General features: G+C 31.0%; 68 protein-coding genes and 1 pseudogene (1 of these 69 cut by a window edge). 31 read left to right on the top strand and 38 right to left on the bottom strand.

Features of this window, described 5'->3' with window-relative positions:
- Positions 1-774 precede the first annotated feature (774 nt).
- From AC00Y6_RS04200 to AC00Y6_RS04080, 25 genes and pseudogenes are all read left to right on the top strand, one after another.
- Positions 775-1128 (top strand): hypothetical protein, encoded by a 354-nt coding sequence (locus AC00Y6_RS04200; protein ID WP_474489364.1) that lies wholly within the window; start codon positions 775-777, stop codon positions 1126-1128.
- Positions 1125-2588 carry a relaxase/mobilization nuclease domain-containing protein gene (locus AC00Y6_RS04195; protein ID WP_474489363.1) on the top strand — a complete coding sequence of 488 codons (1464 nt, stop codon included), beginning with the start codon at positions 1125-1127 and terminating at the stop codon, positions 2586-2588. The genes AC00Y6_RS04200 and AC00Y6_RS04195 overlap by 4 nt, the downstream gene beginning before the upstream one ends.
- Positions 2589-2604: 16 nt before the next feature.
- Positions 2605-3255: a ParA family protein gene (locus AC00Y6_RS04190; RefSeq protein ID WP_474489362.1), complete on the top strand. Its 651-nt coding sequence runs from the start codon at positions 2605-2607 to the stop codon at positions 3253-3255.
- Positions 3230-3517 (top strand): hypothetical protein, encoded by a 288-nt coding sequence (locus AC00Y6_RS04185; RefSeq protein ID WP_476589235.1) that lies wholly within the window; start codon positions 3230-3232, stop codon positions 3515-3517. Before AC00Y6_RS04190 ends, AC00Y6_RS04185 begins: the two co-directional genes overlap by 26 nt.
- Positions 3517-4005 carry a hypothetical protein gene (locus AC00Y6_RS04180; protein WP_474489360.1) on the top strand — a complete coding sequence of 163 codons (489 nt, stop codon included), beginning with the start codon at positions 3517-3519 and terminating at the stop codon, positions 4003-4005. The genes AC00Y6_RS04185 and AC00Y6_RS04180 overlap by 1 nt, the downstream gene beginning before the upstream one ends.
- 35 nt (positions 4006-4040) lie before the next feature.
- Positions 4041-4406 (top strand): DUF4134 domain-containing protein, encoded by a 366-nt coding sequence (locus AC00Y6_RS04175; RefSeq protein WP_474489359.1) that lies wholly within the window; start codon positions 4041-4043, stop codon positions 4404-4406.
- 1 nt (position 4407) lies between these two features.
- On the top strand, positions 4408-4728 hold the full coding sequence (locus AC00Y6_RS04170) for a DUF4133 domain-containing protein (RefSeq protein WP_474489358.1): 321 nt from the start codon (positions 4408-4410) through the stop codon (positions 4726-4728).
- Positions 4706-7753 (top strand): TraG/VirB4 family ATPase, encoded by a 3048-nt coding sequence (locus AC00Y6_RS04165; protein ID WP_474489357.1) that lies wholly within the window; start codon positions 4706-4708, stop codon positions 7751-7753. Before AC00Y6_RS04170 ends, AC00Y6_RS04165 begins: the two co-directional genes overlap by 23 nt.
- Before the next feature lies 1 nt (position 7754).
- Positions 7755-8411 carry a hypothetical protein gene (locus tag AC00Y6_RS04160; RefSeq protein WP_474489356.1) on the top strand — a complete coding sequence of 219 codons (657 nt, stop codon included), beginning with the start codon at positions 7755-7757 and terminating at the stop codon, positions 8409-8411.
- 9 nt (positions 8412-8420) lie between these two features.
- Entirely contained in the window at positions 8421-9104 is a 684-nt protein-coding gene (locus AC00Y6_RS04155; protein ID WP_474489355.1) for a hypothetical protein, read from the top strand.
- Positions 9105-9106: 2 nt separating this feature from the next.
- The gene (locus tag AC00Y6_RS04150) at positions 9107-9772 is read left to right on the top strand and encodes a hypothetical protein (RefSeq protein ID WP_474489354.1); all 666 of its coding nucleotides are present in this window, start codon (positions 9107-9109) and stop codon (positions 9770-9772) included.
- Positions 9754-10617 (top strand): hypothetical protein, encoded by an 864-nt coding sequence (locus AC00Y6_RS04145; protein ID WP_474489353.1) that lies wholly within the window; start codon positions 9754-9756, stop codon positions 10615-10617. The genes AC00Y6_RS04150 and AC00Y6_RS04145 overlap by 19 nt, the downstream gene beginning before the upstream one ends.
- 1 nt (position 10618) lies before the next feature.
- A complete protein-coding gene (locus AC00Y6_RS04140; RefSeq protein WP_474489352.1) occupies positions 10619-11842 on the top strand; it encodes a TraJ family protein in 1224 nt (407 codons plus the stop codon).
- A gap of 26 nt (positions 11843-11868) precedes the next feature.
- Complete coding sequence (gene traK / locus AC00Y6_RS04135) at positions 11869-12477, top strand: conjugative transposon protein TraK (protein ID WP_474489351.1); 609 nt, start codon at positions 11869-11871, stop codon at positions 12475-12477.
- 3 nt (positions 12478-12480) lie between these two features.
- Positions 12481-12852 (top strand): hypothetical protein, encoded by a 372-nt coding sequence (locus AC00Y6_RS04130; RefSeq protein ID WP_474489350.1) that lies wholly within the window; start codon positions 12481-12483, stop codon positions 12850-12852.
- A complete protein-coding gene (gene traM / locus AC00Y6_RS04125) occupies positions 12842-14065 on the top strand; it encodes a conjugative transposon protein TraM (RefSeq protein ID WP_474489349.1) in 1224 nt (407 codons plus the stop codon). The genes AC00Y6_RS04130 and traM overlap by 11 nt, the downstream gene beginning before the upstream one ends.
- A gap of 10 nt (positions 14066-14075) precedes the next feature.
- A complete protein-coding gene (traN, locus tag AC00Y6_RS04120; protein ID WP_474489369.1) occupies positions 14076-14939 on the top strand; it encodes a conjugative transposon protein TraN in 864 nt (287 codons plus the stop codon).
- 58 nt (positions 14940-14997) lie between these two features.
- Positions 14998-16983, top strand: coding sequence for a type IV secretory system conjugative DNA transfer family protein (locus AC00Y6_RS04115; protein ID WP_474489348.1), 1986 nt, complete (start codon positions 14998-15000; stop codon positions 16981-16983).
- A 6-nt stretch (positions 16984-16989) separates the two neighbouring features.
- A complete protein-coding gene (locus tag AC00Y6_RS04110) occupies positions 16990-17832 on the top strand; it encodes a M23 family metallopeptidase (protein ID WP_474489347.1) in 843 nt (280 codons plus the stop codon).
- A complete protein-coding gene (locus tag AC00Y6_RS04105) occupies positions 17822-18544 on the top strand; it encodes a hypothetical protein (protein ID WP_474489346.1) in 723 nt (240 codons plus the stop codon). Before AC00Y6_RS04110 ends, AC00Y6_RS04105 begins: the two co-directional genes overlap by 11 nt.
- 197 nt (positions 18545-18741) lie before the next feature.
- Positions 18742-21444, top strand: a complete 2703-nt coding sequence (locus tag AC00Y6_RS04100) for a JAB domain-containing protein (protein ID WP_474489345.1) — start codon at positions 18742-18744, stop codon at positions 21442-21444.
- An 89-nt stretch (positions 21445-21533) separates the two neighbouring features.
- Positions 21534-22211 (top strand): hypothetical protein, encoded by a 678-nt coding sequence (locus AC00Y6_RS04095; RefSeq protein WP_474489344.1) that lies wholly within the window; start codon positions 21534-21536, stop codon positions 22209-22211.
- Between the two features lie 2 nt (positions 22212-22213).
- Complete coding sequence (locus AC00Y6_RS04090; protein WP_474489343.1) at positions 22214-27817, top strand: toprim domain-containing protein; 5604 nt, start codon at positions 22214-22216, stop codon at positions 27815-27817.
- A 16-nt stretch (positions 27818-27833) separates the two neighbouring features.
- A complete protein-coding gene (locus AC00Y6_RS04085; RefSeq protein WP_474489342.1) occupies positions 27834-28190 on the top strand; it encodes a single-stranded DNA-binding protein in 357 nt (118 codons plus the stop codon).
- Between the two features lie 148 nt (positions 28191-28338).
- Positions 28339-28443 (top strand): annotated as a pseudogene (locus tag AC00Y6_RS04080) (DUF4113 domain-containing protein); the annotation flags it as partial.
- Here the strand turns inward: AC00Y6_RS04080 and AC00Y6_RS04075 are convergent.
- The 24 genes from AC00Y6_RS04075 to AC00Y6_RS03960 all read right to left on the bottom strand — a co-directional run bounded on the left by AC00Y6_RS04075 (position 28440) and on the right by AC00Y6_RS03960 (position 39447).
- Positions 28440-28820 (bottom strand): hypothetical protein, encoded by a 381-nt coding sequence (locus AC00Y6_RS04075; RefSeq protein ID WP_474489341.1) that lies wholly within the window; start codon positions 28818-28820, stop codon positions 28440-28442. The pseudogene AC00Y6_RS04080 and the gene AC00Y6_RS04075 sit on opposite strands and share 4 nt — an antisense overlap.
- Before the next feature lie 9 nt (positions 28821-28829).
- Positions 28830-29150 (bottom strand): hypothetical protein, encoded by a 321-nt coding sequence (locus tag AC00Y6_RS04070; protein WP_474489340.1) that lies wholly within the window; start codon positions 29148-29150, stop codon positions 28830-28832.
- A gap of 809 nt (positions 29151-29959) precedes the next feature.
- Complete coding sequence (locus AC00Y6_RS04065) at positions 29960-30373, bottom strand: hypothetical protein (protein ID WP_474489339.1); 414 nt, start codon at positions 30371-30373, stop codon at positions 29960-29962.
- Positions 30374-30391: 18 nt separating this feature from the next.
- Positions 30392-30799 carry a hypothetical protein gene (locus AC00Y6_RS04060; protein ID WP_474489338.1) on the bottom strand — a complete coding sequence of 136 codons (408 nt, stop codon included), beginning with the start codon at positions 30797-30799 and terminating at the stop codon, positions 30392-30394.
- A gap of 16 nt (positions 30800-30815) precedes the next feature.
- Entirely contained in the window at positions 30816-31058 is a 243-nt protein-coding gene (locus AC00Y6_RS04055; RefSeq protein WP_474489337.1) for a hypothetical protein, read from the bottom strand.
- 12 nt (positions 31059-31070) lie between these two features.
- Positions 31071-31385, bottom strand: a complete 315-nt coding sequence (locus AC00Y6_RS04050) for a hypothetical protein (RefSeq protein ID WP_474489336.1) — start codon at positions 31383-31385, stop codon at positions 31071-31073.
- A 2-nt stretch (positions 31386-31387) separates the two neighbouring features.
- Complete coding sequence (locus tag AC00Y6_RS04045; protein WP_474489335.1) at positions 31388-31573, bottom strand: hypothetical protein; 186 nt, start codon at positions 31571-31573, stop codon at positions 31388-31390.
- Positions 31574-31585: 12 nt separating this feature from the next.
- Positions 31586-31789, bottom strand: coding sequence for a hypothetical protein (locus AC00Y6_RS04040; RefSeq protein WP_474489334.1), 204 nt, complete (start codon positions 31787-31789; stop codon positions 31586-31588).
- A gap of 18 nt (positions 31790-31807) precedes the next feature.
- Positions 31808-31978 (bottom strand): hypothetical protein, encoded by a 171-nt coding sequence (locus tag AC00Y6_RS04035; protein WP_474489333.1) that lies wholly within the window; start codon positions 31976-31978, stop codon positions 31808-31810.
- A gap of 17 nt (positions 31979-31995) precedes the next feature.
- A complete protein-coding gene (locus AC00Y6_RS04030) occupies positions 31996-32667 on the bottom strand; it encodes a hypothetical protein (RefSeq protein WP_474489332.1) in 672 nt (223 codons plus the stop codon).
- Between the two features lie 77 nt (positions 32668-32744).
- A complete protein-coding gene (locus AC00Y6_RS04025) occupies positions 32745-32957 on the bottom strand; it encodes a hypothetical protein (protein ID WP_474489331.1) in 213 nt (70 codons plus the stop codon).
- Positions 32958-32974: 17 nt separating this feature from the next.
- Entirely contained in the window at positions 32975-33451 is a 477-nt protein-coding gene (locus AC00Y6_RS04020; protein WP_474489330.1) for a thermonuclease family protein, read from the bottom strand.
- A gap of 14 nt (positions 33452-33465) precedes the next feature.
- A complete protein-coding gene (locus tag AC00Y6_RS04015) occupies positions 33466-34293 on the bottom strand; it encodes an AcrVA2 family anti-CRISPR protein (RefSeq protein ID WP_474489329.1) in 828 nt (275 codons plus the stop codon).
- On the bottom strand, positions 34290-34526 hold the full coding sequence (locus AC00Y6_RS04010) for a hypothetical protein (RefSeq protein ID WP_474489328.1): 237 nt from the start codon (positions 34524-34526) through the stop codon (positions 34290-34292). Before AC00Y6_RS04010 ends, AC00Y6_RS04015 begins: the two co-directional genes overlap by 4 nt.
- Positions 34527-34536: 10 nt before the next feature.
- Positions 34537-35073 carry a hypothetical protein gene (locus AC00Y6_RS04005; RefSeq protein WP_474489327.1) on the bottom strand — a complete coding sequence of 179 codons (537 nt, stop codon included), beginning with the start codon at positions 35071-35073 and terminating at the stop codon, positions 34537-34539.
- Between the two features lie 145 nt (positions 35074-35218).
- A complete protein-coding gene (locus tag AC00Y6_RS04000) occupies positions 35219-35590 on the bottom strand; it encodes a hypothetical protein (RefSeq protein ID WP_474489326.1) in 372 nt (123 codons plus the stop codon).
- Complete coding sequence (locus tag AC00Y6_RS03995; protein WP_474489325.1) at positions 35533-35790, bottom strand: hypothetical protein; 258 nt, start codon at positions 35788-35790, stop codon at positions 35533-35535. Before AC00Y6_RS03995 ends, AC00Y6_RS04000 begins: the two co-directional genes overlap by 58 nt.
- Before the next feature lie 11 nt (positions 35791-35801).
- Positions 35802-36461, bottom strand: coding sequence for a TraX family protein (locus tag AC00Y6_RS03990; protein ID WP_474489324.1), 660 nt, complete (start codon positions 36459-36461; stop codon positions 35802-35804).
- A 17-nt stretch (positions 36462-36478) separates the two neighbouring features.
- On the bottom strand, positions 36479-37117 hold the full coding sequence (locus AC00Y6_RS03985) for a hypothetical protein (protein ID WP_474489323.1): 639 nt from the start codon (positions 37115-37117) through the stop codon (positions 36479-36481).
- Between the two features lie 127 nt (positions 37118-37244).
- On the bottom strand, positions 37245-37703 hold the full coding sequence (locus AC00Y6_RS03980) for a PH domain-containing protein (RefSeq protein WP_474489322.1): 459 nt from the start codon (positions 37701-37703) through the stop codon (positions 37245-37247).
- An 18-nt stretch (positions 37704-37721) separates the two neighbouring features.
- Positions 37722-38528, bottom strand: a complete 807-nt coding sequence (locus AC00Y6_RS03975; RefSeq protein WP_474489321.1) for a hypothetical protein — start codon at positions 38526-38528, stop codon at positions 37722-37724.
- Positions 38529-38573: 45 nt separating this feature from the next.
- Complete coding sequence (locus AC00Y6_RS03970) at positions 38574-38825, bottom strand: hypothetical protein (protein ID WP_474489320.1); 252 nt, start codon at positions 38823-38825, stop codon at positions 38574-38576.
- Positions 38826-38885: 60 nt separating this feature from the next.
- Positions 38886-39104: a hypothetical protein gene (locus AC00Y6_RS03965; protein ID WP_474489319.1), complete on the bottom strand. Its 219-nt coding sequence runs from the start codon at positions 39102-39104 to the stop codon at positions 38886-38888.
- 16 nt (positions 39105-39120) lie between these two features.
- Positions 39121-39447 carry a hypothetical protein gene (locus AC00Y6_RS03960; RefSeq protein WP_474489317.1) on the bottom strand — a complete coding sequence of 109 codons (327 nt, stop codon included), beginning with the start codon at positions 39445-39447 and terminating at the stop codon, positions 39121-39123.
- 39 nt (positions 39448-39486) lie between these two features.
- Here AC00Y6_RS03960 and AC00Y6_RS03955 point away from each other — a divergent pair, with 39 nt between their 5' ends.
- On the top strand, positions 39487-39753 hold the full coding sequence (locus AC00Y6_RS03955) for a hypothetical protein (RefSeq protein WP_474489316.1): 267 nt from the start codon (positions 39487-39489) through the stop codon (positions 39751-39753).
- Here AC00Y6_RS03955 and AC00Y6_RS03950 read toward each other — a convergent pair whose 3' ends face one another.
- The 14 genes from AC00Y6_RS03950 to AC00Y6_RS03885 form a co-directional block, all read right to left on the bottom strand.
- Positions 39754-40365, bottom strand: coding sequence for a hypothetical protein (locus AC00Y6_RS03950; RefSeq protein WP_474489315.1), 612 nt, complete (start codon positions 40363-40365; stop codon positions 39754-39756).
- Positions 40366-40985: 620 nt separating this feature from the next.
- Positions 40986-41285 (bottom strand): hypothetical protein, encoded by a 300-nt coding sequence (locus AC00Y6_RS03945; RefSeq protein WP_474489314.1) that lies wholly within the window; start codon positions 41283-41285, stop codon positions 40986-40988.
- Position 41286: 1 nt separating this feature from the next.
- Entirely contained in the window at positions 41287-43176 is a 1890-nt protein-coding gene (locus AC00Y6_RS03940; RefSeq protein WP_474489313.1) for a hypothetical protein, read from the bottom strand.
- A 10-nt stretch (positions 43177-43186) separates the two neighbouring features.
- Entirely contained in the window at positions 43187-44677 is a 1491-nt protein-coding gene (locus AC00Y6_RS03935) for a hypothetical protein (protein ID WP_474489312.1), read from the bottom strand.
- A 152-nt stretch (positions 44678-44829) separates the two neighbouring features.
- Positions 44830-45750 carry a hypothetical protein gene (locus AC00Y6_RS03930; RefSeq protein WP_474489311.1) on the bottom strand — a complete coding sequence of 307 codons (921 nt, stop codon included), beginning with the start codon at positions 45748-45750 and terminating at the stop codon, positions 44830-44832.
- Between the two features lie 170 nt (positions 45751-45920).
- Positions 45921-46709, bottom strand: a complete 789-nt coding sequence (locus tag AC00Y6_RS03925) for a DNA methyltransferase (protein ID WP_474489310.1) — start codon at positions 46707-46709, stop codon at positions 45921-45923.
- A 12-nt stretch (positions 46710-46721) separates the two neighbouring features.
- Positions 46722-48377: a DNA cytosine methyltransferase gene (locus tag AC00Y6_RS03920; RefSeq protein ID WP_474489309.1), complete on the bottom strand. Its 1656-nt coding sequence runs from the start codon at positions 48375-48377 to the stop codon at positions 46722-46724.
- A gap of 3 nt (positions 48378-48380) precedes the next feature.
- Positions 48381-48701, bottom strand: a complete 321-nt coding sequence (locus tag AC00Y6_RS03915) for a hypothetical protein (RefSeq protein WP_474489308.1) — start codon at positions 48699-48701, stop codon at positions 48381-48383.
- A gap of 418 nt (positions 48702-49119) precedes the next feature.
- On the bottom strand, positions 49120-50205 hold the full coding sequence (locus AC00Y6_RS03910; protein WP_474489307.1) for a hypothetical protein: 1086 nt from the start codon (positions 50203-50205) through the stop codon (positions 49120-49122).
- A gap of 3 nt (positions 50206-50208) precedes the next feature.
- Positions 50209-50394, bottom strand: a complete 186-nt coding sequence (locus tag AC00Y6_RS03905) for a hypothetical protein (RefSeq protein ID WP_474489306.1) — start codon at positions 50392-50394, stop codon at positions 50209-50211.
- A 5-nt stretch (positions 50395-50399) separates the two neighbouring features.
- A complete protein-coding gene (locus tag AC00Y6_RS03900) occupies positions 50400-51107 on the bottom strand; it encodes a hypothetical protein (protein WP_474489305.1) in 708 nt (235 codons plus the stop codon).
- Positions 51104-51358: a DUF3853 family protein gene (locus AC00Y6_RS03895; RefSeq protein WP_474489304.1), complete on the bottom strand. Its 255-nt coding sequence runs from the start codon at positions 51356-51358 to the stop codon at positions 51104-51106. The genes AC00Y6_RS03900 and AC00Y6_RS03895 overlap by 4 nt, the downstream gene beginning before the upstream one ends.
- A gap of 1 nt (position 51359) precedes the next feature.
- Positions 51360-51659: a DUF3853 family protein gene (locus tag AC00Y6_RS03890; protein ID WP_474489303.1), complete on the bottom strand. Its 300-nt coding sequence runs from the start codon at positions 51657-51659 to the stop codon at positions 51360-51362.
- Between the two features lie 52 nt (positions 51660-51711).
- Positions 51712-51933, bottom strand: coding sequence for a hypothetical protein (locus AC00Y6_RS03885; RefSeq protein ID WP_474489302.1), 222 nt, complete (start codon positions 51931-51933; stop codon positions 51712-51714).
- Positions 51934-52023: 90 nt separating this feature from the next.
- On the opposite strand from AC00Y6_RS03885, the gene AC00Y6_RS03880 reads away from it, so the two are divergent.
- The 5 genes from AC00Y6_RS03880 to AC00Y6_RS03860 all read left to right on the top strand — a co-directional run.
- Positions 52024-52434 carry a transcriptional regulator gene (locus AC00Y6_RS03880; RefSeq protein ID WP_474489301.1) on the top strand — a complete coding sequence of 137 codons (411 nt, stop codon included), beginning with the start codon at positions 52024-52026 and terminating at the stop codon, positions 52432-52434.
- A 1-nt stretch (position 52435) separates the two neighbouring features.
- On the top strand, positions 52436-52924 hold the full coding sequence (locus tag AC00Y6_RS03875) for a hypothetical protein (protein WP_474489300.1): 489 nt from the start codon (positions 52436-52438) through the stop codon (positions 52922-52924).
- A gap of 14 nt (positions 52925-52938) precedes the next feature.
- On the top strand, positions 52939-54195 hold the full coding sequence (locus AC00Y6_RS03870) for a phage integrase SAM-like domain-containing protein (protein ID WP_474489299.1): 1257 nt from the start codon (positions 52939-52941) through the stop codon (positions 54193-54195).
- A 554-nt stretch (positions 54196-54749) separates the two neighbouring features.
- Complete coding sequence (locus AC00Y6_RS03865) at positions 54750-55265, top strand: SHOCT domain-containing protein (protein ID WP_474489298.1); 516 nt, start codon at positions 54750-54752, stop codon at positions 55263-55265.
- Positions 55262-55322, top strand: partial view of a hypothetical protein gene (locus tag AC00Y6_RS03860; protein ID WP_474489297.1) — the beginning only. The gene runs 476 nt beyond the window's last position; 61 of the gene's 537 nt are visible here — the first part of the coding sequence; its start codon is at positions 55262-55264; its stop codon lies beyond the right edge, outside the window. Before AC00Y6_RS03865 ends, AC00Y6_RS03860 begins: the two co-directional genes overlap by 4 nt.

Raw genomic sequence — 55322 nt, 5'->3', positions numbered from 1 at the left:
CAAAATATCCATCAAGGTTCAGAACCCGACCTGCAAAAAATATGCAAAGGTTCAATACCCACCACCTGCAAAATATCCATCAAGGTTAAGAAACTTTTGCACCTGTAAAATATAATGTATGGTTTGAGGCAAACCTGTAAAATATAATACATGGTCTATAATTTAAACCTGCAAAAAAAAGCACAGTGTTTCTTTCTTATTACTTTGATAATCCGATATTTACAATTTTATCAAAATATCAAGCTTGAAATTTTCCATTTTTTTTTCTGCAAAATCTACTTAATTTTTCGGTTAAAATTTAGTTTTTAATGAGTAGTAATGTTTAATTTACAAATAATCCTATCTGATAATCAATTAGATATACTCCTCTCCTATTTTTCATTAAATTTTTAAGAGAGTTCTCCCAAAAAACAGCAGTGCTTATTAGCAAGATGTGTCTTTGTACCCACAAAATTCTACTGAATTTTCTGGGTACAAAGTACAATCTTGCCTTTTTTCAAAAGGGGAAAAAACTTCGGGACTCGTTTTTTTTTTAATGGGAGATTTTTCAAAATATCTTATTGCGCCAACTATAATATTATCCACATCTATTCATATATGCTTTTAACACTTGAAACAAAAAATTAAAAATCAAAAGTATTGCACTATTTAGCCCACTCCTGCACTATTTAGCCCGTCACCTTATCAAAACCTTGTAAAAACAAAACAAAGTATTCAATTTAGCTCCCAAATCAGCAATATAGCGTTCAAATAACAGGTTTTTACAACATCGAAATGGAGAATAAATCAGCAATGATAAAATTCAGAATTGAAAAGGATCGTAAAAATTCTTGGAAGGAACTCTGTAAAAAAAGACAGGTATCACTCACACAACTAATCTTAGATTCTGTTGAAAATAGAATTTTAGACAGTGAAAGACGAAAGGTACTGGCGTTCATTGAAAAACAAGAAAACAAGTTTGCAAAAGTAGAAAATAACATTAATCAATTTGCAAGGATTGCTAACGGTCAGAAATTCATTTCTGAAAATGAATTGAAAAATTTCAATGATAATTTAAAAGAGGTTATCAGATTGAAGGACGAGCAAAAAAAAATTTTCATGCAAATATTAGTAATGCTTTCTAAATGATTGTAAAAATTAATGCTGCCGCAGGTTCCGACTTTCCAGGTGTCAATTATAACGACAAAAAAATAGAAGAAGGAAAAGGAGAATTGATTTCTATGAATAATTTTCCTGAATCAATTAACCAGGACAGCCCCAAGGAAGATGTAAAAAACTATTTAGCCTCCGTTTCGAAAAATGAGAAAGTTAAAAAGCCACAATTCCATGCAGTTATTTCTACCAAGTTTAGAGAACACACTAAAGAAGAATTATCCGAAATAGCGAGAAATTTCATGGAAGAAATGGGTTACGGAAAACAACCATTCATAGTAGTTTTTCATAATGATACTGAGAATAACCATGTGCATATTGTTTCAACACGAGTAGATAAAGGAAGTGGAAAGAAGATCAACGATAGCTTTGAGAAGCTCAAATCACAGAAAGCCTTATCCAAAGTCATGCTTAATTTATATGGAGAAGATCTCCATGCTTTACTTGAAAAATTGATGAATTTCAAAATTAGCAATGTAAGACAATTAGAAATACTACTTGAAAGAAATGGCTTTAAGATGATACCAAATAAACTAGATGAAAACAAATTTGATGTTTTAAAAAACGGTGTTTTACAAAGATCATTTTCAGGAAATCATTTAGTATTTGACAATGAAAGAAAAACTTTAAGAGAAAAGCAAATCAAGGCAATATTGACAAAATATAAAGAAGTTTATTCCAATAAGGTTTTTAAGGTTGAAGATAGAAGGCATCAAGAGAGAATGTTGCCGGAAGAAAAAAACTCCGATGAGTGGAAACCTAAGATTGAATTTGAAAGTGAACTTCAGCAGAAGATGCGCAAAATGTTTGGAATTGACATCGTATTTCATCACAAGAATGAATTTCAACCTTTTGGCTATTCTTTAATTGATAATCATACGGGAAAAGTTTTTAAAGGAAGTGAGATAATGAAAATGAACGATGTTTTTGATTTTACGAGCAGCGTTATTGAAAAAAAAACTTTTGAAAGTTTAAAGGATTTTAACATTGCTACTGATACTAAAAAGCAAGTACTGTTAGAGTTTTTAAACAAAAAACAACTTTCGTCAGAAATCCAAGGATTTATGCTATTTGAGAATAAAGCACGGAAGAGTAAAGATATCTGGAATGAAATAAAAAATGACACAAAAGATATTGTCAAAGCTGGTCAGTTAAAAAGCGAGCGTGCGGAAATTTTTCAATCAAATGATGGAAGATTTCATGTTATTCATTTTGGAAATCATTTCATCGATGACCTTGAAAAAGTGCTAGGTCAAAAGATGTATAAAAGTTTCCATGATAGCATTTTAGGAATAGAAAGTAAAGATGAAAACAAAATTATCAAAATACTAGAAATAGTTGAAGAAGTTTCAAATACTGTTGGTAGAAATTCACCATCAGCTAAAGATCCGGCTGAAGATGATTTGTTAAAGAAGAAAAGGAAAAGGAAAAAATAAAATAAAATTAAAAATTATGTTAATCACATTCGCAACACAAAAAGGAGGAACAGGTAAAACTACACTAGCAATAGCATTTGCTAATTATCTAACCTCAATTACAGATCGGAAAATACATGTATATGATTTTGACTATCAAAAATCTTTTTTTCACAAGTGGGAGGAAGATGAAATGTTAGATCTACCAAAGCTTTATAATGTAGAAGTAGTTGATGAGAGTAAAGAAGAAGATTTTGTAGATGCTGAAGTAGTTATTAAACTTAAAGAAAGTGAGGATATTTTCCTCTTTGATTTGGCTGGTACATTGGACGATAGATATTCATCCTTATTAGGTTACAGTGATTTTATCATTATACCCTTCGAATATAGCGATGTTTCGGCAAAATCAACATTAGTATTTATTGAGCTTTTAGGAATGCTTGAAAGCGAGGCAGAACGAATTTTTATCAGAAGTAAGTTTGATAAAGGATTTAATTATCCAAATCAAAAAGATATGGATGATGAAATTTCAAAATATGGGAACCTTCTTGTAAACCCTGTTTACAAAAGAAATGTTTTACAAACGATCAATACCAGGAAATTGACTTATGAACAAAAATTTGCTGTTAAACGACCATTTAAAGAAATCATAGATTACATTAATGAAACACTTCAAATTACCCTTTAATATAGTCTTAGAGAGAAAATACAACGACATCAATATTAATAGATTTCCATTCGACTGGGAAATGTACAAAGATGATCGGAGGCCTAAAACAATTATGATAGATAAGGCGATTCATATTGAGCTAGGCAAGTTCGAAACATTCAATGTTAGTATTAATGAAGTTATGGATTTGGCTTTAAGATATGCTCTGGGAAAACAGGAATTTAGAAAAATTAGTGCTGAACTGCTAGAATTAAAAGATAATCAAACCCTTTATAAATAATGAATAACATTTATGTAATCATTTCGGTAGCGTATTTTATATACTATGCTGGAAATATCATCTATGATGGTTTTTTGACTAAAGAAAAAGTATCAGGTAAAGATGAAGTTCAGGAATATTCCTTAGGTATTGTTGATGAAAATCAAAATACTCCATCTAAAGTTCAAATTGATGATGTCGAAAATCTAAATATGCCGCAGTCTTTCCAAAAAAGGGAAGTTTATGTAGAGAATACAGTGGATAGGGAACCAGATCTGGAAAGGTGGAGAGAATCGTTTGAAGCTGAACAAGAACTGGAATATTTTGAAAGAGATCAAAATACTAATCCCAATCCAAAGCAAGAGGAAAATGACGGTTCATCATCTACTTCAGCAAACTCATTGCAGAAGAAAAAAAAGATTGATATCAAGAAGATGCTCAACGAAGCAGAGACTAAAATTCAATTGGTCGCCAACAGGGATGGTTTTAAAACATACAATTTAGTTTAGTACATATTTATTAACCAATTTAAATTTTTTTTATTATGAATGAAAAATTCAACAAAGTGAAATTCAATGCCAAAAAAACTCTGAAAAGCTTCAGCAAAGTTTTTACACCTGGCAAAATGCTAATGCTTGCATTGGTGCTTTTTACAATTCAAGATGTTTACGCAACAGGTGGAGGTTCAGCCTTAGGTACCGCGGGAAGTACAATTCGGGGTTACTTAACAGGTCTTAAAACCTTGATTTATGCAATTGCTGTAATTGTTGGGATTGTAGGTGGTGTAAGAATTTACAACAAATGGACGAATGGAGATCAAGATATCAATAAGGAAATTATTGGATGGGGAGGTGCTGCTATCTTTTTGACTATTGTGCCAACTTTTATTGAGGCTATTTTCCCTGGATAAAATGAGTTTTAAACTTTATAAGGGGCTAAAAAAGCCCCTTGTTTTTTTCGGACTAAAGGATAAGTACATATACTATGCTTTAGGGACTATAGCAGGAGGATTTGTTTTAATTGCGATTCTTAACACCTTAGTGGGAATTATGGGAATTTTATTGGGAGCTGCAATTACCGGAGGAGGAATATGGTGGATTTTCAAGATGCAAGATACCAAAGGATTATACAGCAAAACTAAAACAAAGAATGTAATCTACATTATGCCTAGGCGATTTAAAAACACCAAACTACAAAACATTCTTAAAAATGAAAAAAAAGATAGAATTTGATATACCCTTTATAGGTTATGATAATGGTACTGAGCAAAATTGGAATTTTGATGTTTTATGGGGTCAATATGGACAACCAATTATAGGCATTAAAATCAAAAATAATGTTGAACAATATTCAGCAGATCCAGATAGTTATCTAGAATTTCACACATTGCTTAATCAAGTGATAGCTATTGCAGGTGAAAATCATAGCATACAAAAATTAGATATTTTTAGCAGAAAGAAGTATACAACTGAGCCTTCTAGGGAATTTTTACAACAAAAGTATTCTGAGCATTTTGAAGGAAGAATGTTCAAGACTATTGATACGATTTTACTTTTTTCCGAAATAGTAGATCATTCCAAAAAGAAAAGTTTTAAATTTTCTGAAAAGAACTTTAAAAAACTAGTAGATAAAGCGCAGAAAATTTTTATTCTTTTAGCGCAAAACGGTTGTGACCCAAAATACTTAATGGAAAAAGACTTCGAATATTATATTCGAGGAATTTTATCAATGAAATTTAGCGATGTTCCAATTTACAACAATATAAAAGGATCTCCGGAATACCTAAACATTGGTAAAAACTATGTTAAAACAATTCCATTAATTGATGTTGAAAAAATTGAATTGCCATCGGAAATTGACACTTATACTATGATGGGTGGTAACGGAGCGGCCTCAGAAACAGCGGTTGATAATTTTACTTTCATCAATGAACTTGAAAAGTATGAAACTGTAGTTTACAATCAGATTATCAACATTCCTCCGCAAGCTGCGAAACAAAGGGAACTGGACAAGAAAAAAAGGAAACATGAAGGGGCAGGAAGTAATTCACCTGCAAATATCATTGTAGCAGCCGAAATCGATACATTACTTGCTAATATTGCGATGGATGGACAATTAATTGTTGATGCACATTTTTCCATCTGCTTTTCTGCTTCTAACTTGGAAGATTTTGAGGAAACAGAATCAATGATTGAAAATAAATTATTCACAAAGGGAATAATAGTTTCTCAAAACGGATATAATCAATTAGAACTTTTTCGCTGTTGCCTTCCTGGTAATGCTACGGAACTTAGAACATACGATTTATTTTCAACCACGAGTGAAGCTGCGGTTTGTTTTTTTTTTAAAGAGAGTTACCCTGTAAATGAAGAATCTAATTTTTTCCTTCGATTTACAGACAGACAGGGGGTGCCATTAAAGATAGATCCAGCTGATCTTCCAATGAACACAGGAAGGATAAACAACAGGAATAAGTTTGTCTTGGGTCCGAGTGGATCTGGAAAATCATTTTTGATGAATAACATAGTTGAGCAATATCTTACCTATAATTATGATGTGGTAATTGTGGATACTGGCGACTCTTATTCAGGAACATGTAAGTATAAAGGGGGTAGATATATTCAATACACCGAAGAAAATCCGATCACAATGAATCCTTTTCAAATGAAGGAACATGAACTGAATATAGAAAAAATTGATTTCTTGAGCAATCTAATTTATCTTATTTGGAAAGGGCCAAACTCGGAAATGTCCAAGGTTGAAAAAACAACTCTAGACAGTTTGCTTTTATCTTACTATCATGCTTTTTTCAATTCTGGAAAAAAATGGTATGAGAACAAAACGAATGAAGAACTTCTGCTTTATCTTGATAAGTTTGATATTAACTCATCAGATATTGAGGACGATATTTACAGGAAAACTGCCGAATATAAAACTTACTACGATATTCTGAATATACCTTTTGATAGCACAACTGACGAAATTAAAAGAAAAGGAAGAAAATTGCTTTTGGAATATCATCCGGATCACAACATTAACAATCCAGATTATGATGCAGAACTTTATCATAGTATTCATAATGCGTACAGAACATTATCTGATGATGAAAAGAGAACTGAATATAATTTAAATCATCTTATTCTTATTTCTCAAAAAGATATAGTTAGAAAAATAAACCCTAATAATGATGAAGATAATGAAGATTTCAGATTTGCACTTATTAAGCGAGTAATTTCATTAGCAGAAAAGCTTCCAGCAACCGAGTTATCCTTTAATGGATTTTATGAATATGCTAAAAAATTTCTTCCGATTTATCTTAGTCACAAAGAAGAACCAATAAGAGAAGATGAATTTAATGCTAGGATTTTATTTAAAATTTTAAAGGATTTTTATAAAGGAGGTAGATATGATACTATTCTTAATGAAAGTGCTGACAATACATTATTTTATGAACCTTTTATCGTCTTTGAAATCGATAATGTTAAAGATAATCCAACCCTTTTTCCAATTGTAACATTAATTATCATGGATACTTTTATTCAAAAAATGAGGTTAAGGGAAGATCGCAGAAAAGCACTAATCATTGAAGAAGCATGGAAAGCAATTGCATCACCACTAATGGCTGGTTATATTCTATACCTATATAAGACCGTCAGAAAGTTTTGGGGCGAGGCTATGGTGGTAACACAGGAACTTGGGGATATTCTAGGAAATAAGGTTGTTAAAGATTCAATCATTAATAATTCTGATACATTTATCCTTCTTGACCAAACGAAATTTAAAGACAACTTCGAAGAAATCGCAGAAATTTTGTCGCTTAACAAAGTAGAACAGAATAAGATTTTTACGATAAACAATTTGAATAACAAATTTGGAAGAAGTCGATTTAAAGAGTTTTATCTAAAGAGAGGATCAAAAGGAGAAGTTTATGGGAATGAAGTTTCACTTGAGCAATATCTAACGTACACAACAGAAAAACCTGAAAAAAGAGCTGTACAATTTTATGTTTCTAAGTATGGGAATTATGATTCAGCATTGGAACATTTTGTCAAAGATTTGAAAAGATTCAACGATAATATAGGAAACATGGTTTCTCTAATTAATTTGAATAAAATGCCCTTAACTTCCGAAGTAATGAGATTTTATTGGAATTTCAAAAGTAAACATCCTGGTAAAAATATCTTCAAAATTATTGATACAGAAATGTCTGATAAACAAATGTCTTTTGCCGAATTCTTGAATTCTAAAATATCTTAATATGAAAAAATGTAGTTTATTTTTTTTTATTGCAATGGGTTCTCTGGTCTACTCTCAAAACACTTACATAGATATAACGACCACTTTAGCAATGAAAGTTGCAGCTGATCAATTGGAATCAGCGCAAAATAAAACAATTGAGCAACAAACAAAATTGCAACAAGCACAAGCATTCGTTGCAACGCAGATGATTGCAGCAAATGCAATTCAAGAAAAGGTACTTAAAGGTTTGACTGAAGTAAGTGGTACTGTCTCTAATGGTATTCAAGTAATGAACATCTATGCTGATGTCAATAGATGTTTGGAATATGCTAAGCAGGTAACTGTACTTGTTAAAGATAAACCTCAGTATGCCGTTTTTGGTGCTAAGTCAACTGAAAAGGTTTATCAAACTGGTGTAGAATTAACAACTGAAATATCCCAACTCCTCAAGCCAGGAGAATTAAATTTAGCAACAGCGGGCGATCGTTATAAATTATTGCTTGCTATACATGAAAAAGTTAAATCTCTGGAACTATGGATTTATAGCATTAAGTATACTATTCAAAGAGCAATAGATGTTGGGTTTTGGAGATCAATCAATCCCTTTCAAGGATATATCAATACTGACAAAAGCATAGTTCAAAATATTATGCAAAAATATAAAGGATCATTTTAAATAATAGATATGAGAAGGCAATTTATTTATAGTGTTATTCTACTTTTTTCAGTTATCATATTTTCTTCTTCTGGTGGGCATACACCACCACCTTGGGAACAGGAGAATGTAAGCTTTCCAATGATGAATCAAGAGATACGTCATAGTATGCAGGAAAATGAAAGGCAGAAAGAGATGAAAAATAAACAGTCAACTAATACTGGGACAGAAACTATCAACAAGGGATTATGGAAGGACTTTAAAGACACTACTAAAAAAGTGCAAGAAAGGTTACGATTTGTTGATTTTGCGCTTCAATCAGTTCCTACGGGTTATGCAATCTTTCTTGAGTCCCAACAAATAGCAGATTATCAAAATAAAACAATAGCCATAATTAATGAAACGCCTTACCTGGTTCCAATAATTTTAGGATCACAAGTCAATTTTGCTGATGAAGTACAAATGATCGTAAGATATATAGCTGGTATTGTTCTCTCTTATGGAGCCATTAATCAAATGGAAAAAGCGGAAAGAAAGATTCTTCTTGATTACGCTTTAGATGAGTTGAGAAGGATTAAAGATATTGCCTACAGTATATATTTTCAAGTATGGCAAACAAAAAATGCTTTACAATGGAAAAAAAATACTGTTATAAACTGGGTTAATCAAGATAAAGCTATTGTAGGTGAAATCATTAAAAATGTAAAATTTTAAATATGAAAAAGTTTTTACTAATTGTATCCTTTTTTCTTTTCGCTTCTTCTTCTTACAAATGTCAGGATGTTGTTTTTAATGAATTATTACTGGCACAAATAACAAAAAACCAGACAGTTAGATTAGCATCGAATCAATCGCTGTTGAATTCTTATGAAAAGCAAAGAGAAATGTATGATAAGGTAAATCAAAAAGTTGCACAAATTGTTGCAATACAAGGATTTATTTATAATAATCTTTATAATGTGAATTCTGCATTGCTCCAAGGAAAACAACTTTTCTATATCTATAAAAGATTTGAAGAAATAGGTCAAACAGCATCCATTGTCCTATCCTATACTGTTAAAAAGCCCGAGTTTGCTGTTTTACTATACCAGTATTACGCTGATATAGTAAAACAACTAATTCAACTTAAAAAGCAATTGGTTGAGGAAGTTCTTAGAGAAGGTAGTGACTTTCTTATGGATCCTTCGGATAGAGCAGGGCTTATTGATGTAATTAGAGTTAAGTCAAATATCATATTAGGTGATTTAATCTACATTAAGTTACTGTTAGGAGAATCAAAAGATAAACCATACATCTATCAGATACCTTTTATAAGGGATTACATAAACATGGATAAAACCATTGTAAGAGATATTATTCAAAAATGGAACTGGATTTTTTAAAATTTAAAATAATGAAATTACATTTAAAAATATTTGTCTTATCCACAATACTCATTGCTACAAGTAGCTTTAGTCAAAGCATTAAAAGACTAAACGATCCTGCAATTGTAGCACATTACAAACGAAACACTTTTGAGGCATGGGGTGACTGGAGGCCATATCCTAAATATGTTCTTGGTATACAAACAAATTTTGCATATGCAACAGTTTGGGGAATGTGGGCGCCATCGAGAAATAAGGATTATAAAAATGGTCCGGATATCCGGCCTTTAAGAATTGGAGGTGAAGAAACTCAAAGATTAGCTCTGGCAGAATTACAAAAAAAGCAAACCGAGAACATTTTGATTCATGCAGATAGTTTACAAAAAAGAAGTATTCAAGATTTAGCTCACTGGACATCTGCAACAGTTGATGCAGATCCACTTTGGTTACTTTATTACAAAAGAATGCTGAAACCATTGAAAGATTTTCCTGAAAACCCACAATCATATCTTGATTGGGGATTTCCTAACCAGAAGGTATATGAAAGCTTAACAATTTCTGGGAGTATTCCACTTCTAAAAGAACGATTAGATATTTTAAAAGATAAATATAATCAAGCAAGAACAATGGATATGCCTAGAGGAAAAAGATTTTTAATGTATCATGATATTCTTAAAGAATGGAGATCATTTCAAGCTAAAATTAAAGACTTTGAGAATAAAGGAAATATTTTCCAACAATACAAAGATTTACTTGCAAAAGTTAAGAGTCATAAAGAAAATTTCAGTACAGGTAATCACAGAATGTCGGGAGATAAGGAGATAGTAATTCAAATTATGGACAAGTATAAACATCAATTTTAATATGAAAAAAATTATAATTTTTACAGTACTCTTAGCAGTATGCCTCATACCAATGTTAATTTTTGGGCAGAATAATAGCCAGTCATCGGAGAGTTTTCTACAGTTTATGACGGGAGATGGTGGATTGGAAAAGTGGTTTATGGATGCATTTTCTAAAATAGATACGAATGTAAATCTTGAGGCAGCTAAAGTGGCGATGGTTGGTAGAGCAATTGGAGCTTTTGGAGCAATGATGTATTTAGGATATCTAGGTTGGCAAATGCAAGAAGGGGCTAGAGCTTGGGAAGTCACACCAATGATTAGACCAGTAATAGTTGCACTAATTTTAAGTAACTGGGGAGGTTTTGTAAGTCTAATTCAAGCACCTTTTGAGGCATTAGCGACACCAGGTGAGGCAATTTTCAATTCTATTGAACGAGAAACCGAAATCAAGAGAGTAAAAGTTTTCGACTTGCAAAATCAAATGATTGATAAAGTAGTAAATACAGTAGCCGAACAAAATGCAAAGGATAAAGTTGCAAACCAAAAATGGTATGATAAAATAATTGATGCTGTTTCTGATAGTATTGATAAGTTATTGGTTCCTATAGAACAATTTCAACTTCGTATGAGTTATCAGATGCAATATGTAATTGGATCTACTATGAATTCAGTCTCGTTATGGGTGTATCGAGTATGTGTATATCTCATATTTATCATGCAAAAAATATGGAGTTATGTACTAATTATGTTAGGACCCATTGCTGTTGGCATGTCGCTAATACCTGGATTTGAAAATTCACTTCAAAATTGGGTTGCAAAATTCATAAACATTAATCTATACTCATTTATCGCCTATGTGATTGTCAATATTGGACAACAAATGATTCAAGCATCATACGATATGCAAATTGATCGGCTTACAGCTATTGTTGAAAATAACGTAGGAGATGTTAATCAAGCACTTTTAGTAAACTTTGTTTCGGGGCAAGGATTTATTACATCTGCCGGATTTACAGTAGTCGCATATTTAGTATGTGGTTTATCAATGTTTCTAGTTCCTTCTATAGCTGATTCTATAGTAACTGCCGGAGGAGCAGGAATTATGAGTAAAGGAAAATCTGCTGCCAGTAAAGCTGTGGGAAATGTAATAAGTGCTAGAAAGGTAGCCCTTAAAGCTTCAGCATCAGGTGGAAGTGCGGCTGCTTCAGAAGCAGCAAAAGAAATTGCCAAAAAAATTAGATAAACAATTAAACAATTAAAAAAATAAAAATGCTAGTAAAAAATATTGAAAAAAGAATCAACATCAACAAAAGAGTAGCTATTGCGGCTATTGTATTTGCTGTATTTATAGTAATCGCTGGGTTTGTATTTGCGTATTCTCTTGTAGAAAATTCACGGAAAAGTATTTATGTTATTGATAACGGAGTGCCGGTTCTGGTAAAGCAAGTTGATGAAACCCTTAACAGACCTGTAGAATATAAAGCTCAAATTGAACTTTTCCATCGCCTTTTCTTTACACTTGCCCCTGATGACGAGTATATAAAAATTAATGTTGAAAAGGCACTTTATTTAATTGATGATTCTGGAAAAAAAGAATATGTCAATCTGAAAGAAAGTGGATTTTACAACCAAATTATTTCTTCAAATAGCTTGGTTTCTATAAAAACTGATTCAATCAAAATTGATGAACAAAAGAAAAAGTTTGTATTCTATGGAAGTCAAATGATAAATAGGAAAACTTCGCTCATTATTAGGAACTTGATTACTGAAGGGTATTTCAAAGATATCCCGAGAACACCTAATAATCCGCATGGAGTCATGTTGATGAATTGGAGAATATTAGATAATTCTGAAAAAGTAAATCAAAATAAACAGTAGATCATGATGGACTTTAGTGTTTTAAAACAAAAAATAGCATTTTACAAAGAATGGCTATTTCAGCATCCGAAAGAATTTTACAAGTATTCCTTTGCAGCAATAATAATCTGCTTTACTATTTCGGTAGTTAACTTCATATTCTTTCCACCAACCCAAACAAAGGGTTTGCAAATTCCAATGGTTTTTTCAAAAAGTGATGAAAAAATTGAAGTTGAGAAAGCTAAAAGAGACAAGAAATTATCCCAAATGAGAATTATTGTTACCGAACTGGAAAAGCTTAAAACAAAACGTGAAAATGAAAAATTGTCACAGTCTGACAGCCTTAGAATAGAATATCTATATAACCAATACCAAACTCTGCAAAATGGAAATTAAAAAAATAAATTTTAAACAAAAAAAGTACATTTTACCCTTGATAATGCTACCAGGAGTTTTACTTCTAGCCTTTCTCTTTTCTGATTATTTATCTGCATCTGATAAAAATAAAGCTCCAAGAACTGAGGAACTTAATTTATCTCTAGGAGGAACGCAAGATTCAATTTTATCAAAAAATGAAGCGTATGATAAACTTTACGAAAACGGTGATAGAAGAACAATGCTAGGTGGACTAGATAAAGAAAATGACAGCCTTATGCAATATTCTGATGGATACAGTATTAAACAAAAAAGGTATATAGATTCAATGAATGCGGTTGATAATGCTAAAATTGCTCAAAAACAATTGCAACAATCTTATTATACTCCTAATCATAATCAAAAGAGAAACAGCACAGGAGATGGAGACTATAAGCGTTCTGCCGAAATAATTAGAATGCTAAATGATGGGAGTAATGGCAACAATTCCAAAGGTGATTATAGCCAAAGAAATACTAACTCTTATCACGATAAAAGTGAAAAACCAGAGGATCCAGTTAAAACTCTCAAAAGACAAATGCTTGTTATGGATTCTATAGAGAAAGCTAAAGATCCGGAATACCAAGCAAATCTTAAGGCTGAAGAAAGACTTAAAATGAATAAGGAACGAATGGAAAAATTTCTTAATTCTACTTTAAAGGTAAATAAATCATCACTTAATCCAAGTTTTAACTCAATTTCAAAAGAAAAACCAGATTCTTTTATTAAAGCTGTTATAGATGAAAACTTGAAAGGATTTTTAGGAAGTAGAATAAGATTTAGATTACTTGAAGATATTACGATCGCAAATTATAAAATTTCAAAAGGAAGCTTTCTTTACGGTCAGATCTCTGGGTTTTCATTACAAAGGGTTAATCTGAACGTAGTTTCAATTTTAAGCAATGGTGAAATACTTCCAATTAATCTTTCTGTTTACGATGTTGATGGAATGCAAGGGCTTTATGTTCCGGCAAGCACTTTCCGAGAAATGATGAGAGAAATGGGGCAAAATTCTGTACAGGGAACCCAAATGCAAAGCGGTAATTCCGGATTCTTTTCATCAATGTTTTCTCAATTATTTTCTTCAACATCTCAGACAATTGCTAACCTAATTCGAAAAAACAAAGCCAAATTAAAATACAACACTTATATCTATTTAATTAACGAAAAAGACCTTAAAAAAAATGAATACTAAAATCAATATCATGAGAAATTTTTTATCATATACATTAATATTTTGTGCTTCGCTAATTTTTGCACAAACAGAAACACCAGAGACAAGAACAATTGACCTTCCTAAGTTGAAAATTTCAGATGGCGTTAGTTTGCATATTATAGCACCCGAACCAATACAATTTGTTGATTTATCAACAGACAATTTAACTGGTGATTTACCAGCGGAAAACATTGCTAGAGTTAAAATCACTGATTCTAATAGCAATGTTAAAGATTCAAGCTATATGAAGGCTAAATCGGTCGATAAATCCAATCTAGGAATTATAACTGTTGTTTGTCAATCGTTTATGGCACAATACAAAGTAGATTATATCAACTATGGTATGGATGCAGTAACAAACATTCAAATTCAGCCTGAGGATATGCAACCTATAGAATATCCTAAAGTTAATCTTTCAACTTTAGAACTTAGAAAATTCGCTCTTGATATTTTGAAAGAAAGAAAAATTAAAAACCCCATGAGGGAAGTAGAAGATCTTAAATTATCAATGACACTTAATAATGTTTACGTGATGGAAGATTATATTTTCCTGGATATGACTTTTAATAATCTATCGAATTTAAAGTATGATATAGATACTATCAAATTTTCAATTGAAGATAAAAAGATTTTCAAAGCTACTAATAATCAAAGTCTGCAAGTAGAGCCTTTGTTTTCATTGTCGGATAGTAAACAATTTAGAAAAAAGTACAGAAATATTTACGTGTTTAAAAAATTTACTTATCCAAATAGTAAAGTTCTAAAAATTCGCTTGATCGAAGAACAGCTTTCAGGAAGAACAATTGAGATGACTGTAAAATACTCAGATATACTTAAAGCAGATAGTTTCTAATTATGGAAGATATATTCAATAATTGTTAGAAATATTGATTTTCTAAAACAAAAATAAAATGCAAGAACAACAACATCAAATTAAAATATATGGCTTTTTTCAAAAAGCTGTCTATTTTATGGTTTTTATTGAATGCTCTGTCCTATGTTTCTTATCGGCGGATATTCCGATCGCATCTGAATTTTTAAAGAAATTTGCAAAATTTGGAATTTTTTCAAATCACATTACTGCCAAATTCACAACGTTATTTCTAATAACTCTTGTAGCCATAGGAACTAGAGCTAAAAAAAACAAAGATTTAGATATTGTTAAATCAATCATTCTCCCTATAATAGTTGGTTTAACCTTGATGTTTACTTCTTTAATTTGGCAAAACGAAGCATCTAACAATGGTCTATTAAAAATAATTCCGCCATTCAATCTTTACCAAATACTTTATTTTAGTTTTTCTTTCATTGGAGCAATGATTACTCAGTCTGGAGCCGATAGCATATCTAAATTAATGCAACAAAAAATGGGAAAAGATCGATGGAATGTGGAAGAAGAAAGTTTTGCCCAAAACACAGAAAAGTTGGTTAATGAAACAGTTATTAATATACCATATTTATTCCGTTGGAATAAAAAAATAAATAACGGTTGGATCAATCTTAATCCATTTAGAGGCACAATGGTAATTGGTACACCAGGATCTGGAAAATCATTCGGGATTATAAATCCAGCAATTCGACAATTAACAAAAAAAGGCTTCAGTCTTTGTATTTACGATTTTAAATTTCCAGATCTTGCTCAAATTGCCTATTATCACCATTTGTTAAAGAAAAAGGAAGACAAAGAATATAAACATAATTTTTTTGTCATCAACCTTAATGATGTTGAAAAGTCAAAAAGAGTTAATCCTTTTAAAAAAGAGTATGTCAGAACTTTGGCAGAGGCTCAAGAAATGGCTGAAGCAATGGTAAGTTCATTGCAAAAAGGTGGAGCTAGTTCTGGAGGAGGTGCTGATCAATTCTTTACCCAATCAGCGATTAACTTTCTTTCGTCTTGCATTTATTTTTTTGCGACCTATGAAAAAGGGAGATATTCGGATTTACCACATATACTTTCTTTTATGAACAGAAGTTACAAAGAAATATTTGACACTCTTTTTAATAATGAAGAATTAACTTCACTTTTATCCCCGTTCAAAACCGCATATGATAATAAGGCATTTGACCAATTAGAAGGTCAAGTTGGTACATTAAAAATTTTTATGTCTCGATTGGTGACAAAGGAAAGTTTCTGGGTATTTTCTGGTGATGAAATTGAACTTAAAATAACAAATAGAAATAATCCATCAACTATAATTTTGGCTTCAGATCCAGCAACGCAAGATATTAATTCCGCTTTGTACTCCTCCGTATTAAATAGAGTTTTGAGATTAATAAACTCCAAAAATAACTTACCAGGTGGAATAATAGCTGATGAGTTCCCTACTATCTACATACACAAAATAGACAATGTGGTAGCGACAGCAAGAAGTAATAGGGTTGCAGTTATTTTAGGGCTTCAAGAACTACCTCAGTTACGTCAATTCTACAAAAAAGAGGTTGCGGATACTATTTCATCAATTGTTGGTAACATCTTTTCTGGTTCTGCTAGAGATAAAAATACACTTGACTGGTTGGAAAAAATGTTTGGTAAGATTAAACAAAAATCATTTTCTCAATCAATATCTCAACAAGGTACCACAACCAGCATAAACGAGAAAATGGATTTTATGATTCCTGCCGGAAAGATAGCCGCTTTAAGAACCGGAGAAATGGTTGGAATGATTGCTCAGGGAGAAGAGAATGATACTGAAGAGTATAAAACTTCTGCTATTAATGGTAAAATTAATCTAAACATAGCCGAGATAAAGAAGGAGGAAAAAAACTATGTAAAAATGCCTGATTACTACTCTTTTATTGATAAATCAGGAAAGGATATGAAAACAGAAGTTTTAATGACAAACTTCAGAAGGATCAATAAAGAAGTAGAATTAATTGTTAATGAATTTGTAAAATAAAAAAAAATGAAATTAGTATTTAGAAATATTACGATATTATCTTTTTTCCTTACGGTTAATTATTTGTCAGCACAATTTAATACGTTAGTACATACTACGACAACAGCAAAAAAAGAAAATAATTATTTTGAGGAGGCGAAGAAAAATGAAATTAAGGAAAATGATGAAAAAAAAGAGAGTAAAGTAAAAAAAAGGCCTTTACGACTCAATTCAAAAGCAGAACTGAAAAGAGAGGTTGATTCTCTTAAAATGATGCTTATTAAATACGGCTTGACAAAAAAGCAAAACAACTTTGATTATAAAAAAGTTGAAGATTCTGTACTTAAAATAATTGATGAAAAAATTCAGTTTGCAACTGCTAAAAATACAAGAATTAAAACATTAGATCGCATTGAAGAGACACCGAGTTATACTCAAAAAATTTATATGCCTTTAGATAATAATTTACAAATAACTTCAAAATTTGGTATAAGAATACATCCAATTTTAAGAACTACTAAGATGCACAATGGAGTAGATTTAGCAGCTAATTTTGAGCCTATAAGATCTGTCTTAGATGGTGTAGTTAGCGAAACTGGCTGGGATTCTAAAGGTGGCGGAAATTATATTAAAATTCTTCATTCAGGTAAATTTGAAACATCTTTTCTTCATTTATCACAAATTTATTATAAAACAGGAGAATTTGTAAAAGGAGGGTGGATTATTGGAAAAAGCGGAAATTCAGGCAGTTCTACCGGAGCACATCTACATTTTTCCGTAAAAGAGTATGGAAAATATATCAATCCAATCCACTTCCTCAATGATTTAGTACAAGCAAATAATTTAATAGCATTATACAATGGAAAATAACAATTTACCACAAGAAGAACTAAAAATGTATGGAATTATTGATTCCGACAACACTTTTACAAAAAAACTATCTGCTGAAGAAATTCAAAAATTTTTGCAGGGAGACAGTATTATTGCTGACAACGATAAAAACAGAATTATCTTTCAATTAAAAGATAATAATTCAAGATTAGATGTGAAATTATACGAAAGAGATAAAGATATTTCTGAACTATTACAAGAAAGTAAGAAACAAATTCAATATTCAGACGCTTACTCAAAGTATGATGTTAATGAAGAAAAAACGATGGCACAATTAAATTTTACAAAGTCTGCATTTGTTTTTGATAAGGATACAAATACTGTCCGTGAATTGGATTTTATTAAAAATTCTGAGATTCTTACAAAATTAGTTGCAGAAAAAAAAGATGTTGTAGAAAATGGGCGTTATAAAAATGAACTTCTAAAATTAAAGGAGTTCCTGCAAGAAAAAATAGATTTGTATCCTGAAATAGCCAAAGAAATTTCTAATGATCTTAATATTGTTTCAAATGCAATTAATTCTGTGAACAGTATTTCAGCTGATGAAAAACAGATGAAAAATGAAAATAAATCAGATATTCAACTAAACGTTAATGATCCGGACATGTATCAAGATGCAAATGAAGCTAGGGAATATGATGACGAACAGGAGGATTTAGAAAGAGATCGTCCAAAAGGTAGAGGGAGATAATTGTAATTTGTTAAATTTTATTTTTAGTGAGGAGGCGTCTATTTAAATATAGGCGCTTTCTTTTTTAAATATTATCAGTAAAAAACCCGATTGCACTATTTAGCCCACTTCTGTACTATTTAGCACTCATAACTCCATCTTGTTTGCTTTTGGAGCATTTAATACACAAATTTGTGTACTATACATCTCATAAGATAATGGAAATCAACATAGAAATAGCAAAGTATAATGAAAAAGATGAAATAAATTCTTTTCAAAAAATGAATTTTTCTTCTATTGATGAAGCTATTTCTTATGTGGAATTTCTTAAATTAGGTTACGATTATTTTAAAAATGGAGAAGGCCTTGTTGTTAGAGCAGGGGAAGGCGAAAAACCATATCTTTTAGATTACAATTCAAAGATACCTATTATTGAATTTAGACAAGATCTTGAAAGAAAATTTAATAATGCTAAAAATCAAGAAAATGAATTCAAAATCACAGAAAAATCCCAAAAGATATCGCTTAATTCAAATTTCACATTTGAAGAGGATGAAAAAACTAAGTATGTTAAAACAACAGCAGGTGAAAAATTACCGTTTAAACTCTTTACCCCCGATGATACTGGTCGGAGATCCAATTTATTACGAGAACCTCAAGATTCAGGAGAAAATCTGGATTTTGCGTTAATCGAAAGGCGATTTGCTGAAAATAATTCGATTCAGTTTTTTGGATCTGAAAAAATCAAAAATCACGATGATGTTGCATGGCTCTTTCGTTCATTAGAAGACGAATCTGTGGAGCACGCATTTCTTTTGTACGATTTTAAAGATGCAGGATATTTCATACAACATCTTTCAACTGGGACTTCAAATTCTGCGGCAATAGATCCTAAATTATTTATAGGAAATATAATAGAATCCCAACCATCTTCTGTTACATTAATTCATAACCATCCTAGTGGTAATTTGATAGCTTCTATGGCAGACCTACAGGTACTGGAAAATATTAAAAAAGCACTTAAAAATACTGATGTAATAGTCAATGATGGAATTATCATTAATCTGCGAAGTGGTAAATATTTAGTATTTAACGATAAAGATTTAAAAGATCTTAAACAAAGATCTTCTAACCCTCGTCAACTTCAATCCGTCCAAGCATATTCTTTTTCAAAGCAGGTATTGGTAGAAAATTTTCAGCCAATAGAAGTTAAGTCTGCTGCGGATGTCGCTGCTTTTATAACATCACAAAAATTTGGTATCTCAGATAAAACTGAAATGCTAGTTCTTAACTCTAAACTTCATATTGTAGGAAAATTTATTTTACCAAACAATGGCCAAGAAAGTTTTATCGTAGATAAGTTATCCAAATATGGAGGTAGCCGTTGTGTTCTGTATGGGAATAATATCACTCCGGAATTGGTAGATTTTTATAATAAAAGGCTTGTTCTTTCAAACCTTTTAATAACTGACGCTATTTTGTTTAAAAGTGAGAATGGGAAAAAAATGTGGGAATCATTTGTAGTAGAAGGTAAAATGAAAGATTATGATACTGACATTTACTATGTTTCTGATGAAAGTCAAAAAAAATTTAATGATATGAACAATACTGCTACAAAAAATGACTTCGTTGTTGGAAACACTCTGATTGATAAATATGGAGGTTTCGAATTTACCCTCACTAATAAAATCAACGATGGTGAATGGGAAGCAAGGGGAAGCTCGGGAGAGAAAATGATTTTTGAAAACAATGCCCATCATTATTTGACTAAGGCTAAGGAAGTAGTTGGACAATTGGTTTTTAAAGATACAGGGGAGATCGTACAGTTCAATTCAGAAAAAGATTATTTACAATCATTAAACAATCAAATTGATTCCAATATGGGAGGTTTTGAATATAAAACCATACTAAGAACCCCTGAAATATTGAAGAAAGTAGATGCTTTAATTTACGGCATTACGGGAGATGAGAACCCTAATTCAATTGAATTTTACAAAGATAAAATTCAAAACGAATCGCAAGAAATCATCGGGGGTAAAATTAAAGACATTGCTGCAGCAGCTCTTAAAAATCCTGACACACTAAATCATTATGATTCAAATACTAAAGACATAATTAATTTATATAATAATCAATCAATATCTACTATGGAAAATACGCAAAAACCCGAGAAGGAATTCAATTTAGTCAATCATCTTCAGACCCAGCTAAAATATTTAGGTTTTGGAGAAGGGGAAAAACTACACAAAGACCTGGATAATGGGCTAAATGGAAAAGATCAGCAATTCTCAATAAAGACAACTTCGGACAAAGCCATGCAAGGTAATACCGTAGACTTTACCATTAATTTTAATAAATCTGAAAAAGGAGGTGTCTTTCTGAATTCCTATGAAGCTGAACTGAAAAAAGACAACGGCCAGAGTGTTAATCAAAAATTTTGGATAAACAATACCGAACACAATTTCACAGCTAAAGAAGCTATTAATCTTTTGGAAGGGAGATCTGTAAAGATAGACTTTGTCAATCCAAAAAATAACCAAGAGGAATTTGTATTCAAACAATTAGATTTTCAAAGGGAAAAAAACAAGTATGGAAATTACGAATTCACTGATTTTCATCAGAATTACGGCGTTAATACAGCCGAGATTGCAGAAAAATCCGGATTGATTTTCGACAAGCCGGAATATAAAGAGAACACTATCAAAAATTTGGAGAAGGGAAATATTGTCGCAGTGAAATTTACGCATGATGACAATGTTGTTCAAGGGAAAGCAGTTCTATCTCCTGGTGACAGAAATTTGAAGCTATATGATGGTGAAATGAACCGTTTGAATACGAATGAGCCAATTAAAAATTTAGAGGCAGATCAAAAACACGAAAAGAATAATGTGAGAGAACAAAGTATGTCGAGAGGCATATAATGTGTTGCGAATCGCTCATTTTTTATTTTTTTTTTCCAGGGCGGTAAATTCATTTGGTTTACCGCTCTTTTTTAATAAATACCATATTCATGAAAAAACTATATGTAATTACATCGTTAATTTTTCTTTCTGCAATAATCTTTTCATGCAGCAAAAAAGTAAAATCTCAAAAGGGCGGAATAGATATTATTTCCAACGTTTATTTTAATGCAAGTGCAGGACTAAATAATGTGCAAACATTTCATATTTCTAAAATTAATTATTCTAATGACGAGATAATTGAAATTATACCTGATCTAAGATTCCCTGAAATTAATTCTGAAATTCTCTATATAAAAGATTCTGTTTATTATCCGCTTAAAAACATATCTGAACCTGCACTTTTTTCTGAGATTAAAAAAACAAAGCCTCTTTTATTGAAGAAAAAAACTGTCGGAACTCTATTCTTGAACGATCGAATCCCAAATTATGATTACAAGTATAATCTCTCTGATACAATTCTTTTTAACAAAAAATACAAGCGTTTTGAAATTAAGAATAATGAAGGTTTAGCAAGATATTATGTAAATGTGACTGATACAATTCTTCCATATTCTTTGTATAAACATGTTGAAAAAGATTATAAAGGAAGAATTGAGCGTATTGATTCTTACAATAAATCAAAAGATGTTTTTGTAACAATGCAACTTATACCGAGAGATAAATGGGATAAGGAAGCAGAAGACATTTTTAAGTTTAACGAATACGCTAAAAAACACACGAAATAATTATGAAATATACTGAGGAAGAAATCGCAGAAATAACAAGCCGATTATCGGTACTTGATTATTTTCTTTATCTCGAACATCAAGGAAAAGTAAAGTTTGAAAAAAAAACTGGAAGTGATGCATATTTTAGAACTGAAGACAATAAATTTTCAGTATCAGAAACGCAATATTATGATTTTAAAACTGGACAAGGTGGAAAACTTATCAAAGCTGTTATGGCTTTGGAAAACAAATCATGGAAAGATGCACTAGATTTCCTTGCTGATTTTTCAAACTTACAAAAAGTGGACATTGCAGAAAGAAAAAATGAATTTAAAAAGAAAGGTAATAATACTTTCTCAGAAATTAAAATTCAGTATTCTGGAATTCCAAATAATGAAAAACTGTTATCATATTTTGAGCAAAGGGGTATTTCCAATGAGATTCTTCAGAACCATACTAGACAAATTCATTACGAAAATGGAGGAAAAAAATATTTTGGAATAGGTATTGAAAATGTTTCTGGTGGGTTTGAAATTAGAAATCCGATAGCAAAAATAAAGATAGGAAAGGCAGATATAACGGAGGTTAAGGGAACTAAAGATGAAATAGTTGTTTTTGAAGGGATGGCAGATATGCTGTCATTCTTAGAACTACAAAAACTAAACGGCTACAAAAATAGTAGAACTTTAGTTTCTTTGAATTCTGTTACTAATGTCGATAGTTTTCTCTCAAAATATAAAGATTACCAGGGTAAGATTTTTTTATGTCTTGATGGGGATAAAGCAGGCGATCTTGCAACAAATAAAATATTAAGTACGTTCTCTCAAAAAAACATTAAAGATATTAGAGCTGCATATCATATTTCTGAAAATGAAAATAATGATCTGAATGATTATTTACGAACTAAAAAGGATATATCTCAAAATAATACTATATTAAATACTACAAAAAATCAGGAAGATGTCAAAAATACAATTGAATCCAAAGGAATTTCCGAAACTCAGCAAATGGAACCAGGAGAATCTCGAGAGAACACTAGAGGGAATATGCAAAAAGTCCAACCCATCCAAGTCGGAAATAACGATACAGGACATGGAGTGGGCAGCAATGATGCTGGAAATGGACTTGCAAGCACAGAGCGGAGCAATCTGGGAAGACGAAGAAGAAGATCCATTGACAACTCACAACAGAACGATGCTGGAAAAAATGGAGAGAGAGAACATTCCTTGGGCGGAATCTTATCCGGGGGAACTGTATCCGATAGAACAATAAATTCTACTTATAATGATGATTTAGATGTTTTACTTTCCAACTTACAAGGGAAAAAGATAACGAATGAAGATATTAAAAAAGCAGTTTCCGAAATTACTTTTGTTTCTTCAGATAACAAAATTGAACTTTTTAAAAGCTTCCAAATTACGGAAGAGTTAAAAGATATTTGCAACCAATACAAGAGCGGTGGAGTTGCAAAAGAAGGTAGAGGAATTCTTGATGAATACTACACTAATGATAGAATTGTTGATGCAATTCGCAATCTTATACAAGACAATTTTAAAAATCAAAAAAATATTAGGATTCTTGAGCCAAGTGTGGGAACTGGTAATTTTCTCAATCTTACGAAAGAATTAGGTATTTCAGCTTTTGTAACTGCCTTTGAAATCAACGACACAACGGCTAAAATAGCAAAAATTTTTCATCCTGAGGCCGAAATTAATTTGCGATCTTTCGAATCGGAATTTATCGATGAAAACGGCATTAAGGCAAATCCTAGAGATTTCAAAGATCAATATGACCTTGTAATAGGAAATCCGCCTTATGGTGAACATAGAGGGTTTTACAAAGGATTAGGCGAAGAGCCTAATATTTCTAAATACGAAGATTATTTCGTTAAAAGGAGTTTGGATGTTCTTAAAGAAAACGGAACTTTAGCAATGGTTCTTCCTTCAGGGTGGTTGAATCGTCAAAAAAAACTGAACAACGCCGAAGTTTCAAATGCATTTCGTTTGCCTGTTGGGGCATTTTCTGGTACTCAAGTAGGAACAGACATTATTATTCTTAAAAAAAACAGTCAGAACCAAGCTCTTGATATTTCAAATTATTTCAAACTTAATCCCGAAAAAATTTTAGGAGAAACCAAAGAGAAAAGCAATAGGTTTGGAAGATTGGAAGAATATGTAGATGGAAATTTGGACGAAGCTCTAAAGAAAATTCAAAAACTACAAAACAAAAAAGAAACCGAAAGAATAGGCAACCTTTTTGAGGATTTATTTAAAACAAATACAGAAACCCTTAGTGATGTAGAGAAAAATCAGCCTGTAGAAACTAAAATCAATCCATCGAATTCATTAGAAGCAATCAAAGAAAAATTATCACAAGCTTTAAGGATTCTGGATGATGTCAAATACAAAACACCTGCTGTAAAAAAGCAAATTAAAATATTTGAAAATCAATCTGAAAATCTTGATACATATACTACAAAGGATTTAGAAAAACTTTTGAAATCTTCTGAAAGAATTATCGAAAACTATTCAAAAAGTGAGGATAAAAAAGAATATGAAATACAGAGTAAACCAGAGATAAGTAAAAAAATTCTCAAGTATCAGTTTGCTAAAGATGACGAAATAGTTAATGCTTCTTTGCAGAATAGCACAGATATTTCGCAACCAGAGCTAAAAGCGTTCCGAGATACTTCGTATGATGGAACTTTAAATAATCCTAAAGAAAACGCTCAGTTCGCAAATTATATTGATGGAAAATGGATGCATGATTTTTATTATGCAGAAGGAAACATATATGCTAAACTTGCACAATTAGAAATAGATTTTGCAGATAAAATTTCTATTGGTGGTTTACCCAATCAATATGAAAAGCAAAAAGCGATTTTGGAAGCTGTTCTTCCCAAAGCAAAAACTTTGGACGAAATTATTATCAGTCCGAATCATGAGTTTGTTCACAAGTTTGATTTGGGTAAAGTTGAAAAAGATTTTTATAATCAGTTTACCAGAAGCTACTCAAAGCAAGAAGTTGAATACAATCTTGCAGAAAAATTCAAAGATTTCGTAAGCAAATTACCACATGATGCCTTTCAAGGTTCATCTTCCTGGGAAGTGAAAGGTTTTGTTGATAATGAAACCGTTACAGGTAGCGATAAAGAGCGCAACGCCTTGGTAAGGGAGAGACGGAAATTAGCAGCTAATGATCTATTTTCAAAATTCTTGCGCGAAGAATTATCAGATGATCTAAGAAATAGATTTGTTAAAGATTTTAATAGAGACTATAATAACATTCATGTTCCAGACTATTCAAAATTTCCTTTATTTTCAAAAATTCACAAGAATTTCAAAGATGGGCCACTTAAATTAACGGAGGTTCAAAAAGCTGGTGTTGGACGTCAAACAACTAAAGGGGTTGGACTATTAGCACACGAAGTTGGATTTGGAAAAACGCTTTCCGGCGTTTTGTCAATGCATGAAGCAATGGAACGAGGTAACGCTAAAAGACCTCTTATAGCCGTTCCAAATGAAAGTATTTTGAAACAGTGGGTTGATACTATTTATCAAACTATTCCGAATGCAAAAGTTAACGTTTTAGGAAATTTAGGTAAAGATTATGATCTTTCTAAGTTTGACAATAAAGACGGAGAGATAACATTGGTTACATACGAAGGATTCAACAATATTGGATTTTCAAAAGAAGTAACAGAGCATTTAGCATCCAAATTCAATTATATCTCAGCGAGTGAATTAAAGAGTGTTACGAATACTGAGAGAGATACTCAAAAGGAATTGCAGAAAGAAAAAGAAATTGAGGGGAAAATGAAGTCTGGAAAAATTTATGATTGGGAAGATTTTAAATTTGATCACTTGACTTTTGATGAAGTTCACAACGCAAATCACATTGTTGGAAAAGTTAAAATAGAAGACAGAAGATTTTCTTCAGATTTTAGAAATCAGAATCAACAAACTTCAAAATTAGGAATAAACACCTGGATGGCTGCTCAGTATATCCAGGATAAGCACGATGGCCGTAACATTACTTTACTTTCCGCAACACCTTTCACCAACAAACCACTCGAATACTATTCAATACTTTCCCTTATTGCTAATAAGCGACTAGAAGAAAAAGGCTATTTCAATGTGAATACATTCTTTGAAACCTTTATGGAGGCGGACAATGATATGGAGATCGATGCGAAGGGTGATGTTAAATTCAAGTCTAATGTACGGAGGTTCAAAAACAACACTTTATTCCAACAGCTACTTTCTGAATTTATTGATATAAAGGGAGAAGATGATAATCCGGAACTCGTTCGTCCCAACAAAATCAATAAAGAATACAAAATTGAACAGAGTGATTTGACAAAGGAACAATATGATCTACTTAATGAAAGCTTTAATGAAAGCCAGAAAGGGGCTATTTTAACACATATTTTAAATGCCAGGCTAATTGCTATCTCACCATATTTATCTCCATTTTATGAAGGGGAAATGCCTTCGTCTATTGAATTTGTAAAAAATTCTGAAAAATTAAAAGAAACGATGGATCTTATTGCTCAAAATAAAAAAGATATTCCGAATGCTGGGCAAATTATCTATTCTGAGTTAGCTGTCTCTGAGTTTCCAAAACTAAAAGAATACCTGATAAAAGAGATTGGCTTCAAACCAGAAGAAATAGGAATAATAACCGGATCTACTACAAAACCTAATAGGTTGAAAATTCAAGATGATTTCAATGACGGAAAAGTTAAAGTAGTGATCGGTTCCGAAGCAATTCAGGAAGGGATGAATTTGCAAGAGAAAACAACTGATACATATCTACTTTCCCTACCTTATAATTTTACAGCATTACGACAAGTTGAAGGTAGATCCTGGCGACAAGGAAATGAAAATGAAAATGTACGAATGAATTTCATGTTGACTAATGACAGTATTGATGTATTCATGCTTCAGAAGTTACAAGCTAAACAAGCTAGATATTTGGAAGCAATGAAGAAAGGGGCAGATGTCCTAGATATTTCGGATATAGATACTCATGAGCTTAAAACTGCGATCATAACGAATCCGGAGACGAGGGCAAACATTGAAATAGAACTCTTAAACAAGAAATTGGAAGTTGAGAAATCTAAATTGCTAGCAGATCAGGCCTTTGTACTAAGAAAATTCGAGACTTTTAATAAGTACAACGAAGAAGTAAGACGTGAGGAACAGCAGTATGCAAGAATTGTAGGATATTCTAATAATGGGGATAGTAACTCTGATTATTGGAAAAGTCAGCTCCCAAACTATCAACGTAGAGTTGATGCTGCTAAAGAATTCGTTAAGGAGGTTATTATAGATTTAGCTTCTAAAGGTGTAAATGTTGAAGAAATTGAAAATCAGACCAAATTTACTGATGATAAAGTTGCCGATATCCAATCCAGAATAGAGAATCTCCCAGACGAGAGATATGAACTGATTGAAAAGTATAAGATCGAAAAATATGAGCTGCAGAAAAAAAATGAAGGTATTGATAATATCAAAGATAGATCGGAAGAGAATAATCAATTGTTTAAACAGAACAAGGAAATTATTGCGGTGACAGTTGAACCTCAAGAAGCAGAAACAAAATTTAAAATGAAACGTTAATTAAAATTTATATATTATGTCTTTAAGAAATAAAGTAACATTAATTGGAAGAACCGGAAAGGAAGTTGAATTATTCACTTTTGAAAATGGTACACAAAAATCATCGGTAACACTAGCAACAAGTGATTTTTACACAAACTCAGCAAATGAGAAAGTAGAAGAAACGCAATGGCATAATCTTGTTGCGTATGGCAAAACTGCTGAAATCATGCAGAAGTATGTCGTTAAAGGGCAAGAAATAGCAATCGAAGGTAAAATCACCTATCGTAATTACGAAGACAAAGATGGGGCTAAAAAGTACCTTACTGAGATCCGAGTCGAAGAAATTTTACTTTTGGGTAGTGGTAATAAAGAAACAGATAAGCCTGGTTAGATTTGGCCAAAAAGAGAAAGCAAAATATCCTGTAATTTCTATAGGATATTTTTTTATTATATGCATTTATAAAGTACAAGGTAAAAATATTTGAAATTGCTACATTAGATTTTCCTGAAGATACAATAGATCTTTTAAAGTAAAACTTGCTTCAATGGATGTGCAAACAACCTGGAAGATGGCGCAGAAAAATTTATCTCCAAGATATACAACAGATCTAAACCAACTTATTAAAGTTAAAGCCCATTTTTAATTGGGCTTAATATTTTTTAACAATAAGTCTTTTGTTCTATCTGCAATAAAAAACATGTTAAGTAACAAAGAAAAAATTTGGCTATTTATCTCTTCTTCTACATTATGAAAGAAAACGGATTCAGAAATATCGCTAACCAAAGGAGGAAGTATCTTATCCAAACGCAACTCCGCAATGTGTCCATTATACACATTGTATCCCATTTTTACAGAAACTATACCATATTTTGATTCCCCAACTACAAATTCAATAAAAACATCACCATTCAAAATATTAACTATCCCGTTATCATATGCAAGATTATCAAACAATTCAAGTTTAGATAACTCGGTGTCTACAAAATCTACTATTTCCTTTCTTAAATCATTGTATTCCATCTTATTAAATTATTTAGTTTTTTTGTTATTATTAATTTTCCTTTTTTTACTTGCTTTAATTTTATCAGAGGCTTTGATATGTATTAATGACTCTTTATTTTCAACTATTTCATCATCGTTGAAATTATATTCTTTAAATGGTTTGCCATTTACATATAATTCAAACTTTGCTTCTGGATTTGATTTTAAAATTGTGCTTATTTTTTCAAAATCTTTTCCAATCACTTTTTTAAGGAAGTCATTTTTAAATTTTTCCTCCTGCTTTTTTTCTGCTTCCTTTTTTCTTTTTTGGAGTGCTTTAATTTGCTCGTCAATTTTTGAAATTTCCATAATATAAATTTTTAATTTTTATGTTTGTTGGTGCCACTCATATAAGGAGAAATAGCATTTTTATCCTGCCACAGACCAATTTGGGCAGCCTTTGTTTTTACTTTTGCAAAAAGCAGGAGTTGCAGAAAGAAAAAATATTGAAAGTGTAAACAATATGGTTTTCATTATCATGATTTTTGATTTTACTTCATTTTTTTAAATTCTTTTTTGGATATCCTGGTAAAACCAATTTACTATTTGTAAAAATAAACAGCTTATTCTAAAGTATTCGAATTTTAAGAATTGCTCCACTTAATGTACATTCTCAATAACAATTGATGAATTATTGGAACTATAATAATTGTCAAATAAATGTAAATTAAACTGCGATTGTTAATTGGTTTATTTCCAAAAAGTAATAATACTATGTATGCGATAAAAGTACAATAAATTCCGATTGTAGTCAGACCCATACTAAAAAACCAAAAATACTTTTGAGCAAGAAATTTTTGAGATTCATTTCCCCTTACATATTTTAAATATATGAATACAATATAGTAATAACATATAGCAACAATACATAAAGTAATCAATGTAAATCTATCAGTTAATGAATAAAGAATTTCCATTTGAGTTTATTTTGACATTTTCTAAATTAATTCATAAGAGAAAAATCCAAGTTTTGTACAAGATTTTCTGCCATTCTGTGTTTGGTATTTCTGTAACCAAATTAATGCTTTAGTCCCTCGCGGCCTCCAAGTATAAACAATAATAGGAATCCACGCAAAATGAAATTTTACTGTCATCGTATCGTTATTTGAGATTAACTATTAATCTTCTTCCTCTATAACTGGCAGTATTTTATAAAATATGACCGGGACGGGAGACGAATCTGGATAAAACTCCTCGCCATCATCATCATAGTCTACGATGTTGTAAAAAAATTGTCTCTCAACAATTTTAACTTTTTGGGTTTTCCAATCTTTTTGAAAATCTCTTTCTAGAACATCTCCAACAAGGTTTCCCAAAAAAGACAAATCAATGAAATCTCCAGTAATGAATTTATCTCCCCCCTGTAAAAAATCAAAACAATAAATACCATCACCTTCTTTCCAATATATTATTTTTTTCCACTCATCGTTTGTAATTTCATCTTTATCAGGATATGGAAGATCTAAATGAATAATTGTTTTAAATTCATTTTTAAATTTTTGTCTTTTTATTTGTTTACGATAATTGTGCATTAAACAGTATTTTGAGATTTATATTCTTTTTCTAGCTAGCTCTAATTCAATAATTCTAATGTGTTCACTTAACATTTCTAAATAATCAATATGTCCTTCTCCAGTACATAGATTTACAGATTCATTAATCATCAAATTTGATATAGTTTTATCAATATTCTCAACAATAAAATCAATATCAGAATTCTTATAATCGTTGTCACTACTAAACTGAAAAACATTGCCTAAAAATATTTTAACAACCTGTATATTAAATGACAATTTTTTCGGTACGAATTTCATATAAACCTTGTTCATATTAGATTGAGAAATGATAACATATACTTGAGAATAATTAGGGTTAGGTTTAGATTGTATTTGAACAAATTCAATATTTTTGTTCTGCTCTAACTTAAAAATAAGTTTATTAAAATTGAAATATTCCATCGTTTTATGAGATTAATTAAAGTGAATATTCATCTTTCAATAATTGTCTGATAATTACCTTATCACGTTCGGGAACTGTAGAACCACTTTCTTTAAGTAAATTATCTAAATCTTCCGCACTATATGTTTTCAATCTATATTTCATTATTATATAATTCAATTTAGAATTGGGCGTTTTAAAGATTTTAGACAAATAAATTATTGCTAAAATCAGAGGAATAAAAAGTAAAATTCCAACTATTATTTGTGTAGTTTCCATAGTAATTTGAGATTAATTAGAAGTTGTTGTAATATCTATTTTTAATCTTTTTGTTTTAAAATCTTTTTCATTTAAGATTCTTGCAGCTTTATAGATCCTATTTTCATTATCACAAACAGTGTACATTCTGTAATGAGGTTTCTCATTTAAGTAAGAGCGAGCCGCAAGAACGGGAAAATCTGGAGTGTTTTCCAAGACAACAACGTGATACAAATAATGAGTCCGTTTTCCAACTCCACAATGATAAATTTGAAGTAAATCTCCAACTAAGATTTGCTTTCCATCTTTGTCAAAGTAAATATTGTTTTTTCTACCATCTAAATCCATAATTATTTTTTTTTACCTTTAGTTGCTATCCTCGATATTGTTTCAAACGCATCTTTAAATTGCGATTTATCCTCTAATAAAGCTTTGTCAACTTCTTTTTTCATCTCCTCAGTAAAAACAATCTCCTTTCCATTTCCAATTTTTGGATTTGAATGTTGATTAATCATTTGATATTTTTTATTGTCCATAATATTTTGAGATTAAATAGAAAAAAGAATTACAACCCCTATAATAATCGCTTCCGCAATAATATATAGAAGTATTTTTTCAGCACGCTTGAAGAAATTTTCATTATTTCTAAAAACAAATCCTAAAACTCCCCCAATTAATGCAATGAGTATCATTCCGCCAATTATTACGTTAGTGCTATTTAATTCTACTTGTAAAAAATTAGTTTTTATCATCGTATTTTGAGATTAAATTTACACTTCGGTTCCAAGTTCTATCAAAACATCAGAGGTTTCATTATCAGGCTCTACTGCTCTAATTTCATATTTTGTTCCGTTAATTGATATTACTATATCTTCATCACCCATAATATCGGTGGAAGATTTAAGTAGTTCTAATATGTTAATGAGTGAATTAATTGTCATAGCATAGTTATTTGAGATTATTTAGTAGGTGAATTCATTAGAAAATGTATATGATAAAAACTATCTCGTTGGTCAAGATGAGATATATAAATCAATTCTGAAATATTTTTTTCCTTAAAAAAGCTTTCATATTTCCAACGTAGTTCTGAAAATATTAAACCTTGAATGATATCTAATTCGGGGTTTTTATTATCAATCATATCATCAAGTAAAATTATGTTTCCTTTGCTATATGGTTCATAAGGGGCAATAATGTCATTTAGAATTTCAATAAATTCATTTTCTTTTCTTCCACTATTTTCTAAGTATTCATTAAGCATACTTTGATCCCATGTCAAGTTTAATAAACTAACATCGTTTTCATCTGGCTCTAATAAATTTGTATATAATTTGTTGTTATACTCAACAAAAAATGCAATATACCACAATGAATTTAATAAACTTTTGTAAGAATAATTATTAAAAATAAAGGTATTGAATTTTTGATAATGTTCTTCTGTTGGATTGAAACTACTTTGAATTTGTTCTGAAAAATCAGTTAACGCAAAATTTAATTCAGTAAATTCATTTAGCTTATGTTTTTGTGATTTAGAAAATAAATATTTTAAAAAATTGTTTAAATGTTGTTCATCATTAAATGGTTTAAATCCAATATTAACTGTAAACAAAGTAGTTCTTATATTTTCCATATCAAAGTATTTTAAGATTTTCACCACCAAAAGCGGGTATTATCCCGCTTATTTTTAAGTTCTGTGATGATGGACACCTACTCCCCTTGTTGTAATTCTTTTGTTTGGGTTTTTATTTCATCATTTGGATTTAAAAAATTTTCCATAGAAATAAAGTTTTCCAAAGCATCCCTATCATTCAAATCAATTTCTCCCGCTTCTTTTCCAACTAACCAATTTTTAATTGCATAGTATTCATTTTTATTGAATTCAATTTGAACTTTGTCTAAAGTTTCTTTTACTACTTTCATATTATCGTTTTACGAGATTAATATTTTTTTAGTTTTCGCCATTCATAAGGAGAAATAGCATTTTTATCCTGCCACAGACCAATTTGGGCAGCCTTTGCGGAATCTTGTAATTTTCCCAAGGCTTTATTATCTGAATACTGATAATACCACCAACCAAGCCCAACACGAATTAATTGTTCAGAAATATATTTCCCGGAATCGTAGTAAACTTTTGCAATGGTTCTACCATAACGATCTATATCGGTTTCATAAAAAACTATCCATTTTCCAAAAATCTGATCTGAAGTAAATTGCTTTGCATTTTTTCCAAAGGGCTGCCCGGACTCTGGACAATCAACTTCTGCAAATCTCAATTTCTTTTGGATGTTTCCTTCAAGTAAAACCGTTACTGTATCACCATCCGAAATACTTATAACCTTTGCTTTTATTTGTGCAAAAGCATGAGTTGCAGAAATAAAAAATATTGAAAGTATAAACAACTTAGTTTTCATCATTATTAAAATTTGTATTACTTAAAGTTATCCGGAAAGGATCTTGTTTTACCAGCTTTCAGATTATATCCATTTTTTGTGAATTCTTCAATCCAGATTAATTTTCTTTCAGACCTTCCTGCGCCTATTGGCTGCATTCTGAAATGACCTCTAACAGCAAATTCCCCACATCTAATATTAGTTTTCCATAAAGAATTTGCATAGGTAATATTCAGGGTAGAATTATTTACAAATGTTGTCAAATTACTTATTTTCCTTTTTTCTTTTGAAGGAATAAATTTTTCATTGATTTCACCATATCTTAAGTAAATCAATAATTTAATTGCAAAATGATTATCAATAGGTTCATCAATGAAAAATGACTTAGTTGTGAAGGAAAAGCAATTGGTAATTAATTCACTACGGTCATCACTATCAACAAATTGATCTAAATTTTTCCAACGTAAATAGGTGATGTCATCACTATTTCTACTATAACTTATGAATCCTTCCTTATCATTTTCAAGTAGAACTATAAAGGGATCAATCATTAGTTCGTCCTTATTAATATATTCTATAATAGAATCAAAATTGATTAGCTTAGCTTGATCGATAATAGATTTGCTTACTTTAATAACCTTTTTGAATCCATATATTCTCACATTTGGAGGTATCACACAATCGATACCTCCATCCTTTCCATTGATCTTGGAAACCACTTTACTATCTTCTCCTTTGCCTTTTTTTTGTCCAAATTCGACATTTCCTGCGCTAGATTTTGATCTTATTTTAAAACAATCATTCTTTTCATTTTTAATCAAATCAATGATCTTCAATGACATTTTATGACTCGTAGTTATTTTCATTCTTGAGTAAATTTAAAAGTCAATTCTGAACCTTTACCCATTCTAGTAAATTCTTGTGCAGACCAGGTAACTGAATATATTCCAAAACAATCTTTTGGATGCAGGCAGACTCCTTCTAATTTATTACCCAATAATCTAGTCACATAAATTATTTTTGCCCTATTCTCATTTGAATATAAAGCAGGAAGTCTCTCCTGCTCTTGAACCTCTTTGATTTTTGTTTCTAATGCCATATATCATATTTTAAATTTCAAAAAAATCATAATTAGTACACTCTTCGAAAATATCTGTAAGCTTATTATACATATAAGCTGATTTGCCCATTAAGATTATAGGTTTATTTGAATCATTTCGATCTTCGCTAAAATCAAAAATTGAGTATATTACTATATTAGATTGTTGTATCTCGTATTTTACACCAGTTAGAAGATAGTCATTAATCTCATTTTCCCTTTGTTCTGCTGTTGGAGCCTTCAATCTATTGAATCGTTTATCCTCTTCCATTAAAATCATCCATTTTCCATCAAATACAAATTCCGCATCTTCTCGATTAAAGAATGTTCGTTTATACCCAAGGTTTTTTTCATTTTTTGATATTGGAATAATTTCAAACGGAATTTTTTCCAATTCTTTTGATGTTTTGATAATTTCTTGCAACATCAAATCTTTGATTAATCCACTTCTTGAATTTTCATTTTTTCCAATAAGCAAATCAAAAGCTTCTAAAATATCAGTATCAATCCTTACGGAAAAAACTGACGAATTTTGTTTTATTTTCATAAGTAATACATTTAAGTAATACAAATATAGAAAAAAAATTGGTATGACAATTTTGTGTTACTTTTTGTTGTGTTAAATTTTAACCGTTTTTTATGTGGTAGTAACTTATTGATGTTGCAGAAAGAGAAATAGATAATATAATTTTTTAAAACAATTCTAATTGTACTTCATTATCAGCAGCCATAATGTTTATTTGCGAGCCAACAAAGATCACAGTCCGTGAACCAAATCTAGTTTTTTGATATTTATATCCGATTTCTCTTTTTCCTTTTTTTACCTGGTCTCTGTGATGTATGTAAAATAATGGTTCGATATCTTCTTTATAATTTTCAATGTCAACAACATGGTATCCCCAAATTTTTGATGAAATACCTCCAATAATAACTATTTCTTTGTTTTGAAAAAAAAACGACTTATTAATGAAACCATTTTCTATATTATTGCATTGATTTCCTATTTTCATTTTTTTAAATAGATCTGAAGGAACAAATATTTCCATAGCTTTACTTTTATCCATTTAAAAGTTTTTTTTAATTTACTAGTTAAATCTTCTTTATAATATTGATTGATAAAATCATCATCAATCAAAACATTACACGCAATGCGTTTCAAACTATGCCTTTCAAGAAGCTCATCTTTTTGGATAGATGCTAAATACTCATTTCTGGTTTTATTATCTGGTAATCGATTTAACTCCTCAATAAGATTATCAATCATAAAATTTAAGATTATTTAAAACTAAAATGCCTTACAAATGCCAAAAGAGCTAGATGTGCTGCGTAGAATGAATAATATATTTTTCCAGTTTTTCTGCCTTTTTTTCCGTTATATAACGCAATAGGGATAAACCCAAGAAAAGAAAACAATTGAAGTTTTAGTTTACCGACAGATACTATAATATTCAAAACTTGAATAGACATAAAATCGTATGGATGCCGATTGCGTAAAAAATAAAAAAGAAAGATTAGGGAAATGCCGTACCAAGAGTAATCTACTTTTAATAATATTGAACAGACTATACTTGCGACTATTATTAGTAATACTTTTAGTTGAGATTTTTTAAATTTATCTAAGAAAAGAACCCCTATTAAACCAATAGCCAAAGAAAAGAAAATGTTTTGTTCAGCTGGGTAGAACCAAACATTATGAATTGCTAAATCAAATGGAACTTCTGATATTACTGCCCATATTAAAAGATTTTTTACATATTTTTTCAAATCATGGGAATGAAAAAAACCTTCAACTAACATAAATGCATATAATATAAATGCCATTCGCCCAATTAATCGGAGATATAAGAGATCAGGAAAGAACATGTATCCAACATGATCAATAATCATTGATATCAATGCTATAATTTTAATATCAAATGCATTTAGGATTTTCATAAGGTAGTATTGGTTATTTATTTTAGTTTTATTTCACCAGATATAGCTGCACCTTGTAAATAAATTTCATATTTCTTTTTATCTGATTTAGCAGTAAGGACGTAACCGTCTTCTGTAAATTCCCAATCAAGAATTTCCATTTTTGTACCTGCTATTTTTTTAGCATCATTGGATATTGGTAGATCCTGAATTTTATCTAAAGCATCAGAACCATATTGAACAGCACGAGCTGTATTCATCACTTTTACAGCACCTGATAAAGTCTTAATATTTCCAGAACCTATACCAACCGCTGCGGCACCGGTTCCTGCCACATCTGCTAATCGACCAAGTAGTTTGGCGTTTAAACCTGATTTCTTTTGCTTGAGAAAGACAAAATCTTTTCCGGCAGGCAAGTTTATTTGTATGAGTGATCCCTTTTTGACATGAATGGAATCATTAATCACCAATTCAGTTTGGTTATTTTGGACAGATGTTACCGCTAGTTGGGCTGAAATCTTAGGGGTTGCAGAAAGTAAAATTATACTTACAAGAAATAGATTTTTCATTTTGATTGATTTTTTGATTTTATTATTGATAATATTTTTATTTTTAGACATGACAAAAATTACTTTAGATACTTTTTTCTTTTTACTTTGGATTATCGCAGGAGTCATCAATTTATACAATTTGATAAAGTTTCCGCAAGTGAGAAAAAACAAAAAACAGTTAACATTTACATTAATAATTACTATACTGTCTATATATTTTGTAACATCTTATGTTATAGAATATATTTTTTAATTAATGTTGTCCTTCTTTATTCTTTAAGATTTGTATTCTTAATTGGTCAGGATTTGATATTTTATAACTTGTGGATACTTGACCTGTTGTTACTGTAAGCGTTCCATAGCCCATTATCCTACCAAATGAACTTTGATACAGAACAATACCTTCAAGTTTGTTTAATGGAATATCAATTGTTTTTCTGCCAAGTACGCCAGTAATTAATGTTAGGTAGTTGTTTGAGAGTAATATGTTGACAGATCTATTTCTTAAAATCTTCATAATACCTGTACTAAAAACTATTAATGCGAGAAATCCTGCTATTGCGAAATATTTCGTTAATAGTGCTAGTAAAGCCCAAGGAGAGATAATTGCAATTATTATAATAGGTCTTACGTAGGAAATCCAATGAATATATGCTCTGTAGTTGGATTTTTCTCTATGTTCATTGATTGGGAGAGTTAATAAATTTTCCATAATATTGTTATTTGAGGTTTAAATATCTAGAATAGTTATGTTATGATTTTGTTTTGCCAAGATTGAAGAAATATCTAGACTTGATCTTTCTATCAAAACTTCCGCTATTTGTCTTTTCAAACGTGAAAATTGAAAATCTTTAATTTCTTTTGTCTGAATTTTATTGCTAAGAAAGTTTCCTGATAAAAATTCTTCTTGAGATTTATAATTAGGATTAAAATGAGAGGATTCAATGCTAAATGTGTTAGTCTTGTAGCTTGGATCTTTAGATATAAATATTTTGAAGTACTCATCAATCCTAAGATCATTTAAAGGTAAATCTACTTTAGCCATGTAATCCAATTGCTCTTGAGAATAATTCTTAATATTATATTTGTAGCTTGTTGATACTATAGTTAAGTCATAAAAATTCCTAGAATAATCATTTTGGTAATAATAATTTCTTTCCATATCCGGATTATATTGGTTGAAGAAATTAATGTGCTTAAAAATTAATCTTAACGCTATTTTTCTTAATCGAAAATACTCTCGCTCAGAAATTAGTGTGTAGTCGGCAAATGCCTTCAGTAATTCTTTTTGAGATTTTGCATAATGGCCGTGGCAACCATCTGTCCCAGAATCAATATTTACTTTATATATTCCTGGTGTTTTGGTTGAAATACAAATTTCCAGCTGATCAAAGTAATGATACTGAGAAATCTCTTTACCAAGTTTTTGAGAAAATTCTCTAGTAGCGTAAAGTGCAGAAAGAGAAAAATCTATTAGATCACCTTTATATTCTGCTCGAAAGTTTTGATTTCTTTTGTAAAAATAATAGCGTTTCATATTGTTAGAATTTTGTGTTTAATTACTTTACAGCGTTATTTGAGATTAAATTGATTCTAGAGTTAATCTAATATTAGCATTTCCGTGATTGCTGCTTTGATTCATAAGAAAAGCAGTTTTTTTACCATTTCCCAGGGAAACAATTTCAACGCTATAAACCCTACCCTCGAAATCAATGTTTACAAAATATTCTTTCATCAATCCATTCTGAGAAAATCTTGAAACCGATTTATTAAATTCGATTGTTTTTCCAATTCGCTTTTTTGAACTACTATCTATAATTTTATATTTTGTCATAGTGTTTTAAGATTTTTACCATCAAAAGCGGGTATTATCCCGCTCATATTGTCTGTTAAATTAAATATCTTCATTCCAGGATTGGAGAGAATCAATAACATTTTCTAAATCATCAGCAATACCTTCTAGTTCTTGTGTCCTATACTCATAAGATTCTCCTTTTTCTGATTCTTGCCAAGAGTCTGAACGCTCTTCAAAAATCTCTTCTCTTTTAGAAATCAAGTTTCTAATTTTTTCTAATTGGGTAGTCAGTGTGTTGTCCTTAAATTTATTACTCATTATGATATATTTTATTTTAATTTTTAAAAGGAATATTATTTCTTATACAAAAATCTTTTATATCACTTTCAATACACAAACCCCAATAATCATGATTTTCTTTAAGTTCTAAAAAGAAAAAATACAAATCTGCATTTTCTCCTTTGCTTAGAATTTCTACAAGTTCCGCAGTATCTCCAACCCAAAACGACCATTGCTGACCATTAATATCTTCCCATGAAACACAACTATTTGAAAGTTGCATATTACCTTTAAGAATTTGCCCTACTTCTAATGTGGAACCCCAGTTTCTCTTATCTATTATTTTTGTTGGTTTAAAAGTAATTTCTATTGTTTTCATCATTAAATATCTTTACACAAATATAAAACATTTATTTTATATATGAAACATTTATTTTATATTTTTTTTATTACTTTTGTTATTATGACACTCAAAGAATTCTTAGAAGAAAATCCAATCATTAAAAATGCTGTGTTAGCAAGAAGTATGTATCCAAATAATAAATCTGCACACACTAAACTGGCTAATAAACTGGCGGAAAACATTTCCGGAACAGGAAAACAACGAGTAACAGAAGCTGATGAAGCTCTAGCGAAGCAGGAACTAGAAAAACTTATTCACAGAATTGTTGCATTTATCAATCAATGATTATTTTCCTCGGAACCACCAGTTTTCGTTAAATGCTATTTTAAATCCTAATGTGATCGCTTGTAATCGATAATTATCATTGAGTGATGTTATTGGGTAAATTTTAGTTAAGCCAACTTTGTACTGGGCAAACAATTCAATATTTGAACTTATGAATGCTCCAATACCTATATTAATAAGATAGTCAGGTTTTAACATTATATACTTATAGTTTTTATTTGCAAATGTTTGTTTGAAGCGTATTATAGAAACTTCGGGTCCGGCATACACATAAAAAGTCTTTTTATAATTATGATCGTTAATGTGCTTTTTCAAATTCAACCCAGCGGAAAATACTTGAAATGATATATTGGAAAATGGACTTTGTTCTAAGAAAGAATATGTACCGTATGGCTCGTAGTACAGTGAAGCGGAGTCATATACATCATTTTCATCAATAGCCACAGCTACAGCCAATGTTGCATTATATTGATCAAACGAAATTTTATCAACAAATCCTTTGGAATAGCTTGCACCAATCTTCCATTTTACAAATTGATCCCGAAATTGTGCAGGTAAAAAATTGATAAATAGCAGAAGCAAGATCGTGAGGGTTTTAAATTTTATTTGCATCTCTCAGTTTTGTTTTAAGTTTTGTTTTGATTCTGGTGTAAAGAATTATAGAGGTAGTTAAGTGCAGAAAGAAAAAAATGATCTGCGAAAAATTGTATATTTTTATTTTGAAAGGACTAATCCACCAACTGTTTTCTGAAAATAGAATATTCAATAAAATATTTAATAGAATAAAGGATAGGAGTATTGATCCAAATTTGATCGCAATGATCTCCAACGTTATCTTCCTGCCAATTTTTTTAAGTGATGCATCACTTATATTCAGAAAAACATAAAAATTAGGAAACATTGCCTGGAATGTCAACCAGACAAAAAGAATAGTAATTATGCTACATATTATAATATTTAGGAGGCTAATAATCATTTTTTAAATACAGAGCTTGCGCCACAGAAATTATAAATAGTGAAATTGAGGTAAGCCATATTGTTGTCAGCAGTTCAGACTGATCTTGTATAGGATTGACAAAAAAGAAAAAAATTCCACATAGAATTACCGTGAAGAATATAACTGCAAGGAGCCAAAAGAGTTTTTCTTTTATATTGTTTCTTTTAATTAAGTTTCTTTTCATATGATTTTTTTAAGATTTAAAATATAATAGCCTGAATAGTCAGGCTAGTTGTTAATAATCATCGGAGTGATCTTCATTTTTGTCTTCTGCATTTGGTAGCTGAAAAATCTTTTTTCTATATTTCACCACGATCAAAGCACCAATACCCAAAGCGTAATAGATATAAGAATCAATGTTACTAGCAGGTGTATCTGATGGCGCCCCTGGACCGTCAGCACCAAATGCTGAACTGCTTGGTGGTGGCGGTGCTGCTGCTGGCATATTTTCCATATGTACTGTAGATTGAGCATTAAGTTTAGTTGATAATATAAAAAGTAAAAACATTAATGTTGGAATAATTGAGTGTTTCATTTTAGTTTATAATTTTTGAATTAATAATTTGGCCATCTTCATTTTGAACATTGACAATAAGAACTCGGTTGTCTTTGCCAATTTCAATGACAAAAGGAGTGTTAGTATTTATTTGGGATTTGTGGATTAGAAGTTTTCCAGACAGATCATACACATTGACCTGAGCGTTTTTCCAAAGCGGATCAAAAAGAACAACATACTTATCTCGAGATCTATCAAGTGTGACAACTGTTCGGCTGATTTTTGAAGTGCTTACACTTAATGTTTTATCCGGAAATCCGTAATACAGATCGTAATTATGAGAATCGATTGAAATCTGGTCACCTGGAGTAATTTTTTTGATTTCTCCATTCTGGTTTTTAAAATAAAAACTTTCACCATTACTCAAAGAACTAACCAGTTTAGAATTTTCTCTAACTCTAAATTTTATTTTTTTTCCGGCAAATACTGCTAATCTTACAGGTTTTCCTTTGTAAGATTCGTTTACCTCATTAATATATAATCTATACTTTGAAGCTGCATTTTGATCAATCTCACCTTCGCTAGTTTCCTCAGAAGTACTGAGCAGATTAGCTGGCGTTGCCACGGCCTGAACTGATTTTAGAGGATCTTTAATTTCTCCTGTTTGAAAATCTCCGACAACAAAATATGTTTCTCCGATTTGGTTGTTCTGAGCATCCAAAAGAATTACTTCTAATTGTTTCAATGTAGTACCAGATCGCCTTGCTGCATTGACAGAATAGTTGGTATCTTCTGATCTAGGAGTGCTAGCAAAACGCCTCAAATCATCAAATTTCAAATTTTGCAAAGTGTTGTCTCTTAACTTGATTTTAAAGGTTCCCAACGGTTTGATAATAAGAGCATCAATATTGCCGACTGGACGTAAATTTTCGTCAAAGCTGATAATTTGGTTTGCTGAGTAAGAACTGGAAGTTCCGGCTGTTGAACTAAACTTAACAGAATTTGGATTAACGGAAATTCCCCAGATATTTGTAATGTTATTCCCATCTCCCAAAGCTTCGTTGATTCCAATAAGAGAAAGGTCAATATTTGTTAAGAATGGATTGGCAAATTGATACACATTCTTCGCAAAGCTATTTTCCCAAGGATTAGAAAATTCAAAAATATCACTCAGATAGGTGTTGTATTTTTCTCGGTATATATTGGTTGAAGAACCAGAAGTACCAAAATTGATATTATCTTGTTTTAGTTCGATCTCCAAACCATCAGTATATGGAATACCGGAAATTACCGCCGGCTGCTCAGGATTTAGACCACCTGCTGTACCAACTGCATAATAACTTAATCTATCACCTAAAGTTGTTTTATCGGATAAATTAATAGAAATACCAGGCGTAGAATTAGATGTTATATTTCCAGAAGGAATTATTGAGCCGTCAAATCTAATCTTTGCATTATTCCATCGAAGAACTTCCATTTTTGACCAGCGTTGGTTACTTAATGTTGTAGAAAATTCATTTTGAAGGGATGAAAATGATTTCCCAAAAAATGGTAATGCCAGCTGTTGGTAATCTCCATGTTTATTGCTAGCAAATTCTTTGGCGACTAATGCCGTGATATTACCCTGTGAAAAGCCTCTGATATACAATTGACCGTAAGTAGATGTATTCCAAGAAGACGAATCATTTAAACGCAAAAAAATATTATTGTTTGCAGAAAGAGAATTAAGATAATCATCACCTGATTTTGCAACCATCATAACATTCCCCCATATTTCTGCCCTACCAGATCCGGTGGTTTCAAAACTACCTGCATTGTATAGAAGACCGTTATTAGCTACTGCTAGAACGGTATCATCGTCAACATGCGTTAGCTGGGCAAAGGCTAAAGTAGTGGCTAATAATAGAATTGTTGTGTTGAATTTTTTCATTTTGTACCGATTATTTAGCAACCCAAGTCATAGTTCCATTTTGGGATTCTAATACATAATTGCCAGATGTTGGAGGAGCCGGAACCAAGACTATTCCTGCATTAGTAATTACATTAGATAGAGTACTAACACCAATATCGCCATTAGTTGGATTTTGAAGTAAAACAGAACTATAATCTGCTGTAGCCGAGGATATGTAGGTTGGATTAATTTGGAACTTACCATTAAACCTTACCCATCTATCGGCAAAATCACCTATGATAAGACCATTTATAATACTGTTATTTTCTCCAGTCGCATCAATGGTTGGTGCTGTACCATCTGATCCCCCTGCATCTGTAAATTTTACATTGTTATGAATAATCAATCTATTATTGATTGTCGCCATCGTGCCTGTTCCAGGCGCAAAACCAGCTCCTGTTCCAATAAAAAGATTGTTATCACCAATAATCCCTCCTGCGGAACTGTGTCCAATGTAAATGTTTTTATTTCCAGATATATTGACTGAACCTGCCTTATAGTTAATATGGCTTCCAAAAAATACGTTAAAGCTTCCCCTTTCAATATTTCCACCAGAAGAATAACCAACAGCAGTATTATTAAGCCCTTCTTTTAATTTGTAAAGCGAAGCTGATCCTATACTTGTTGTATATGAGGATGTTGTATTATTATACAATGCCAGGGAGCCAAGAGATGAGTTATATTTTGCGTTCTTTCCATTATTGTAGCTTGCATAGCCTCCAACAGCTGTAAGATTGCTTCCTTCATTTTTAAATCCTGAATATGCGCCAATAGTTGTTGATCCAGTAGTGTTAACACCATCAACAATCCCTTGTCCAGCAGCTCTACCAATTGCTACATTATTATCTCCATTATTCGAATATCCAGCGTTATATCCGAAGAATGAGTTACCAGTACCAGTTGCGAGATAATTGCCTGCGTTTGTACCAAATAAATTATTTCGAGAAGCAGTTGTAAATTTTTCACCAGTCCCGAGACCAACTGAATTGTTATCAGTACCTGTAGCATTGTTAGCATTGAATTTGTCAGAAATCCAAAAATTACCAGATTTGTAATAAAGTGAAGTTGGATTTTCTGTCGTTTCGAAAGCGATTGCTTTTGGTGCGAAGTTACCTCGCTGCATTACCGTTGCCAATGTGTCTTTTTCTTCTAAAGAATAAGATTGCCATTTTGTGCCATCGAATTGGTAAGTTCCTGGATTGTTAACTAACTCTACCTGACCTGTTGCATCAGCTTGATTTGAAAACGATTCCGTAACATAAATTAAAGTACCTTTATGATTGGTGCTGTAAATTTTTTGTTTGAGTTCAGAGGCAGTAAGTCTCGGCAGTAATACTCCATCTAAAGATTTTGAATCCGAAGGTTTTCCTTGAACATCTAACGTTACTTGCGGATCTGTAGTGTTGATTCCGACCTGGCCAAATAATGTAGCAGAAAACATTATTGCCAAAATAGACAATTGAGTCTTTTTGTTTTTCATCTTTGAAAATGTTTGATTTAGATACAAAAGTCTTTAAAACCAATGTTAAAACTTACATTATCAAGAGGTTGTGGGCTAAATAGTGCAGGAGTGGGCTAAATAGTGCAATCGGGTTTTTTACTGATAATATTTAAAAAAGAAAGAAGCAAATCCTAGTTAGTGTTGATGAAGAAAAATCCATCATCAATCTCAAGCAAATTTTCGAATTCTTTTTGTGTAAGGGTTCCAAGAATATACTTTCGTCGAAAATATTGTTTGATATTTTTTACTTTCTTAAATTTAGAATTGTAGTTTTTCTTTAGAAAATCTATCATTGCTTCAGATTTATTTCTATCAAAAAAATAGGGATTAAGAGCAAGTAATTTCTGAATTTGTATTTCATCTAATTCCGCTTTTCTCTGCTTCTTAGCCCATGATCCATAAGGTTCTTCAGTTCTAGGAAATCTTCCATGCATTTTTTTAAAGGTTTCATAACCCTTAAAGGCAGCATTCCAAAAAATTCTTTTTTCCTGAGGATTCAGATAGGTACTACCTAGACCGATATTGCGTTTGAACGAGAAACTGTAATCTTGTACAGAGCCTCTATAAAGATTTTTTGTAGTTCCCGACAAGTTTCTGTTAGTAACTCCTGTAATATCAGTTGCAGAAGAATAATTTTGTTTTTTATAATCTAAATAAATAACATCTTGAAAGTCTTCAATTGGTAAATTATCTATCCAGTCTTCTCTCCGTAGCCATTCGTTATCCTTATTTTTGGCCTTAATAAATTCCAATATTGTTAAAGAGTCTCTGATTGCTGAATATTCATCAATCTTTGAAACAATTTTTGGTGCAAAAGACGATTTATTTTTAATTCGTTGAACATAATTTGAAGATTTACCATGTAGTCTTTGCGGAATGGTAAAGCATTCATACAAATCTATTTCTTCATTAACTAGAACTCTTGAGTTTTCTTCTTTCACAAATTTCTCAAATGCTCTTGTTTTTTTTCTCTCAGCAGCTAATGTAATTACTACTATTATAATAAGGCCAGATAGCAATTTTAATATGATTGTAAAAAATATTTCTTGCATGATATTTTAAGATTAAATTGTATTAGGTTGCTTTCCTTTTAAATCAAGATTTTTCAATGGTTTTTGGAGCACAATTATTTGATTTAATTACAAAAGTCTTGAAAACCAATGTTAAAACCTACATTACCAGATGTTTACAGTCTAAATAAGTATAAATAAGGCTAATTAATTTAATAATTTAATTTACCTAATTTCGAATGACTTATCACTCTTTCAGTCCCTAACTTATAATATTCAATATTGTTCTCACAAGTTAATAATGAAAAGTCATAATCATGGCAGGCAATAGCGAGGGATGCTGAACCAAAACCAAGTTCGAGAATTTCATCTCCTGTATTGATAATATTTGAAAGTAAATATTTGTAGATTGGGACTGGTTTTTGGGTTGGGTGAATTCTTTTGACGTTTAGTGATTTGTCACCCTGCTGAACGTTTGCTTTATCAAAGTCGGTTCCGCAGTATATTCCCTGCATCATTCCGCTCCACATAAAGTATACAACGTGTGAAGGAAAATCATAAGAAGTATAAATGACTTCACAATCACTGAAATCATTGTTCCCATTGATTTTATCCCAGATGATCCAGCCAGTTGGATTTGCAGAAAGAAAATCTTGATATTCATTTCTACGTGGTGGTTTCTGAGGATTACCAATTAATTTTTGATAGTAATTGGCTCCAAAATATATCTGGTTTTTTGTAATACTTTTGATGTTATCAAAAATATCATCTTCAGGAACATTAGCATCCCAAATTTCAAATTTGTAACTAGGCATTTTTATACTAGTTTTTTGACCATTGCTCTGAATTATTGGACTATTTCTGCTTACAAAATTTTTTGAACTTTCCCCTATACCGTACTCTAAATCGAAAATACCAACTTCAAAAGAATAATTAGACAGTTCCGATAGTACATCATTTCTGTCTGATAATAACATTGTTATTTTATCTGTGACTCTCATAAAACATTTTTTTTATGCAACTTTTCTTTTTTCAAAAATTTCGTTAGCGATAGCTTCACATATTTTTCGAGCCATCGTTACTTCTACAGCATTGCCAATAAATTTTTTTTGTTCAGCCTGAGTGCCAATCAAAATATAGTCTTTTGGAAATCCCATTATTTCTTTTAACTCTTGAATTTTTAACATTCTCATTTTAATATCTACTAAACCATACAATGCCATAAATTCTTTTATTTTTACAGTCATTGGGGAATCAGTATCGTATATTTCATAGATTGCACAATTCTCAATAATTTTTATGAATGAAGGAAATTCACCACTTTGCGAAATTTCTACTAAATAAGGAGGTGTTTTGTCCATTCTTGCTATCAAAGTAAAGCACGGCTGATCCACACTGTTACCAATTCGGCTATATTGGGCATCCATTAGGTAGTGCCATTTTCGATTTGCAGTTATCGTTGGTGCAGGCTCGTCAACTGAACTTCCCTTATTATTAAAATTTGTATTTAATAGCCATTCTGCGTGAACTTTAGCATATTTTGGATTTGTTGTAATTGAACCTAAAACCGTGTCAATACCAGCAGGTTTACTATTCCCAAATTGTTGATCGATGAAAACAGAGCTAATCAAAGAAAATCTATCGCCCGTTGTTACAGTCGGTGAAGGTTCTTGAACGGATGAATTAAAACCATTGCCGTAGTATGCTGATAAAAAACTACAGTTAACATACCCTAATCTATTTTGAACAGCAACCGTTGGGCATGGATCATCGATCCCAGGAGGATTGTGTTTTCTTGTTTTTCCATTTACAGAATTATATTTAAGTAACCATTTATCCTTTCCCCCAGCAACGAACTTTACTAGTCCGTGCCAAATTCTTTCTAACGAAGCTTCTACCAAAGCTTTTTTTCTTCCAAAGATTGAATTTCCCTCGTCACCAAAATCTAAGACTTCTTTTACTGGACGCCATTTTTCTAAATTATCAAAAAGTCCGGTTACAGGATTTTTTGCATGTGTAGCTAATGGCCAAATAATTGGGAATCCAGTCTTATTGAATTGAGCAAAAAATCTTTTGCGGCTAGTCAAAGCTCCATAATCAGCAGAATTCAAAATGCGGTAATCATAATTATATCCGTATTTTTTAACATTATCTACCCACTTTAAATAAAGTCTTCCTTTATCCTTGCTGATTGGTTTGCCTTTTTCGTCCAGATCTCCCCAACTCATGAATTCTTCAACATTCTCAATTTGTACAGAATCCGGATTTAAAGCTTCAATATATCTAAACAGATGTTCTGCCAATGTTCTGGAATCTGCATCCCTTGCCAATCCACCCTTGGCTTTTGAAAAATTGGTACATTCCAAAGATGCCCAAAGTACCACTTTAGCAAATGGATACTTTTTTCTAAGTTTATTGACGTGCTGGATCAGTTCCCGAAGGTCAAGCGTACGGATATCTTCAGTAAAATGTAATGTATCTGGGTGGTTTAGAGTATGGGATGCAATTGCATTGGTATCGTGATTAACACAAGCGATTACTTTTGCGCATTTTTCTCCATGAATTAATGCAGCTTCCACACCAGTACTTGTTCCTCCTGCTCCACAAAATAAATCAACGTACAATAGTGATATAAACAACGAACCAGCTGTGATAAATTTTTTGTTCATATATTATTTTTGAGGATTAGGATCTTCATTATTTGAATTTTGAAGTTTTTTAACTTCAAAATTTTCATCGAAAACTTTATTGAGAAAGTCTATTTCTTTTTGAAATACAAAAGGAGACCGAAGCTTTATAAACTTATGCCATTTTTCGTTAACGAAAGCCCATCGGTTTATGTCTAAATACAAAAAATCGCTTTGTCTACTGTGGAATTGTTCCATAGATTTGTAACTGGAAAATTCCTTTTCCTTAAGTTCTGCTTCACCTTCAAAGTATTCTAACTTAAAAGCTGTAGCATTTTCAATTTTGATGCGTTTTTTTAGTGCCATATTTTTTCTTTCTGCAACTGATATTTTGATTTTTTTTCCTTTTAAAAAGAAAAAAACTTTTTAATTACTTTTAATATATTTTTAATAACGTCGGGAAACCCTTTTATTAATAGACCTTATAGCTATTTTTAAGGGGAGTGCAATTCCGAAAGTTTGGGAGTGCAATTCCGAAAGTTTGGGAGTGCAATTCCGAAAAGGAATGTATTTTTAGGGGAGTGCAATTCCGAAAGGGGGAGTTGTAATCCGAAATATTATTTGAAAGCATTTTTTTAGGGGAGTGCAATTCCGAATATAGGGGAGTGCAATTCCGAAATAATTGGTGATTAACTAATTGTTTTAACATTTTTTTAATTTTAGAGAGTGCAATTCCGAATTATGGGGGAGTGCAATTCCGAATATAGTGGAGTGCAATTCCGAATTAGATTATTCTTGGATAACCGTTTGGGATTGTTTGTCCAGCTTTACTAACTTTATAAAATTCAATTATAATATTTTGAATTTCTTGCAGAAAAGCCTTGCCTTGGTATTTGATTGATTGTACATTTTGTCTTCGAGTTCGTGAAATGAATTCTTTATATGCAATTTCTATCAGTTTCCTGGTGGTAGGTATTTTTTTATAATGATAAGAGAAATTGGTAAAATCATCATTTGACAATCCATAACGTTTTTTCAGATAATTCAAACGATATTTTATTTCCAAAGTTTCCTTTGTATGTAATGATATTTCTTGATCTTCAATCGTCTTTGTTGAATAAGGAATTATGCGAATACTTCCGGATTCCTGCTTATAATTAAAACTGAGATCGCTAAATTTATCAAGATTTTTTCTGGCTGGATTTAAGAATTTCGTGCAAAAATCCTTTGTATTCTTATAGTTAAGGCCAAATTTATGGTTGAACGTTGTAAGCTTTAAAAGCGTTCCATTACTGGGGATTTTTTTTAACCAAATAGCAAACAAAACATGTTTGTTATTTTTTATATTGTAAACTAGGTTGTAAAGAATTATATTGTATTCTGGAATAATCATCAATTTCTTTAACCAATAGCTACTAATTAGAAATGTGGTATATCCTCTTTGGTCGTAGGATGGTGTAGAAATAAGCCCACCAAAAGTCTTTATTTCTTTTCCGCTGCAATTCGTGGAGCGATACCATTCCATTTTGAATCTAGTTAGAAATTCGTAAGCTTCTATGACTTGTTTTGTCGAACCACTAGGAGAAATTTTACTATTTTTTATTTTCATAGCTGCAAAAACATTATTCTCAGTTTCAAATTCCTGATCAAATAGGCTTAGCTGCTTTGGATGATCCTCTGGCCTAAACTGATCAGATGCTAGTAAAGATATAATGTTGAAAATTACTCTTAAAGCATTAATCGGAATGTCAGCTATCTGATTATCCTCAAAAAGAAAGTCATCTACGAACTTGTTTCCTAATCTTATTAAATCGTGATGATTAGAATTTTCGTAAATTTTTCTGATTAATCTATCCTGGTGTTTTTCCATTTATTAAGAATTTGCTTTATCCTTTTTTAAAGCGATCTTTTTTTTAAATTGCTCAAAATCATTACTAAATCCGCTAGGGACTATAATCGCTTTTTTAGTGTTAGGATTTGCCTTTAAACTTTCAAGCAGCTTAATGGCTTCTTCTCTCTGTTTTTTAGAACTTGAATGAGTAGGATGATCTATTTGCATAATCTTTATTTTGAGGGTTGGGTTCTTTTTATTGATGGAAGTTTTTTAATCTCTATAGAGGTGTTATTCTCACTTGCTTTTTTCAAATATGGAAATGTACTTTTAAGCAGGGCTTTCCAGTTTCGTATTGGTTTTTGCATATTGTTTAGCCACTTATCATCCAACAATTGATTGTATTTTTCCTGAATAGCGAAATCATCATTTGAAGAATAAATACTTAATGTTTTTGCATATTCTAAAAACTCGTCAAATGACGGCACTCCATCAGGAAGCTCTTTTTGATTTTCAGTTTTTACTTCCGGTTCAGTCTCAACTTTTGCTTTTGGCTTAATAGCTTTTAGATTTTTTGCAGGATTTAAATCTTGCAATTCAGGACGTATAGGTTTTTTTTCTTTTACGGAACTAATACTTATATCTGGGTTAAAGTCTATTTCTGAAAAATCTGTAACTATTTTGTAATAGGTTGCGGATCCATTTTTTGATTGAAATTCTACTAATCCATATTTTAATAGTTTGTCCCTAGCAGTCTTAACCGTTGGTCTAGTTAAGCTCAATATTTGGCAGATATGAAGGTCTGATATCCTAATTGAATCAACTTGCTTTTCATCTTTCCATTTTTCCAAGAGAAATAAATAAATTGCACAGCTTACCGCACCAAAATTGTGTTTTTGATTATATGACCAAAATCTTGTTATTAATTCTTGTACATTCATTTTTTACCTGTTTCATCAAAGAGCTGTAAAGCCATTTCAACGTCAATTACGATTGTATTTCCGTTTTGCACTAAAGCCCCATCAATTTTACCTGACTTTTTAATTTTTTGTGCGTGGTTTCTGGAACAACCAAAAATTTTAGCTATCCCCTTGATACCGTATTCATATCTCTTGACTTTTACTTGCTGCAAGGATAAAAATTCCTCTACGGTTAAATCTGAAATTTTGGATTTAAGGTTGATGTTTGACATTTTATGATTTTTTTTGGGCGTTGAATAATCTGATTACTTTCTCCTTATCAATTATTATTTTCCTTCCATTTTGGATAATTGCATCATTGAAAATCCCTGAATTTTTTAATTTTCCTGCATGACTTTTTGAACAACCCAATACTCTTGCTAAACCTGAAATACCGTAAACATATTCAGTTGTGCCGGAAGCTGCATCAAGAGATAAATTTGATTCTTGTTCTTCTTTCAGAGAAGATAAAAGTTCTAGAAATTCATGCACTGTTAATTGAAAGAGGAATGAGTTACGATCTATATTTTTCATTATATTGCCGATTTTTGGATTAAATTTGATTCTTAGTAAGCAGGTTTAACGCTTACTTTTCTATAACACCATTTTTCAAAAGAACCATTCGGACACCACTTGCTGAGAGGCCAAACTCTAAACCTACACCACGATATATTGCTGATTTGAACGAAGCTTTGCCTTCCTCTTCCTCGTTACTAATTATTTCTTTGTAAACAGATATAATTCGTATATTTCTGTTATCTTTTTCTCTTTGTTTTGGAGTTCTTAAATCAATTTTTTTAGTTTCCATATTTTAATTAAATTTGCTAAAAACGTTGTTTTTTCTTTTGCTTTAAATCTTTGACAAATATAGAGAATAATTTCTCTATTTAACAAAATAATGGAGAATAAATTATCTAATATAAAAGAAAGAATTCTTTTACTTGCTGAAAATGTGGAAGTTAGTAAGGCTGAATTTTTTAAAAAAATTAATATGACTTATGGGAATTTTACTGGTGAGAAGAAAAATAGACCTATTAATTCTGATGCTTTAGAGAATATATTCATTAATTATCCTCAAACAAACCCCTATTGGTTAATTCTTGGTGTAGGAGAAATGCTCAAAGGAAATGAGCAGAAGATTAGTAATACAGGGGATGGAAACCACAATATAAATAACAATGGGGGAACAGTCACTATTTCGCATAATGATGTATCTAGTATGATTGACCTACAAATTCAATTGACAGAAAGACTTTCAATAAGTCAGAATCAGATAAGTATATTATTAGAAATTTTAAAAAATAAATAGAATGAAAAAATTTTTAGTTACGACTTCAATCCTAGTATTTGCGTTTTCTTTTTCACAAAACAAAACACAACTTACAGATACTGAAATACAATTTATTGCAGAAAATCGTGCAGGTGGAGTATTTTCAGAACCTGATGAATTAAAAACAAAACAAATAATGGATTTGGATAAAACTATATTCTTTATCGAAATTTATAAAGAAGGCAAAGTTTTATTTGCAGAAAGTTTTCAAAGATGGAATCCTTTTGTAGGTCTCTATAACCAATCCAGAAGAACTAGCGTTCCATTATGTTTTAAATTTAGTGATGTAGCACCGGATGTGATGTTGAAGCTTTTAGAAACACCAGATTGGCAATCTAAGAAAGCAGGAACGACCAAATATATCTGTAATAATGATTATCAAGTTTTCAAATTGAACAAACAAAATAAAACTTATAGTATAAATCAAATTGAAGGTTTTGAAGTTAAGGCTTTCAAATCTTCATATTAGAATTAATTATTTTAATGAATTACCACTCTCAATTTCTTTTAGATAAGGAGAAAGATAAATCTACAGCTAAGCTTCGTTACAGGATAAAGTGGGATACTTTTATAGTTGCGTTTAATGTAGGTTTTAGAATTGAAATTGATAAATGGAGTAAAGAAACCCAAAGGTGTAAAATTAACACAACGCATGGAGTAAAAAAAACTGCTGCAAACGTTATTAATAGGAAGATTCAGCAATATGAGTTTGCTTGTGAAAGAACATTTTTGAAATTTGAAAAGGAAAATACTATTCCTGATGCCGATACTTTTAGGAGCCAATTTAATAGTGAAATAGGCAGATCTAAAAAAGTAATTCAAGTTAAAACTTTTTACCAAGTATTCGATGATTTTACAAAAGAAGAATCCATTCTTAATCAGTGGACTTTAGCCACAAGTAGTAAGTGGAACAGTATTAAAAATCACTTGGAAACCTTTAATCCTAAATTAGAATTTGATAATTTTACTGAAGAGGGATTAATACAATATCAATTCTATCTTCAAGAGAAAGCAAAATTCAAAAATTCTACTATTTTGAAACATTTTGCTTTTATAAAGTGGTTTTTAAAATGGGCTTATCACAAAGGTTATCACAAAAATGAAGATTATAAGTTTTTTAAACCAAAATTAAAAACAACCCAAAAAAGAATTATTTTTCTTACTCAGGCTGAGCTTAATAAGTTAAAAGAATATAAAATTCCAAATGAAAAGAAGTATCTTGAAAGAGTGAGAGATGTTTTTCTATTTCAATGTTTTACAGGTCTTAGATATTCAGACGTTGCAAATCTTAAAAGATCTGATGTTAAGGATAATGCAATAGAAGTTACTACTGTTAAAACGGCCGACAGTTTGGTAATCGAATTAAACAATCATAGTAAAAGTATTTTAGAGAAGTATGAAAACGAAGATTTTCATGACAATAAGGTACTTCCTGTTATCTCTAATCAGAGAATGAATGAGTATCTGCAAGAACTTGCCGAACTAGCTAAAATCAATGAACCTATAAGACAAACTTACTATAAGGGAAATGAACGAATTGATGAAGTACTGCCTAAGTATTCATTATTAGGTACACATGCTGGAAGAAGAACGTTTATATGTAATGCATTATCATTAGGTATTCCACCTCAGGTGGTGATGAAATGGACAGGCCACAGTGATTATAAAGCTATGAAACCCTATATAGATATAGCTGATGAAATCAAAGTTAATGCAATGGAAAAATTTAATCTTCTATAAGTCCCTACCCTAATTATTAGGGACTATTTTTGCTGTTGTTTACAGTTTTTTAATATCTTTTATTAGTTTGTAACAAATAGTTTAGAATCACATTTACAATCAATTAGCCTCTCATTGGTGTTTATTACTCTTAATATAGAATCCCTTCCTTTCTGCTGTATTTAAGAGCGTTGGTAATGATTTTATCAACGCTCTTTTTATTTTCTTACATTTGTAAAAAGAGATTAAATAGGAAAAAATGCGCCAATAGTTCACACTATTTTCACACTGCTACAATTATGAAAATAAAATATCTCGATAAATGCACCGTTAAGGTCGATGGTCACCCATTAAGAATTTCCGCCAATATCTTAAAGTCTGACTGCTCTATCGGATATTATTCAATGGGTGCGGATTGGAATTGATTGTTGGATCAACTGATTTTGGACGTGGAACCCAAGTTCTGAATTTGCTCACAACGTACTTGTATCTTTAAATACTGTAAAAATGTTATAGTACGTCAGGAAAATAGAAACTCTTATAGCAGACGATATTTATTAAAAACAATAATAACCATGAAAGTAAATTTTACAAACGATCAGACCGAGGAGCAAAAAGACCAGTTAAACATCACAACCGCAACAGGTGAAAATGGTATTTTAAAAGTTAATGATAACACTATTGAAATCATTAGAAAAGGTTTAACAGCTAAACTTATTGGATTAAGAGGTACAAAGGAAATTATGATCAAAGATATTACCTCAATACAATTAAAAGAGCCTGGATTTATAACCAATGGTTTTATACAATTTGCTTTTCCCGGAAGTCAGGAGAGTAAAGCTGGAACTTTTGATGCCGCTAAAGACGAAAACAGTATAATTTTCACAAAGAAGCAAAAAGCTAAATTTCTTCAATTGCGCGATCTGATAAATGATAAAAGAAAAAATTTAAATAATAATGCAAATAGCATTCAGTTAAAATCCATATCAATTAATTATGATGATTTGGAAAAGTTAGCGGATTTGAAAAATAAGGGTATAATTACTGAAGAAGAATTTCAACTAAAAAAGAATCAAATATTAGGATTATGAAAAAACTAATTTACTTTTTCGCCTTACTTTGCTCTGTAATTATATTCGGGCAGTCTG

Source organism: Epilithonimonas sp. (genome assembly GCF_056329745.1).
This window is presented reverse-complemented; position numbering and strand designations above follow the sequence as displayed.

Coding starts and splice junctions, on each gene's coding strand:
- AC00Y6_RS04200 (WP_474489364.1), top strand. CDS start 775: ATGGAGAATAAATCAGCAATGATAAAATTCAGAATTGAAAAGGATCGT.
- AC00Y6_RS04195 (WP_474489363.1), top strand. CDS start 1,125: ATGATTGTAAAAATTAATGCTGCCGCAGGTTCCGACTTTCCAGGTGTC.
- AC00Y6_RS04190 (WP_474489362.1), top strand. CDS start 2,605: ATGTTAATCACATTCGCAACACAAAAAGGAGGAACAGGTAAAACTACA.
- AC00Y6_RS04185 (WP_476589235.1), top strand. CDS start 3,230: ATGAAACACTTCAAATTACCCTTTAATATAGTCTTAGAGAGAAAATAC.
- AC00Y6_RS04180 (WP_474489360.1), top strand. CDS start 3,517: ATGAATAACATTTATGTAATCATTTCGGTAGCGTATTTTATATACTAT.
- AC00Y6_RS04175 (WP_474489359.1), top strand. CDS start 4,041: ATGAATGAAAAATTCAACAAAGTGAAATTCAATGCCAAAAAAACTCTG.
- AC00Y6_RS04170 (WP_474489358.1), top strand. CDS start 4,408: ATGAGTTTTAAACTTTATAAGGGGCTAAAAAAGCCCCTTGTTTTTTTC.
- AC00Y6_RS04165 (WP_474489357.1), top strand. CDS start 4,706: ATGAAAAAAAAGATAGAATTTGATATACCCTTTATAGGTTATGATAAT.
- AC00Y6_RS04160 (WP_474489356.1), top strand. CDS start 7,755: ATGAAAAAATGTAGTTTATTTTTTTTTATTGCAATGGGTTCTCTGGTC.
- AC00Y6_RS04155 (WP_474489355.1), top strand. CDS start 8,421: ATGAGAAGGCAATTTATTTATAGTGTTATTCTACTTTTTTCAGTTATC.
- AC00Y6_RS04150 (WP_474489354.1), top strand. CDS start 9,107: ATGAAAAAGTTTTTACTAATTGTATCCTTTTTTCTTTTCGCTTCTTCT.
- AC00Y6_RS04145 (WP_474489353.1), top strand. CDS start 9,754: ATGGAACTGGATTTTTTAAAATTTAAAATAATGAAATTACATTTAAAA.
- AC00Y6_RS04140 (WP_474489352.1), top strand. CDS start 10,619: ATGAAAAAAATTATAATTTTTACAGTACTCTTAGCAGTATGCCTCATA.
- traK (WP_474489351.1), top strand. CDS start 11,869: ATGCTAGTAAAAAATATTGAAAAAAGAATCAACATCAACAAAAGAGTA.
- AC00Y6_RS04130 (WP_474489350.1), top strand. CDS start 12,481: ATGATGGACTTTAGTGTTTTAAAACAAAAAATAGCATTTTACAAAGAA.
- traM (WP_474489349.1), top strand. CDS start 12,842: ATGGAAATTAAAAAAATAAATTTTAAACAAAAAAAGTACATTTTACCC.
- traN (WP_474489369.1), top strand. CDS start 14,076: ATGAGAAATTTTTTATCATATACATTAATATTTTGTGCTTCGCTAATT.
- AC00Y6_RS04115 (WP_474489348.1), top strand. CDS start 14,998: ATGCAAGAACAACAACATCAAATTAAAATATATGGCTTTTTTCAAAAA.
- AC00Y6_RS04110 (WP_474489347.1), top strand. CDS start 16,990: ATGAAATTAGTATTTAGAAATATTACGATATTATCTTTTTTCCTTACG.
- AC00Y6_RS04105 (WP_474489346.1), top strand. CDS start 17,822: ATGGAAAATAACAATTTACCACAAGAAGAACTAAAAATGTATGGAATT.
- AC00Y6_RS04100 (WP_474489345.1), top strand. CDS start 18,742: ATGGAAATCAACATAGAAATAGCAAAGTATAATGAAAAAGATGAAATA.
- AC00Y6_RS04095 (WP_474489344.1), top strand. CDS start 21,534: ATGAAAAAACTATATGTAATTACATCGTTAATTTTTCTTTCTGCAATA.
- AC00Y6_RS04090 (WP_474489343.1), top strand. CDS start 22,214: ATGAAATATACTGAGGAAGAAATCGCAGAAATAACAAGCCGATTATCG.
- AC00Y6_RS04085 (WP_474489342.1), top strand. CDS start 27,834: ATGTCTTTAAGAAATAAAGTAACATTAATTGGAAGAACCGGAAAGGAA.
- AC00Y6_RS04075 (WP_474489341.1), bottom strand. CDS start 28,820: ATGGAATACAATGATTTAAGAAAGGAAATAGTAGATTTTGTAGACACC.
- AC00Y6_RS04070 (WP_474489340.1), bottom strand. CDS start 29,150: ATGGAAATTTCAAAAATTGACGAGCAAATTAAAGCACTCCAAAAAAGA.
- AC00Y6_RS04065 (WP_474489339.1), bottom strand. CDS start 30,373: ATGCACAATTATCGTAAACAAATAAAAAGACAAAAATTTAAAAATGAA.
- AC00Y6_RS04060 (WP_474489338.1), bottom strand. CDS start 30,799: ATGGAATATTTCAATTTTAATAAACTTATTTTTAAGTTAGAGCAGAAC.
- AC00Y6_RS04055 (WP_474489337.1), bottom strand. CDS start 31,058: ATGGAAACTACACAAATAATAGTTGGAATTTTACTTTTTATTCCTCTG.
- AC00Y6_RS04050 (WP_474489336.1), bottom strand. CDS start 31,385: ATGGATTTAGATGGTAGAAAAAACAATATTTACTTTGACAAAGATGGA.
- AC00Y6_RS04045 (WP_474489335.1), bottom strand. CDS start 31,573: ATGGACAATAAAAAATATCAAATGATTAATCAACATTCAAATCCAAAA.
- AC00Y6_RS04040 (WP_474489334.1), bottom strand. CDS start 31,789: ATGATAAAAACTAATTTTTTACAAGTAGAATTAAATAGCACTAACGTA.
- AC00Y6_RS04035 (WP_474489333.1), bottom strand. CDS start 31,978: ATGACAATTAATTCACTCATTAACATATTAGAACTACTTAAATCTTCC.
- AC00Y6_RS04030 (WP_474489332.1), bottom strand. CDS start 32,667: ATGGAAAATATAAGAACTACTTTGTTTACAGTTAATATTGGATTTAAA.
- AC00Y6_RS04025 (WP_474489331.1), bottom strand. CDS start 32,957: ATGAAAGTAGTAAAAGAAACTTTAGACAAAGTTCAAATTGAATTCAAT.
- AC00Y6_RS04020 (WP_474489330.1), bottom strand. CDS start 33,451: ATGATGAAAACTAAGTTGTTTATACTTTCAATATTTTTTATTTCTGCA.
- AC00Y6_RS04015 (WP_474489329.1), bottom strand. CDS start 34,293: ATGAAAATAACTACGAGTCATAAAATGTCATTGAAGATCATTGATTTG.
- AC00Y6_RS04010 (WP_474489328.1), bottom strand. CDS start 34,526: ATGGCATTAGAAACAAAAATCAAAGAGGTTCAAGAGCAGGAGAGACTT.
- AC00Y6_RS04005 (WP_474489327.1), bottom strand. CDS start 35,073: ATGAAAATAAAACAAAATTCGTCAGTTTTTTCCGTAAGGATTGATACT.
- AC00Y6_RS04000 (WP_474489326.1), bottom strand. CDS start 35,590: ATGGATAAAAGTAAAGCTATGGAAATATTTGTTCCTTCAGATCTATTT.
- AC00Y6_RS03995 (WP_474489325.1), bottom strand. CDS start 35,790: ATGATTGATAATCTTATTGAGGAGTTAAATCGATTACCAGATAATAAA.
- AC00Y6_RS03990 (WP_474489324.1), bottom strand. CDS start 36,461: ATGAAAATCCTAAATGCATTTGATATTAAAATTATAGCATTGATATCA.
- AC00Y6_RS03985 (WP_474489323.1), bottom strand. CDS start 37,117: ATGACTCCTGCGATAATCCAAAGTAAAAAGAAAAAAGTATCTAAAGTA.
- AC00Y6_RS03980 (WP_474489322.1), bottom strand. CDS start 37,703: ATGGAAAATTTATTAACTCTCCCAATCAATGAACATAGAGAAAAATCC.
- AC00Y6_RS03975 (WP_474489321.1), bottom strand. CDS start 38,528: ATGAAACGCTATTATTTTTACAAAAGAAATCAAAACTTTCGAGCAGAA.
- AC00Y6_RS03970 (WP_474489320.1), bottom strand. CDS start 38,825: ATGACAAAATATAAAATTATAGATAGTAGTTCAAAAAAGCGAATTGGA.
- AC00Y6_RS03965 (WP_474489319.1), bottom strand. CDS start 39,104: ATGAGTAATAAATTTAAGGACAACACACTGACTACCCAATTAGAAAAA.
- AC00Y6_RS03960 (WP_474489317.1), bottom strand. CDS start 39,447: ATGATGAAAACAATAGAAATTACTTTTAAACCAACAAAAATAATAGAT.
- AC00Y6_RS03955 (WP_474489316.1), top strand. CDS start 39,487: ATGAAACATTTATTTTATATTTTTTTTATTACTTTTGTTATTATGACA.
- AC00Y6_RS03950 (WP_474489315.1), bottom strand. CDS start 40,365: ATGCAAATAAAATTTAAAACCCTCACGATCTTGCTTCTGCTATTTATC.
- AC00Y6_RS03945 (WP_474489314.1), bottom strand. CDS start 41,285: ATGAAACACTCAATTATTCCAACATTAATGTTTTTACTTTTTATATTA.
- AC00Y6_RS03940 (WP_474489313.1), bottom strand. CDS start 43,176: ATGAAAAAATTCAACACAACAATTCTATTATTAGCCACTACTTTAGCC.
- AC00Y6_RS03935 (WP_474489312.1), bottom strand. CDS start 44,677: ATGAAAAACAAAAAGACTCAATTGTCTATTTTGGCAATAATGTTTTCT.
- AC00Y6_RS03930 (WP_474489311.1), bottom strand. CDS start 45,750: ATGCAAGAAATATTTTTTACAATCATATTAAAATTGCTATCTGGCCTT.
- AC00Y6_RS03925 (WP_474489310.1), bottom strand. CDS start 46,709: ATGAGAGTCACAGATAAAATAACAATGTTATTATCAGACAGAAATGAT.
- AC00Y6_RS03920 (WP_474489309.1), bottom strand. CDS start 48,377: ATGAACAAAAAATTTATCACAGCTGGTTCGTTGTTTATATCACTATTG.
- AC00Y6_RS03915 (WP_474489308.1), bottom strand. CDS start 48,701: ATGGCACTAAAAAAACGCATCAAAATTGAAAATGCTACAGCTTTTAAG.
- AC00Y6_RS03910 (WP_474489307.1), bottom strand. CDS start 50,205: ATGGAAAAACACCAGGATAGATTAATCAGAAAAATTTACGAAAATTCT.
- AC00Y6_RS03905 (WP_474489306.1), bottom strand. CDS start 50,394: ATGCAAATAGATCATCCTACTCATTCAAGTTCTAAAAAACAGAGAGAA.
- AC00Y6_RS03900 (WP_474489305.1), bottom strand. CDS start 51,107: ATGAATGTACAAGAATTAATAACAAGATTTTGGTCATATAATCAAAAA.
- AC00Y6_RS03895 (WP_474489304.1), bottom strand. CDS start 51,358: ATGTCAAACATCAACCTTAAATCCAAAATTTCAGATTTAACCGTAGAG.
- AC00Y6_RS03890 (WP_474489303.1), bottom strand. CDS start 51,659: ATGAAAAATATAGATCGTAACTCATTCCTCTTTCAATTAACAGTGCAT.
- AC00Y6_RS03885 (WP_474489302.1), bottom strand. CDS start 51,933: ATGGAAACTAAAAAAATTGATTTAAGAACTCCAAAACAAAGAGAAAAA.
- AC00Y6_RS03880 (WP_474489301.1), top strand. CDS start 52,024: ATGGAGAATAAATTATCTAATATAAAAGAAAGAATTCTTTTACTTGCT.
- AC00Y6_RS03875 (WP_474489300.1), top strand. CDS start 52,436: ATGAAAAAATTTTTAGTTACGACTTCAATCCTAGTATTTGCGTTTTCT.
- AC00Y6_RS03870 (WP_474489299.1), top strand. CDS start 52,939: ATGAATTACCACTCTCAATTTCTTTTAGATAAGGAGAAAGATAAATCT.
- AC00Y6_RS03865 (WP_474489298.1), top strand. CDS start 54,750: ATGAAAGTAAATTTTACAAACGATCAGACCGAGGAGCAAAAAGACCAG.